This window comes from Roseibium sp. RKSG952, assembly GCF_009711355.1.
Genome location: NZ_SMMF01000912.1, coordinates 1 through 53,768 on the forward strand (window position 1 = coordinate 1; position 53,768 = coordinate 53,768).

The 53,768-nt window shown below is 59.1% G+C and carries 44 protein-coding genes; 18 read left to right on the forward strand and 26 right to left on the reverse strand.

What is annotated here, in order from left to right; all coding sequences use genetic code 11:
* Window positions 1-95 precede the first annotated feature (95 nt).
* Window positions 96-1,844, reverse strand: a complete 1,749-nt coding sequence (gene ggt / locus E1297_RS18945; protein ID WP_155141115.1) for a gamma-glutamyltransferase — start codon at window positions 1,842-1,844, stop codon at window positions 96-98.
* A 174-nt stretch (window positions 1,845-2,018) separates the two neighbouring features.
* Between ggt and E1297_RS18950 the strand changes: the two genes are divergently transcribed.
* On the forward strand, window positions 2,019-2,348 hold the full coding sequence (locus E1297_RS18950; RefSeq protein WP_209015858.1) for a cytochrome c: 330 nt from the start codon (window positions 2,019-2,021) through the stop codon (window positions 2,346-2,348).
* A gap of 5 nt (window positions 2,349-2,353) precedes the next feature.
* On the opposite strand, the gene E1297_RS18955 is transcribed toward E1297_RS18950, so the two are convergent.
* Entirely contained in the window at window positions 2,354-3,328 is a 975-nt protein-coding gene (locus tag E1297_RS18955; RefSeq protein ID WP_209015859.1) for an endonuclease/exonuclease/phosphatase family protein, read from the reverse strand.
* Between the two features lie 136 nt (window positions 3,329-3,464).
* On the opposite strand from E1297_RS18955, the gene E1297_RS18960 reads away from it, so the two are divergent.
* From E1297_RS18960 to E1297_RS18970, 3 genes are all read left to right on the forward strand, one after another.
* The gene (locus E1297_RS18960; RefSeq protein WP_256372738.1) at window positions 3,465-3,821 is read left to right on the forward strand and encodes a YchJ family protein; all 357 of its coding nucleotides are present in this window, start codon (window positions 3,465-3,467) and stop codon (window positions 3,819-3,821) included.
* Window positions 3,822-4,143: 322 nt separating this feature from the next.
* Window positions 4,144-5,244 carry an efflux RND transporter periplasmic adaptor subunit gene (locus E1297_RS18965; protein WP_196223359.1) on the forward strand — a complete coding sequence of 367 codons (1,101 nt, stop codon included), beginning with the start codon at window positions 4,144-4,146 and terminating at the stop codon, window positions 5,242-5,244.
* 15 nt (window positions 5,245-5,259) lie between these two features.
* Window positions 5,260-8,412, forward strand: a complete 3,153-nt coding sequence (locus E1297_RS18970) for an efflux RND transporter permease subunit (protein ID WP_155141122.1) — start codon at window positions 5,260-5,262, stop codon at window positions 8,410-8,412.
* Window positions 8,413-8,442: 30 nt separating this feature from the next.
* Here the strand turns inward: E1297_RS18970 and E1297_RS18975 are convergent, their stop codons facing one another.
* From E1297_RS18975 to E1297_RS18985, 3 genes are read right to left on the reverse strand one after another with little or no spacing between them, the layout of a single operon-like run.
* The gene (locus tag E1297_RS18975; protein WP_209015861.1) at window positions 8,443-11,838 is read right to left on the reverse strand and encodes an error-prone DNA polymerase; all 3,396 of its coding nucleotides are present in this window, start codon (window positions 11,836-11,838) and stop codon (window positions 8,443-8,445) included.
* Window positions 11,835-13,505, reverse strand: a complete 1,671-nt coding sequence (locus E1297_RS18980; RefSeq protein WP_155141124.1) for a DNA polymerase Y family protein — start codon at window positions 13,503-13,505, stop codon at window positions 11,835-11,837. The genes E1297_RS18975 and E1297_RS18980 overlap by 4 nt, the downstream gene beginning before the upstream one ends.
* Window positions 13,387-14,343, reverse strand: a complete 957-nt coding sequence (locus E1297_RS18985) for an ImuA family protein (protein WP_155141126.1) — start codon at window positions 14,341-14,343, stop codon at window positions 13,387-13,389. Before E1297_RS18985 ends, E1297_RS18980 begins: the two co-directional genes overlap by 119 nt.
* A gap of 250 nt (window positions 14,344-14,593) precedes the next feature.
* Here E1297_RS18985 and E1297_RS18990 point away from each other — a divergent pair, with 250 nt between their 5' ends.
* On the forward strand, window positions 14,594-14,743 hold the full coding sequence (locus E1297_RS18990; protein ID WP_155141128.1) for a hypothetical protein: 150 nt from the start codon (window positions 14,594-14,596) through the stop codon (window positions 14,741-14,743).
* A gap of 13 nt (window positions 14,744-14,756) precedes the next feature.
* Here E1297_RS18990 and E1297_RS18995 read toward each other — a convergent pair whose 3' ends face one another.
* The 4 genes from E1297_RS18995 to E1297_RS19010 form a co-directional block, all read right to left on the reverse strand.
* Window positions 14,757-16,388, reverse strand: a complete 1,632-nt coding sequence (locus E1297_RS18995) for an acyl-CoA synthetase (protein WP_155141129.1) — start codon at window positions 16,386-16,388, stop codon at window positions 14,757-14,759.
* A gap of 99 nt (window positions 16,389-16,487) precedes the next feature.
* A complete protein-coding gene (locus E1297_RS19000; protein ID WP_155141187.1) occupies window positions 16,488-17,714 on the reverse strand; it encodes a murein L,D-transpeptidase family protein in 1,227 nt (408 codons plus the stop codon).
* Window positions 17,715-18,041: 327 nt separating this feature from the next.
* Complete coding sequence (locus E1297_RS19005) at window positions 18,042-18,998, reverse strand: acetyl-CoA carboxylase carboxyltransferase subunit alpha (RefSeq protein ID WP_155141131.1); 957 nt, start codon at window positions 18,996-18,998, stop codon at window positions 18,042-18,044.
* Window positions 18,999-19,165: 167 nt separating this feature from the next.
* Window positions 19,166-19,996, reverse strand: a complete 831-nt coding sequence (locus tag E1297_RS19010) for a DUF3108 domain-containing protein (protein ID WP_209015863.1) — start codon at window positions 19,994-19,996, stop codon at window positions 19,166-19,168.
* 334 nt (window positions 19,997-20,330) lie between these two features.
* Here E1297_RS19010 and rpmB point away from each other — a divergent pair, with 334 nt between their 5' ends.
* Together rpmB and E1297_RS19020 are read left to right on the forward strand one after the other, a co-directional pair.
* Window positions 20,331-20,627 (forward strand): 50S ribosomal protein L28, encoded by a 297-nt coding sequence (rpmB, locus tag E1297_RS19015; RefSeq protein WP_155141133.1) that lies wholly within the window; start codon window positions 20,331-20,333, stop codon window positions 20,625-20,627.
* A gap of 120 nt (window positions 20,628-20,747) precedes the next feature.
* Window positions 20,748-21,401, forward strand: a complete 654-nt coding sequence (locus tag E1297_RS19020; protein ID WP_155141135.1) for a VUT family protein — start codon at window positions 20,748-20,750, stop codon at window positions 21,399-21,401.
* Between the two features lie 77 nt (window positions 21,402-21,478).
* Here the strand turns inward: E1297_RS19020 and E1297_RS19025 are convergent, their stop codons facing one another.
* From E1297_RS19025 to E1297_RS19045, 5 genes are all read right to left on the reverse strand, one after another.
* Window positions 21,479-21,868 (reverse strand): hypothetical protein, encoded by a 390-nt coding sequence (locus tag E1297_RS19025; protein WP_155141137.1) that lies wholly within the window; start codon window positions 21,866-21,868, stop codon window positions 21,479-21,481.
* 78 nt (window positions 21,869-21,946) lie between these two features.
* Window positions 21,947-22,978 carry an esterase-like activity of phytase family protein gene (locus E1297_RS19030; RefSeq protein ID WP_209015864.1) on the reverse strand — a complete coding sequence of 344 codons (1,032 nt, stop codon included), beginning with the start codon at window positions 22,976-22,978 and terminating at the stop codon, window positions 21,947-21,949.
* Complete coding sequence (gene cobT, locus E1297_RS19035) at window positions 22,975-24,888, reverse strand: cobaltochelatase subunit CobT (protein WP_155141140.1); 1,914 nt, start codon at window positions 24,886-24,888, stop codon at window positions 22,975-22,977. Before cobT ends, E1297_RS19030 begins: the two co-directional genes overlap by 4 nt.
* Window positions 24,889-24,895: 7 nt before the next feature.
* The gene (gene cobS / locus E1297_RS19040; protein ID WP_155141142.1) at window positions 24,896-25,882 is read right to left on the reverse strand and encodes a cobaltochelatase subunit CobS; all 987 of its coding nucleotides are present in this window, start codon (window positions 25,880-25,882) and stop codon (window positions 24,896-24,898) included.
* A 66-nt stretch (window positions 25,883-25,948) separates the two neighbouring features.
* Window positions 25,949-26,539 carry a J domain-containing protein gene (locus E1297_RS19045; RefSeq protein ID WP_155141144.1) on the reverse strand — a complete coding sequence of 197 codons (591 nt, stop codon included), beginning with the start codon at window positions 26,537-26,539 and terminating at the stop codon, window positions 25,949-25,951.
* 182 nt (window positions 26,540-26,721) lie between these two features.
* Between E1297_RS19045 and E1297_RS19050 the strand changes: the two genes are divergently transcribed.
* On the forward strand, window positions 26,722-27,036 hold the full coding sequence (locus E1297_RS19050) for a BolA family transcriptional regulator (protein WP_155141146.1): 315 nt from the start codon (window positions 26,722-26,724) through the stop codon (window positions 27,034-27,036).
* Window positions 27,037-27,340: 304 nt separating this feature from the next.
* On the opposite strand, the gene E1297_RS19055 is transcribed toward E1297_RS19050, so the two are convergent.
* From E1297_RS19055 to E1297_RS50355, 3 genes are read right to left on the reverse strand one after another with little or no spacing between them, the layout of a single operon-like run.
* The gene (locus E1297_RS19055; RefSeq protein ID WP_155141148.1) at window positions 27,341-28,669 is read right to left on the reverse strand and encodes an HlyC/CorC family transporter; all 1,329 of its coding nucleotides are present in this window, start codon (window positions 28,667-28,669) and stop codon (window positions 27,341-27,343) included.
* On the reverse strand, window positions 28,669-29,808 hold the full coding sequence (aroB, locus tag E1297_RS50350; RefSeq protein WP_155141150.1) for a 3-dehydroquinate synthase: 1,140 nt from the start codon (window positions 29,806-29,808) through the stop codon (window positions 28,669-28,671). Before aroB ends, E1297_RS19055 begins: the two co-directional genes overlap by 1 nt.
* 27 nt (window positions 29,809-29,835) lie before the next feature.
* Complete coding sequence (locus tag E1297_RS50355) at window positions 29,836-30,456, reverse strand: shikimate kinase (protein ID WP_155141152.1); 621 nt, start codon at window positions 30,454-30,456, stop codon at window positions 29,836-29,838.
* A 145-nt stretch (window positions 30,457-30,601) separates the two neighbouring features.
* Here E1297_RS50355 and E1297_RS49195 point away from each other — a divergent pair, with 145 nt between their 5' ends.
* Complete coding sequence (locus E1297_RS49195) at window positions 30,602-30,745, forward strand: hypothetical protein (protein WP_196223360.1); 144 nt, start codon at window positions 30,602-30,604, stop codon at window positions 30,743-30,745.
* A gap of 13 nt (window positions 30,746-30,758) precedes the next feature.
* Window positions 30,759-31,682, forward strand: coding sequence for a site-specific tyrosine recombinase XerD (xerD, locus tag E1297_RS19070; protein WP_155141154.1), 924 nt, complete (start codon window positions 30,759-30,761; stop codon window positions 31,680-31,682).
* Between the two features lie 16 nt (window positions 31,683-31,698).
* Here xerD and E1297_RS19075 read toward each other — a convergent pair whose 3' ends face one another.
* The 5 genes from E1297_RS19075 to ccrA form a co-directional block, all read right to left on the reverse strand.
* Window positions 31,699-32,301 carry an HD domain-containing protein gene (locus E1297_RS19075; protein ID WP_209015865.1) on the reverse strand — a complete coding sequence of 201 codons (603 nt, stop codon included), beginning with the start codon at window positions 32,299-32,301 and terminating at the stop codon, window positions 31,699-31,701.
* Between the two features lie 229 nt (window positions 32,302-32,530).
* Window positions 32,531-33,583 carry a MaoC family dehydratase gene (locus E1297_RS19080; protein WP_368669614.1) on the reverse strand — a complete coding sequence of 351 codons (1,053 nt, stop codon included), beginning with the start codon at window positions 33,581-33,583 and terminating at the stop codon, window positions 32,531-32,533.
* A 135-nt stretch (window positions 33,584-33,718) separates the two neighbouring features.
* Window positions 33,719-36,370, reverse strand: a complete 2,652-nt coding sequence (locus E1297_RS19085; RefSeq protein WP_196223361.1) for a DUF3772 domain-containing protein — start codon at window positions 36,368-36,370, stop codon at window positions 33,719-33,721.
* A gap of 59 nt (window positions 36,371-36,429) precedes the next feature.
* Window positions 36,430-36,987: a CAP domain-containing protein gene (locus E1297_RS19090; RefSeq protein WP_155141157.1), complete on the reverse strand. Its 558-nt coding sequence runs from the start codon at window positions 36,985-36,987 to the stop codon at window positions 36,430-36,432.
* Between the two features lie 385 nt (window positions 36,988-37,372).
* A complete protein-coding gene (ccrA, locus tag E1297_RS19095) occupies window positions 37,373-38,668 on the reverse strand; it encodes a crotonyl-CoA carboxylase/reductase (protein WP_155141159.1) in 1,296 nt (431 codons plus the stop codon).
* Between the two features lie 306 nt (window positions 38,669-38,974).
* Here ccrA and E1297_RS19100 point away from each other — a divergent pair, with 306 nt between their 5' ends.
* The 6 genes from E1297_RS19100 (at window position 38,975) to queF (ending at window position 44,456) form a co-directional block, all read left to right on the forward strand.
* On the forward strand, window positions 38,975-40,966 hold the full coding sequence (locus E1297_RS19100) for a protein meaA (protein ID WP_155141161.1): 1,992 nt from the start codon (window positions 38,975-38,977) through the stop codon (window positions 40,964-40,966).
* An 88-nt stretch (window positions 40,967-41,054) separates the two neighbouring features.
* Window positions 41,055-42,095 carry a DUF4396 domain-containing protein gene (locus E1297_RS19105; protein WP_155141163.1) on the forward strand — a complete coding sequence of 347 codons (1,041 nt, stop codon included), beginning with the start codon at window positions 41,055-41,057 and terminating at the stop codon, window positions 42,093-42,095.
* A gap of 110 nt (window positions 42,096-42,205) precedes the next feature.
* Window positions 42,206-42,895, forward strand: coding sequence for a 7-cyano-7-deazaguanine synthase QueC (queC, locus tag E1297_RS19110; RefSeq protein WP_155141165.1), 690 nt, complete (start codon window positions 42,206-42,208; stop codon window positions 42,893-42,895).
* Window positions 42,888-43,259 (forward strand): 6-pyruvoyl tetrahydropterin synthase family protein, encoded by a 372-nt coding sequence (locus E1297_RS19115; protein ID WP_155141168.1) that lies wholly within the window; start codon window positions 42,888-42,890, stop codon window positions 43,257-43,259. The genes queC and E1297_RS19115 overlap by 8 nt, the downstream gene beginning before the upstream one ends.
* Window positions 43,256-43,984, forward strand: a complete 729-nt coding sequence (queE, locus tag E1297_RS19120; protein WP_368669615.1) for a 7-carboxy-7-deazaguanine synthase QueE — start codon at window positions 43,256-43,258, stop codon at window positions 43,982-43,984. Before E1297_RS19115 ends, queE begins: the two co-directional genes overlap by 4 nt.
* A 4-nt stretch (window positions 43,985-43,988) precedes the next feature.
* The gene (queF, locus tag E1297_RS19125) at window positions 43,989-44,456 is read left to right on the forward strand and encodes a preQ(1) synthase (protein ID WP_155141170.1); all 468 of its coding nucleotides are present in this window, start codon (window positions 43,989-43,991) and stop codon (window positions 44,454-44,456) included.
* On the opposite strand, the gene E1297_RS19130 is transcribed toward queF, so the two are convergent.
* Window positions 44,453-45,115 carry a L,D-transpeptidase gene (locus E1297_RS19130; protein ID WP_155141172.1) on the reverse strand — a complete coding sequence of 221 codons (663 nt, stop codon included), beginning with the start codon at window positions 45,113-45,115 and terminating at the stop codon, window positions 44,453-44,455. The two genes, queF and E1297_RS19130, sit on opposite strands and share 4 nt — an antisense overlap.
* Window positions 45,116-45,369: 254 nt before the next feature.
* Here E1297_RS19130 and E1297_RS19135 point away from each other — a divergent pair, with 254 nt between their 5' ends.
* A complete protein-coding gene (locus tag E1297_RS19135; protein ID WP_155141174.1) occupies window positions 45,370-46,059 on the forward strand; it encodes a carbonic anhydrase in 690 nt (229 codons plus the stop codon).
* A 469-nt stretch (window positions 46,060-46,528) separates the two neighbouring features.
* Here the strand turns inward: E1297_RS19135 and E1297_RS19140 are convergent, their stop codons facing one another.
* From E1297_RS19140 to acnA, 3 genes are all read right to left on the reverse strand, one after another.
* On the reverse strand, window positions 46,529-46,969 hold the full coding sequence (locus tag E1297_RS19140; RefSeq protein WP_155141176.1) for a type II toxin-antitoxin system HicB family antitoxin: 441 nt from the start codon (window positions 46,967-46,969) through the stop codon (window positions 46,529-46,531).
* A gap of 17 nt (window positions 46,970-46,986) precedes the next feature.
* A complete protein-coding gene (locus E1297_RS19145) occupies window positions 46,987-47,181 on the reverse strand; it encodes a hypothetical protein (RefSeq protein WP_155141178.1) in 195 nt (64 codons plus the stop codon).
* A gap of 221 nt (window positions 47,182-47,402) precedes the next feature.
* Window positions 47,403-50,105: an aconitate hydratase AcnA gene (gene acnA / locus E1297_RS19150; RefSeq protein ID WP_368669616.1), complete on the reverse strand. Its 2,703-nt coding sequence runs from the start codon at window positions 50,103-50,105 to the stop codon at window positions 47,403-47,405.
* Between the two features lie 588 nt (window positions 50,106-50,693).
* Between acnA and E1297_RS19155 the strand changes: the two genes are divergently transcribed.
* Complete coding sequence (locus E1297_RS19155) at window positions 50,694-53,486, forward strand: bifunctional aconitate hydratase 2/2-methylisocitrate dehydratase (protein ID WP_155141181.1); 2,793 nt, start codon at window positions 50,694-50,696, stop codon at window positions 53,484-53,486.
* The last annotated feature ends 282 nt before the right edge of the window (window positions 53,487-53,768 follow it).

A 53,768-nucleotide genomic window follows, 5' to 3' on the forward strand; every position in this document is an offset into this window, starting at 1 on the left:
GGTTCGAATCCCATCGCCCGCTCCAGATTTCAAAGGATCCTGTCCTGACGGACCGGATCCTTTTTTGTTTTATTCACGCATTCTGACGCAACATGTCAGTATCCCATCGTCAGCGCGCCGGCCCGGCGCGGATCCGACGCACCGGCCAGTTGTCCGGACACGCGCATGATCGATTGGGTCGATCCCATTACATTCTTGACCGCAACATCATGGCCCTTGCCCTCCAGAAGCGCGACCGTATCCGGCGAAAGCCCCTGTTCAATCCGGATCTCATCGGGAACCCACTGGTGATGAATGCGCGGCGCGGCACTTGCCTCCGCGATGTTCATGCCATGATCGACCACATTCATGATGACCTGCAGTGTGGTTGTGATGATCCGGCTACCTCCCGGGGACCCTGTTGCCAGAAAAAAATCGTCATCGCTGAACACCAGTGTCGGGCTCATGGATGACAGTGGTCTCTTGTCACCAGCTACCGCATTGGCCGCCCCGCCGATCAGGCCATAAGCATTCGGCACGCCGGCTTTCGCGGAAAAATCGTCAAGTTCATTGTTCAAAAGCACCCCGGTTCCCTTCGCCATCACGCCAACGCCGTAAGAGAAGTTCAGCGTATAGGTGTTCGACACCGCATTGCCGTCCTTGTCGACAACGGAATAGTGCGTGGTTTCATTGCTTTCGTAAGGTATTGGATTGCCGGGCTTCAAGCTGCTCGAAGGCGTTGCCTCTTCAAAAGATATCCCTGCAAGAAGGTCACTTGCATAGTCGCGATCCGTCAGTCCCCCGACCGGCACATCAACAAAATCCGGATCGCCGAGATATTCGGACCTGTCCGCGTAGGCCCGTTTCATGACCTCCGCCATCAAATGGATGGTCTTTGCAGAGTTGTGCCCCATTTCCCCGACCGGATGCTGCTCCAGCATATTCAGCATCTGAACGATATGGACCCCGCCGGAAGACGGTGGCGGCATGGAGGCGATTTCGTATCCGCGATAAGTCCCCGTGACCGGCTCCCGCCAGACCGGTTTATAAGCGGCCATATCCTGCAGCGTCATGCCTCCTCCGGCAGACTGGACGGTTGCCACGATTTTGCCGGCAACGTCCCCCTCATAAAATCCGGCCGCGCCCCGGTCCGCGATAGCGCGGAGCGTATTGGCAAGATCCTCCTGTTTCAGCGTTTCACCGGGAAGATAGGGGATCAGGCCACCCTTATAAAAAACGGCTGCGGTTGCCGGGTCTCTGGTCAAGCGGTCCACGCGCGACAACAAGGATCCGGAAAGGTCATGGGTGACTGCAATGCCCTGATCAGCCAGCCGGATCGCTGGCGCGACCAGCTCGGCCCAGCTCAGGTCTCCGCTTCCATATTTCTGGTAGGCAGCTTCAAATCCTGAAACGGTTCCAGGAACACCAATCGCCAGCCCGGAGAAACGCGACTTGGTCTTATCCGGTTCGCCGTCTTCACCGAGAAACATATCCTCTGTTGCGGCCGCCGGGGCCTTTTCCCGGTAATCCAGAGCAACGGTTTCATCCCGATCCGCCATATGGATCATCATGAAGCCGCCACCACCGAGGTTCCCCGCGCGGGGCAAGGTAACGGCGAGCGCAAAGCCTGTTGCAATGGCTGCGTCGACCGCATTGCCACCTCTTTGCAGGATGTCCACACCCGCCTGCGTCGCCAGAGCCTCCTGGCTGGCCACCATGCCGTTTTGGGCCAGCACCGGATGAAAGCGGTCCTGCCCCGAAATGATTGCGGCCTGCTGGGCCGAAACAGGTTGGACATCGACAAGAAACAGCAGGCAAACAGCCAGAAGACCACGCGAAGCGCGATGGAAACCCATGTTTTTCATGAACACCTTCCCAGAACCCCAAAAGTCATTTCAATCACGGACTTTGAGCGCAATGAAGATTTTTGACAATAGCGCCGTCACCGTGCGTCTCGGTACGTAGACATCCGGTCGCAAGGCCGCCCTGAATGTCCTAGCCTCGCGGCATGATTGCCGATTAAAGAAGGAGAGCCTGCCGTGACAAAGTGGATTTCCACGCCTATTGCGTTCCTTTTCTTCTTTGGTCCCAGTCTGGGGACCATTGCCTTGTCACAGGCAGATGCCTGGCAGGGGAAAAGAATTGCCTTGCAATGGTGTGCTTCGTGCCATCTGGTTTCCGAAGATCAGCAGGTCGCAAGCGATGCCACCCTGCCAAGTTTCTACGAAATCTCGATCAATGAAGAATGGACCCGGGAAACCCTGTCGACTTTCCTGGCAGATCCTCACCCCGTCATGCCTGACATGAACCTGACCATTCGCGAAATTGCCGACATCACCGAATACATTGACAGCCTGCCGTCAAATTAGGACGTTCACAGAGCGAATTCGGCACAGACTGCAGCATGAAAAGAGGCGTTTTCGGCATCCGTTCCAGCGTCAAACAACTCGTCAGCCAGGTCGGAATTGAAAATCTCCACCTTTGAGAAACGTGCCTTGAGGGCCTGACTGACAAGGATGTGATCGAATGTCCGTCCACGGCCACCGTGCAGGATGGTGGCACGCTCCTTTTGCGGCAAAAGCGCATCAATCTGAAAAAGCTGCCGGTCTTCAAGGTCCGGATTGCCGGTTTCTTGGCAGTCGGCCCGGACAAGCCGCAACGCACTCGCATCACTTGTGGCATTGAAGTCACCTGCGGCCAATACAAACGCATCGGGATTGGCATCCAGCACCCGGTCCACAGCCAACCGAAGGTCGAGGGCTTGAGCGGCCCTTTTCACCGCGGACAAAAAATATCCTTCCGCCCAGCTGGGCACGCTTTTCCATCGCTGCGCCGACAGTTTGCCCCCGGGAATGGGAGCAGCAATTGGTGCACGCAAATGAACGCCAAAAACATGGAGTGTCCCTTTCGCACCCAGGTCGATTTGGGCTTGCAAAAGCGGACGTTCAAACCGCACCGGTTCCGGCGCTTCTTGCGGCGGATCGGCATGGCCCGGCTGCCAGAACGGGGCTTCCATGTGCTCCTGGTACAGCGCCCGGCAAGCACTGACCGGAAATCGGGACAACAGAACCAGATTGTGCCGGTCGCCGGGCACCGGCGCTTCTTCACGGGTGCTGTAGGCCATATGATAATCGGCATAACAAGTCTCCTTGAGCAACATCTCAAGTGCCGAAAAATCACGCACTGTTGCACCTTGAGGCTTCTGGGCATTGACCTCTTGCAGGCACAGGATGTCAGCCTCCAGATCCTGCAAACGCGGCCTGAGCGCCTTTATCCGGGGTTGAAGCAGATCCGCGTCAAGGCGCGTGCCGCCGAAAGATTCCAGATTGTAGGTCGCAATGCGAAGCACGGCCCCTCCTTGGATTTGGTCCTCCCCCAAACCTATTCCAATGCTGCTTCCGATGGTAGGGAGACCCAAACAGGACACAGGCTGAAAAAGTAAAATGACCGGAACATCATGCCCTTGCGGCTCAGGAAAAGAACTCTTGCAGTGCTGCGGCCCCTACCTGGAAGGAGCGGCTGCCCCAACCGCTGAATCGCTGATGCGATCACGGTATGCAGCCTATGTCTTGCAGAAGATTGCTTATCTGAAGAAAACGCTTTGGCCCAAATACCAGCCGGGATTTGACTTCGAAGCAACCGCGCACTGGGCGGAACAAAACCATTGGACCGGGCTCACTGTCCTGGCAACGGACAAGGGCGGTCCGGGGGACCGGGACGGGACGGTTCTGTTTGAGGCGAAGTATCTGGCAAATGGCCAACTCCAGCTGCACCGGGAGCTCAGCCGGTTCCGGAAGAAGGCCGGCCGCTGGTACTATGTCGAGGCGATGCCCGAGCGGTGACCTTCTGATGGCCTGCAGTGCAGAAACTTAAGCCAGACTACTGTCAGCGTTCGGGAAGGTAGGGGCCGGGACCAGAGAAGTCCAAGGACCGCTTAAGTGGCATCGAATCCACGGCGCCTACCAGGTTCGAAGCCCCCCTTTTGGGTGGCATGTACCAACACGAAAATCGATAGCTTCCGAGCGATTATGGGCGCTGACCTCCTGAGAGGTAGCGCTCGACGAATGAAAACAAATTCACTTGGCGTTCATGCAGTGAATTGACCCCGCGTGAATCGAGTGCAAGGGTATGGCCCGGTCTTTTTTCGGGAGAAGTACCCTCGTCATGCGCCTGCTTCCCTTCGCTTGTCCGTTTGTGATCGTCCTCGGTGTTTCGACATCTGTCTCTGGCCAGACCCAACAACCCCTGCCAGCAGTGGTGGTGGAAAAGGCAACAACAATGAAGGCTGAGCTGACCGACAAATATGTCGGCCGTGTCGAGGCGATCAGTACGATTGATATAGTGGCACGCGTTGAAGGCTTTCTGGAGCAGCGGAATTTTATTGAAGGGGATCTGGTCAAGAAGGGGCAGGTCCTCTACCAGATCGAAAAAGGCACCTATGAAGCCAGCCTCAAGGATGCGCAAGCCGAGCTGGAGGGGGCCAAGGCGACCGCGCTGGAAGCACAGCTTGACGTCGAGCGGCAAAAAGCCCTGCTGGCTTCCAATGACATATCTCAGTCCACCTACGATTCTGCAGTCGCAACACTTGGTGCAGACAATGCGGCGGTCGGCGAGGCAGAGGCTGACGTTCAGACTGCCCAGATCAATTTGTCCTACACCACCGTCTCAAGCCCGATCGACGGGCGCATCTCCGTCACCGCGGTGAATGTCGGCAATCTGGTGGATAGCGACAGCGGCACACTTGCCACGATCGTCAGCATCGACCCCATCTATGTGAGTTTTTACATCAGCGAACGAGACCTGCTGGAGAAACGCCAGCAGGGCCTTATCGGCGAAAACTCCTCTCTCCTTGAAGTGAAGCTGACCCTGTCCGACGGATCCGACTACGGATCGTTGGGCAAGATCAACTATGTGGGCAACGAGATCGAATCGACCACCGACACGATCCAGATGCGGGCTACATTTGAAAACAAGGATGCTCTGCTGATCCCGGAACAGGTCGTCACAGTCACATTCAACAATCCGGATGCCAAGGAAGAGCTTGTCATCGGACAAACCGCGATCCAGCTCGACGCAAAGGGACATTTTGTTTTTGTGCTGAACCAGAATGACGAGGTGGAGAGAAAGGACGTGACCCTGGGCAATCAGATCGGACGGGACTGGGCGGTGAAATCCGGCCTGAAAGCCGGGGACCGGGTTGTTGTTCAGGGACTTCAGAAAATTCACGAGGGCATGAAAGTCGCTCCAACCGAAATACAATCCTGATCCGGGGCCCGTCGCATGCTTCCAAGGTTTTTCATCGACCGGCCCAACTTTGCCCTGGTCATTGCAATCATCACAGTTCTGGTCGGCGCCATTGCCAGCCGCCTCGTCCCGATTGCCCAGTTTCCCGATATCACTCCGCCTCAGATCCAGGTCATAGCCTATTATCCCGGTGCGAGTGCCAGCCTGATCCAGAAGGTGGTGGCCTCGCCGATCGAGGAGCAAGTCAACGGCGTGGACAACATGATCTACATGTCGTCCATCTCCTCAAGCGAGGGCGTCTACACGCTTTCGATTATCTTCAATATCGGAACCGATCCGGATATAGCGGAAGTCCAGGTTGAAAACCGGGTCGCACTTGCAGAGCCGGATTTGCCGGATGCAGTGACCCTTCTGGGCATCGAAACACAACGCCGAAGCAGCAATATGCTGCAAGTCATCAACCTGATTTCGCCCAACAATACCCATGACCAGCTTTTCCTGAGCAACTATGCGACGAATGTCGTTCAGGACCCCCTGAGCCGTATCAGCGGGGTGGGGGATGTCAGCCAGTTTGGTCCGCTCGATTACAGCATGCGGGTTTGGCTTAACCCGGAAAAGATGGCGGCACTGAACCTTGATGCATCCGATGTCGCGACAGCAATCGAGGCACAGAATATTGAAGCTGCACCTGGCTATGTCGGCGCGCCCCCCTTCGGAAACTTGCAGACAGATTTCCAGTTCACACTGGAAACCAATGGGCTTCTGGAAACTGCCGAAGATTTTGAAAATATAATCCTCTCGGCGGAAACGGACGGGTCTTACGTCCGCTTGAAAGACGTTGCCCGCGTCGAGTTGGCCTCCGAAGACTACAACATCAGTTCCAGCTACAACGGCAAGCCCTCCGCGATCTTTGCCATTTTCGAAGAATCGAACGCCAATGCAATCCAGGTGGCCGACGCCGTTCGAGATAGAATGGTGGACCTCGCGAAGCAATTTCCTGAAGATCTTGAGTATGTCTTTGCCTATGACGTGACAACGGCCGTCAGGGTCTCGATAAGGGAGATATTCGAAACCCTTCTCCTCACCTCTGTTCTGGTGATCAGCGTCACGTTTTTTTTCCTGTTGAGCTGGCGGGCGACGATCATTCCGGCAATTGCCATCCCTGTTTCGCTTCTGGGCACGCTGGCCCTGATTTACCTGATCGGCTTCAGCGCCAACATGATCACGCTTTTTGCGTTTGTTCTGGCCATCACCCTGGTGGTCGATGATGCGATTGTCATCATTGAAAACACCGAACGCATCATGGAAGAGGAAGACCTCGACGCACGCGAGGCGACGCTCAAGGCAATGACACAGGTAACCAGGCCGATCATTGCGACAACCTTCGTACTGGCAGCCGTCTTTGTTCCGGTCTGCTTTTTCCCGGGGATCACTGGGGAACTCTATCTCCAATTCGCCCTGACCATCACGGTTGCTTTTCTGCTGTCCGCGGTCAATGCGCTGACCCTCAGCCCGGTTCTGTGTTCGAAATTGCTCTCCCGGGGAAGCGGACGGCCGAAGGGGATCTTGAAAGCAATCCCCAGCGGCGTGGACAAGGTCAGGGATTTATACGTCGCCTGCGTAAAGCTCCTCCTTCGGGTGCCCATCATTTCTGTAGTGCTGTTTGCAGCAGTCCTTGTTGGAGCGGTATACCTCTTCAAGACAACTCCGACCGGCTTCATTCCGCAGGAAGACAACGGCATCCTTTTCGTCAATGTGGAATTGCCGGAAGGAGCGTCCCTACAGCGGACGGAAGCTGTTCTGGCCAAGATCGACGCGGAAATTCGCGATCACAAAGGTGTCTCTGCTGTCACGACCATCGCGGGTTACAGCATCCTGGCCTACGCACGATCAAATGTCGGCATGGTCATCCTGCTGCTTGACCCGTGGGGAGAACGCACAACCCCCGACACACAGTGGCGAGCCATCATGCAGTCTTTGAATGTCAAGCTCGCGGCGATGCCAGATGCGACGTCTTTTGTCTTCCCGTTACCCTCCATTCCCGGGATTGGGTCCGCAGGTGGGCTGACAGGTGAGTTGCTGGACGAAGAGAACGGATCAATCACGGATTTTGATGCAGTCAAGAATGCGTTTGTGGCCGCCTTGCGGAAAGAACCCGAATTTGAATCGGCCTTCAGCGGCTTTTCGGCCAATGCTCCGCAGTATTTCGTTGAGATAGACCGGGACCGGGCGGAGGCGCTTGAAGTTTCAGTTTACGATATAATCGTTGCCCTGGAAGCAACATTCAGCTCGGTCTACGTGAACAATTTCGTGAAGGATGACCGCGTTTACTGGGTGGTCATATCAACAGAACCCGAATACAGGCAAAAAATCTCGGATATTGATGGTGTCTATGTCAATAACAGTGACGGAGACTCTCTGCCGCTGCGGACATTCATCACTGTTAGCCCCACACTTGGGGCCGAAATCATCTACCGGTTCAATCTGTACACATCAGCTGATGTGACCGCACAGTTCAATCCCGGGGTCAGTTCGGGAGAAGCCATTCAAAAGTTCATTGAAGTTGCCGAGGCCAACTTGCCGAAAGGCTACGGTTATGCCTGGACCGGCATCACTTTGCAGGAAGTCCTGGCTTCGGGCCTTGTCACCTTGATCCTGGTTTTGGCGGTGGTGTTTGCCTATCTCTTCATGGTTGCGCTCTACGAAAGCTGGATCCTTCCGATTTCAGTGATGGCATCGACCGTATTTGCCATATTCGGTGCCCTGATCCCGCTCCAGTTTGTGCCGGGCCTGAGCAACGACATTTATGTACAGATCGGCATTGTGCTTCTGATCGGGTTGGCTGCGAAAAAAGCCATCATGGTGGTGGAGTTTGCCAAAAACTATCATGAAGCTGGCTACACTCCGTATGAGGCGGCCGTAAAAGCGGCTCATATCCGTTTCAGGCCGGTAACCATGACCGGGCTGTGTTTCATATTCGGTGTGGTGCCGCTGTTGCTTTCAAGCGGTGCCGGCGCGGCGGGACGTATTTCGATCGGCTATCCAGTTTTCTTCGGCATGATCATTGACAGCACCTTGGGCCTTTTGATGATCCCGGTCCTGTTTGTCTGGATCCAGAATCTGAGTGATCGGCTGCTTGGCAGAAGGACACCGCCATCCGGTGAGCAAGGCTCAGCGAAAGCATCCTGATTGCCGGTTAAAGTGCTTTCGTTTGACGGCCTAATGAAAATTTCTTCCGCCCGGCAGCGCCTTGAGCATTTCGGGCGGAGTGGCGCGCGGTCTGTGGCGTGCAATGTCTTCACGGAGCTCCGGCACCTCGTCGACAAGCTGTTTCAGGCGGCTTGCCGGCTTAATCTTTTCAGACAGTTCGATCACCGGGCGCTTGACCTCATCGGCTCGGGCAAGGCCCGCATCCTTCAGATCCATGCCGGAAATATCGGCCATCATCGGGGTGACATCCTCGACACTGTCAGCCACCACGTGAATGACCCCGCTTTCAGATTGCAGCCGTCCGCGCACCTTCAAGAACCGTGCACCCAGCACAAGCGGGCGGTATTTTTCAAACACCTTCGGCCAGACGATCACGTTGGCAATGCCTGCCTCATCTTCCAAGGTCATGAAGATCACGCCCTTGGCCGAGCCCGGCCGTTGCCGCACCAGCACGAGACCGGCCACCGTCAGAAAGCGGCCGGATGGCCAACGCTCCAGATCCTGACAGGGCACAACGCGCTGCGCGGTCAACTTCGGGCGCACGAAGGCAACCGGATGCGCCTTGAGCGACAGGCTCAGGCTGCGGTAGTCGGCAACCACATGCGCCCCCGGCGGCATGGGCGGCAATCCCGCATCCGGCTCGGGCCTCAAGTCCGCACTGGAAACAGCGTCAAACAAGGGCAGGCGATCCTTGTCCCGGCCGGCCTCAAGCCCTTGCGCTGCCCAGATCGCCGCTCTCCGGTCCAGTCCGAGCGAGCGGAACGTGTCGGCTTCCGCAAGCTTCATGATCACGGACCGCCCAAGCCCGCTGCGCAACCAGACATCGCGGACCGAATCATAGCCTGCCCCCCGTTTTGCAATCAGCTGCTCCATATCAGCCTCCTTGACACCCTTGACCATCCGCAATCCAAGCCGGACGGCCCGCTCGGACCGGATGACATCCCACATCTCCTTGTGACGGGGATGCAGGTGATCTTTTGCAGGCACACCCGGCTCCAGGGTCGCGTCCCAGCCTGACAGATTGACATCGGCCTCACGCACATCGACGCCGTGCTCGCGGGCGTCCCGCACCAGCTGGGCGGGGGCATAAAAGCCCATGGGCTGTGAATTCAAAAGGGCTGCGCAGAACACGTCCGGGTAGCGCGCCTTGATCCAGGAGGAGGCATAGACCAGAAGGGCAAAGCTCGCCGCATGGCTTTCCGGAAAACCGTATTCGCCAAACCCCTCGATCTGGCGGAAACACCGCTCGGCGAACGCCCGGTCATAGCCGTTTTTCGCCATGCCTTCGATCATCTTGGTCTGGAAGGTACCGATGGTGCCGACCCGCCGGAAGGTGGCCATCGCCCGGCGCAGGCGATCGGCCTCGGCCGGTGTAAACCCGGCTGCGACAATGGCGATCTTCATCGCCTGTTCCTGAAACAGGGGTACGCCCAGCGTCTTGCCGAGAACCGCCTCCAGTTCCTTGCTCGGATAGGTCACCTGCTCCAGTTGCTGGCGCCGCCGCAGATAGGGATGCACCATATCGCCCTGGATCGGGCCGGGCCGGACAATCGCAACCTCGATCACCAGATCGTAGAAGGCCTTTGGCCGCAGACGCGGCAGCATGGTCATCTGGGCCCGGCTTTCCACCTGAAACACGCCGACGGAATCGGCCCGGCACAACATGTCATAAACAGCCCCCTCTTCCGGCGGGATCGAAGAGATTGAATAGGCCTGCCCGTAATCCCGCCTCAGCATATCGAGCGCCTTGCGGATCGCCGTCAGCATGCCCAAGGCCAGAATGTCGATCTTCAGGATGCCGAGTGAATCCAGATCGTCCTTGTCCCACTCGATGACCGTCCGGTCTTCCATTGCGGCATTCTGAATCGGAACGACCTCGTCAAGACGGCTCCGGGTGATCACGAAGCCGCCGACATGCTGGGAGAGATGCCGGGGAAAGCCGATCAGTTGCCGTGCCAGTTCCAGCACTTGCGCAAGCCGCGGATCGGACGGGGCCATGCCGGCTTCTCGCACCTGGGAGGCATCAGTGCCGGACCCGCCCCGCCCCCAGACCATGCCGGCCAGTGCCCCGATGGCATCTTCTGAAAGGCCGAACACCTTGCCCACCTCGCGCAGGGCCGAGCGGCTGCGGTAGGTGATCACGGTCGCCGCCAGCCCGGCGCGTTCGCGGCCATATTTTTCGTAGATATACTGGATCACCTCCTCACGCCGCTCGTGCTCGAAGTCGACATCGATATCCGGCGGCTCCCGGCGTTCGGGGGAAATGAACCGTTCGAACAGCAAATCCGCACGTTCCGGGTCGACCTCGGTGATCCCGAGACAGAAACAGACCACCGAATTGGCCGCCGATCCGCGGCCCTGGCAGAGAATGCCGCGGCTGCGGGCAAAGCGCACCACATCATGCACCGTCAGGAAATAGGGCGCATACTCCAGCTCGCGCACGAGGGCGAGCTCATAGGAAATCGCGAGGCGCACCTTCTTGGGAACTCCGTCCGGGTAGCGCGTGTTCGCTCCCTCCTCAGCAAGGCGCTCCAACTCGTCTTGAGGTGTCGCGCTTTGGCCGCAGGGTTCCTCCGGATAGTCATAGCGGAGCTGGTCCAGGGAGAACGCGAGCTCATCCATGATTTTCAGGCTCTCGGACAAGGCCCCGGGTGCGGCGCGGAAGAGGTCCGCCATCTCCTCCGCCGCCTTCAGATGCCGTTCCGCATTGGCCTCCAGCCGCCGGCCCGCCGTTTCCAGAGTTTCATGCAGCCGGATGCAGCTCACCACATCCTGCAAGGGCCGCCGCTCCCTTGCGTGGTAAAGCACATCGTTTATGGCCAGAAGCGGCACACCCGCCCGGTTTGCAATCTCTTGTGCCCAGCCCAGACGGCGCCGGTCAAAAGCGCCGCGATGCAGGGCGCAGGCCAGCCGGACGGCCTTGCCAAACCGGTTCGTGAGCCTGTTCAGGACGGAAACGAGACGATCCGGACCCGGCAAGCCATCCGGCAGAACCAAGGCCATGGGCGAACCGCCCTGCAAGACCTCCAGATCGCTGAAGACCAGATGGCACGCCCCCTTTTCGGCCCGGCGGTTGCCGAGGGTCAGGAGCCGGGTCAGCCGCCCGTAAGCGTCCCGGTCCTGCGGCCAGACGAGCAGGTCCGGCGTCTCGTCGAGAAACACCAGGCGGCATCCCGGATAAAACCGCAATTCGGCTTCCTTGGCCGCCATATGGGCACGCACGACACCCGCCACCGAATTCCGGTCACACAGGGACAGTCCGGACAGGCCGGTTTTTCCGGCTGCCATCACCAGCTCTTCCGGGTGGGACGCACCATGGAGAAAAGAGAAATTGCTCGCCGCGCAAAGTTCTGCGAACTGCGGCCCGGAAAACCCGCGGTCTGAGAAGCGCGGCATGCCGGTCATGCGAACACCCCTTGCAGGAACCAGCGCGGTTCGCGGGTCTCTTGCGCATAAAGCCCTTCCCTGTAAAGCCAGAACCGGCGTCCGTCCTCATCCTCGATCCTGAAATAGTCGCGGGTTGCCGCTGCCCCATCAGCGGACGCGTCGGCAGCCCCCACCCACCAGGGCGGCGCAATCCGTTCCGGCCCCTCGGAGCGCACAACCTTGTAAAGCACCCGGCGCCAGCGGAACCGCAAGGGTGGCCCGTCCGGCACCATGGCAACGGTCTCGACCGGTTCGGCCGGGTTGATCAGGCGCAAGGGACGCTCCAGGGGCAAATCCTGCCAAGTGGGGTCTTCGCTGTCGAAGCCCTGCTCCGGCCCTTCCGCCAAACCAGGCCCCAATCCCAGGTCATTGCCAGCCAGCCCGACCCAGGAAAGCGCATCTTCACGCACAGTGGCAGCTGGCACCAAAGCGCACTGGCTTTCCGGGACATGCCGGTCAACCGGCAAAAGCCGCCCGACCCGGGCAAGCCCCAACCGGGCCCCCAAACGGTCGATCAGACCGGCGAGATCAGCATCTGTTTCTGTCTGCCCCCGCCCCGACAGGCTGAGCTGGTCCGGGGCGTCGGCCTGTGCCTCCAGAACGGACAGGCGCACCAGATCATATCCGAACCCCGCATCAAGAACACTTTCATCCGCTTTCAGTTTTTCCGAAAACAGCGCCAGAATCCGTTTGGGCAAACGCAAGGGCCTGCTGGTGCCGACAATCATCTTCTGGACAGCACCATCAACACGAAACAGCGCCAGCTCGAAGGCCCGTCCGCCTTCAACCCGGCGCTCCAGAGCCTCGCAGACCTGCTGGCCAAGGGACAGGGCAACGGCGCGGACATCCTCAATCCGGGCAATCGGTTCGAAAAAGCGCCGCTCGGCCATGACAACAGGCATGACAAACCGGGGCGAAACCGGCTCGCCCTGATGCCCCAGGGCCTGATCCAGTCTCAGGATCAGCTCCGCACCATACCGGCGCGCCAAAGGGGCCCGGGGGCGCTGCAAGATGTCACCAATGGTCTTGAGCCCGACAGTGCCAAGCGCCTCGACCGTCTCCTCTGCCAGCCGGAGAGCCGGCAGAGGCAAAGCCCGAAGCGCATCCTCGAGACCGCCTTCGGGAACGCAGCCCCCGTCTCCAAAACGGGCCACCGCCCAGGCAGCGCCAGGCGTACCGGCAATTGCACCGCACACCGCAAAGCCCTGCCCCTGCAACCGGGTCAGAACATCGGCAAGCATCGCCTCCTCGCCGCCGAACAGATGCGCACAGCCGGTCATGTCCAGAAACAGGCCATCCGTGCCGTCCAGCGCCACAAGCGGGGTATAGCGGTCACACCAGTCGGCAATCAGCGCCAGCAGCCCCAGATCCAGCTCAGGATCGGCCTCCTCGACAAGCAAGTGCGGTACCCGTGCCCTGACATCGGCGAGAGGTTCGCCCAGCCGGATGCCCAGGGCCCGTGCCGTTGCATTGATACCGGTCAGACGCTGCGCCTTGCGCATTTTCGCAGTGACCGCAAAAGGCGGTTCAGCTCCCCTTGCCCGAGAGGGCGCGGCCCGGCGCAAGGGACGCAGAATCCGGTCGCAGGCCAGCTCCGGGAACCAGAGGGAGAGAACGCGCTGGTGCGGCAAATTCTCTTGCTGCATATGTCCACTCCACAGTGAGACGGCCTTCCCGGCCAGTCCGGTTCCGGTTCAAATCGACGACCCAGACCGGCTGTCCGAGCCCGTCATGCGGCCCTTGCGGGGACAAGGGTGGCACGGCGGAAACATGAGGCGCCACACACCAGCGCGTGGCTGCGGCCGTCGGTTCCCCCACAACGCCATGGCGGACCAGAAACACCGGCACCCCACCCGCCTGTGCACGCAGCATCAACCGGCGTGTCGCCGTCAGGTCCAAAAGCTTCAAGGCGCCCTGCACTTCGCCCACGACCGCCGCAAGTGCCGGACAGCGAGCGCCCTCTTCCATCGCCCACAAGAGCTCTTCCGCCCGGCGCGGACGCACCAGAATGAGCCGCGACGGATCAATCCCGAAGCGCATCAGACCGGGTCCATAAGGCTGCCCAGCCTCCCGGCCAACCTGCGGATCAAGACACCACAGGACACTTCCTGACCGGTTTTTCATCAACCGGGCGATCACCCCCATGGCAAACCCGGTCAAGGCACCCGAATTCCGGCTCTGGGCACTGACCACTTCATGCAGCGCCGGTTTTGAAAAAACGGCCCCGCGCATCAGGTTTTCCAGCACCCCGAGCCCCGGTTCCGTTTTTTTTGCCGGAGCCTTGGGGGATGTGTCCGGCCCCTGCCCGGAGGCGGCGGGGGCAAGGGCCGGACCAAGCTGCGTTTCAAAGGGGAGGCGGCCCTCGAGACCCGCGATACGGCGGCGCAGCTCGGCAATCTTGCCGGGTTTGGTTGACGGATGAGACAGGCCCCTGTCCGGCCTGCCCATACCTGTCCTGACGGGAGCGGCACGGTGCACGGGCATTTCAACCAACCCATTTGTTCTCTATTTGTTCCCATAGATTCCGGACAATGCCTCCGGAGTCAAGAGGGAGATCATTTAATGTCGCGCGTGCATAAAGAATAGGCAAAAATATCAACAAAAAACTCAATACACAAGTAAATATGTCATATTACAATTTTATTATTAAAAATATTTCAAAAATTTAAGTTTACCAGAAGCAAATGAATAATAAATTTGTTCGATTATTTTGTTTAAATCTCGAGGATTGGCCATGTTAAAGCGTTTCGCCAAGCAAAGACAAACTTCAATCACACAGGAAATCGCGGGACTGGTCGACCGGGTCGACAGCCTGAGCGAGGGCGAATACCAGCGCCTCAAGAGCCTGGACCGCAGCTATCAGTTCTGGCGGCGCTTCAACTGACAGGGGCTGGACCTCACCCCGCCTCCAGTCTGGCCTGCTCACGCAGCCTGCGCCGGATGACCTTGCCCGTTGTGGTCATCGGCAGTTCGGAAACGAACGAAATTTCCCTCGGATACTCATGCGCCGAAAGGCGCATGCGCACATGGTTCTGAATGTCTGCCGCTAGTGTGTCCAACGCCGGACACCCCTCTTTGAGCACCACATAGGCCTTGACGATTTCGGTCCGGATCGGGTCAGGTTTCCCGACGGCTGCAGACAGCGCCACAGCCGGATGGGTCAGCAAGCAGTCCTCGATTTCGCCCGGTCCGATCCGGTAACTTGCCGAGGTGATCACGTCATCATCCCGACCGATAAAATGGATGTAACCGTCGGCGTCGCACAGGCCCTGGTCTCCGGTGATCATCCAGTCCCCGACAAATTTTCCGGCCGTGGCCTGCGGGTTGTTCCAATATTCCAGGAACATCACCGGGTCCGGACGGCGGATTGCGATCTGCCCCAGGGTTTCCGGAGGCAAGGGGGTTCCGGTCTCATCGATGATCGCCACCTCGTGCCCTGGAACCGGCTTGCCGATCGCACCGCTGCGCGAAACACCGGCTGCCGCACAGGACCCCAGAACCGCATTACATTCCGTCTGGCCGTAGAACTCATTGACGGCAAAGCCGAACTCATTTTCAAACCAGTCATAGGCTTCCCGCCCGAGCGCCTCACCCGCCGACCCGACACTGCGCAATTTCAAGTCGAAGCGGGCAGCCGGGCGGTCAACTGCCCGCAGCATCTTCAAGGCCGTTGGCGGAATGAAGGCATTGCGGACCTGTTCGTCCTGCATGAGGCGGAAAGCACGCTCCGGATCGAATTTCCGGACACCGCAAGACACAACCGGCACACCGAAATGCAACGCCGGAAACAGAGCATTCAAAAGCCCGCCTGCCCAAGCCCAATCGGCCGGGGTCCACAAAAGGTCGCCCGCTTGCGGCATGAAATTCTGCGACATCTGAATGCCCGGCAGATGTCCCGGCAAAACCCGGTGCCCATGAAGCACGCCTTTGGGCTGCCCCGTCGTGCCGGATGTGTAGATCATCAGCGCCGGATCATCAGCGCGCGTTGCAAGCGTCTCGAAGCGGTCACTTGCCTGTTCCAGCAAGGTATTGAACTCAAGGACCCCGGCGTCCCCGCCCTCGATAGAGACAATCAGCTCAAGACCCGGCAGATCCGCGCGAATGAGGTCGAGCTTTTCAAGCCCGGCCGCATCGGTGATCAGCGCGAGAGCACCGGAATCCCGCAGTCTGTAAGCCAGCGCATCCAGACCAAACAGGGAGGCCAGCGGAACGGCAATACCGCCCATCTTGTAGATACCGAGATGCGCAATCGCGGTTTGCGGACATTGCGGGAGTAACAAGGCAACCCGGTCCCCCCGGCGCAGGCCCTGTGCCTGAAGCACATTCGCAAACCGGTTGGCCGCACGATTGAGCGCAAGGTGACTCCAATCCTCCCGCCGGCCATCCTCATGGATGTGCCGGATCGCCAAAAGGCCGGGCTGCGCTGACGCCCAGTGATCACTGACACTTTGGGCGATGTTGTAGGCCTCGGGAAGGCGCCACGAAAACCGCGCCTTAAGCGTTTCGAGGTCACCGGCTGATTGAAGCATGAAAAGGCATCCGCTGCACAAAAACAGGGCACAGACACTAGCTGCCCCGGTTATGCAGCGCAATAGAGGATGCGGCAGCGCAAAATATGCACTTCAGGATTATTGGGGCTTGGCCTCCGGAACCGCAGCAGGCTCGACCGGGTCGAACGACACCGAGGCTTCCGCCTCACGGGTTCCACCAAAGGGCAGCCACCGCTTGATGACCGCTCCAACGCCGTCATCGTCCTGCTGGCTTGGAGCCGCAAAGGCGGAAGCTACGCCAGTTGCGCTGCCCGGGCGAACAGGTGCTGCCGCCACAGCACCGGAAGCAGCCTCGCCCGACACGGTATCTGCCGTTGCCAGTGCGGTGCTATCTTCTTCCACCGCAGTGGCAACAGGCGCTTCTTCGTCATCCCCGCCCCCGAGGAAGCCGGCAATCTGGCTCTGCCGCTCTTCCCAGCGGCGCTGGCGTTCTTCCCGGGCCTCGATACGGGCCACAATCTGCTGGAACTTTTCGTTGTCCTTGCTCTGCTTCTGGTCGACAAGCTGCTGAAGACGCGCCGGGACCTCATAATCCGGACACTTGGCAGTCGCGCGGAACGGAACGCCCTCGACAATCGGCGTGGCATCGAAGACATATCTCTTTTCGCAGACCGAAATCTTCGGCGGAACATTGGTGAGCTCAAAGTGGTCATAGCCCACTTTCAGCATGCGCCAAAACTCCAAATGTTCGTTGTCGCGATGCTTGGCCATGTTTTCCGGTGTCATGCGAAAGGGGAACGCCTGTACCTGAAACGTCCGTTGACCACCCTTGAAGCTGTCACGCGCCAGCGCGTAGATGTCCTGCACCTGTTCATCGGTCATGGCGTAACAACCACGCGAGGAACACGCCCCATGAACCATCAGGTGAGAGCCGGTGCGGCCGTGCGCCTGATCATAACGGTTCGGGAAACCCAGATTGAACGCAAGATGATAGCTGGAATACGGGTTCATCAGGCCGGGCGTGATCTCGTAGAACCCCTCGGGCGCCTGACGGTCCCCCTCTTTGAACTTTGGGCCAAGTTCGCCGGACCATTTGCAGATCTCGAAACTCTCCAGAAGCTCGAACCGGCCGTTGCGTGCTTCCTTCCAGACTTCAAGCTGGTTTTCCTCCTTGAAGATCCGGATCATGATCGGCGAGGTCGCGCTCATGTCCATGCGGGCCATCTTCGCCTTGACCGCCAGGCTGACCGGACGCTGCGCCTTGTTGGCATCGGTGAATTCATCCGCCTGGCAGCCGGCGAGAAAACCTGCGACAAGCGCCGCGCCGAAGGCATGACGCACACGGCGCCCGGCCAAACGCGGCATCTGCGACGCCCCAAGGTTCAACATTTTTGCCGTCAAAGATTGCCAAGTGGCCATGTGATCGTCCCGAACCCAGTCGCGCCGGACCTTGTCCGCCGCCACACCCCGTTGCCCGCACTCAGGCTATGGAACTATGGTTGACAGACCATTACCGGAGACGACCCTCCCCTATCGGGGTGAGGATCACAAGAGAGTTTCTGCCCACCAACTCAAAGTCAAAAAGCCGTGGCTGAAGAATCTGGCCAAACAACGGCAAACACGGCGATTGTGCGGCACTCCACCAAACGGAGTGCCATCACATTCACGTTAGAAAAGACCTGCAGCCGTACCTCAGGACAGGGTGCGGCCAATTGAGAGGAACTTTTCACGCCGGTTCTGACGCACGGTTTCCGCATCCATGTCCGCCATGTCCGCCAATGCGGTTTCGATCGTCCTGCCTGCCCGGTCGATCACGGTTTCGCGGCTACGGTGTGCGCCGCCGGACGGTTCTTCAACGATACCGTCAATGACACCGAGCTGCAAAAGATCCTGCGCCGTGATCTTCATGTTCATGGCCGCATCCTGCGCCCGCGCGCTGTCGCGCCACAGGATCGAGGCCGCGCCTTCCGGCGAAATCACCGAATAGATGGCATGCTCGAGCATGAACACCTTGTTGGCCGTCGCAATCGCGATCGCACCGCCCGATCCGCCCTCGCCGATCACCATGGCAATGCTCGGCACGCCAAGCCCGAGCCCCTTGTCCGTGGACCTTGCAATCGCTTCCGACTGGCCGCGCTCTTCGGCGCCGATGCCCGGATAGGCTCCGGCCGTATCGACCAGCGAAATCACCGGCAAACCATACCGCTCGGCCATATCCATGATCCGCACAGCCTTCCGGTATCCTTCCGGGCGCGCCATGCCGAAATTGTGCTTGAGGCGCGTTTGGGTGTCCGCACCCTTTTCCTGCGCAAGGATCGCGACCGACTGGCCACGGAACCGGCCAAGACCGGCAATGATCGCATGATCCTCGGCAAACTTCCGGTCACCCGCCAGAGGCGTGAAATCCTCGATCAGTCCGGCAATGTAATCCGCCGCATGAGGCCGGTCAGGATGACGGGCCACAAGGGTTTTCTGCCACGGCGTTAGCTTGGTGTAGATCTCCTGCAGCGTATACGCAGACTTGCCCTTGAGCCGTTTGATTTCCTCGTCAACATTGACAGCTTCCCCACCGGCGGCAAGCGCACGGAGTTCCTGGATCTTGCCTTCGATATCGGCGACGGGTTTTTCGAATTCCAAATAGCTGTGCATGTACTCGGCAACCTGAATGCAGACCGGGCCCGAAACTGGGCGGCGGCGGTCATGTGTACGCCGGAAAGGCAGAAACCAAGGGTCCGCCTCACGGAACGGGTTTGAGCTAGCGCTCTAGCAAGACAGACGTATGGGCGCAAGAGCGCCGGGGCAAGAGGACCGGACCGCTAGCGCTGCGCCCGGTCAGATTCATCGGAAGAAATGTCGAGTTTCGAGGCCTGGACGACGAGACGCCCGGTTCTGGTTTGAAGGGAAATGCGATAGGGAATCAAAACATCGTCGCGGCCGGCGGGCGCAAGCCATGTCTCCATGGCTGCTTGCTGCATGTGTTTCACACTTGCCTTTGACGGCCGGTGACCGGCCACCGGGATCCACTTTGCCTTGCACACAACAACCGGCCCGTCATAGCCCCGTCCGGACACCTGCTTGATCTCGCGGAAACTCAGTTGAATGTCGAACCGTGTCCAGCCATCGAAGATCGGTAGTTTGCGGGCACAGGCCTCGGGGCCAAGGCCGTCGCGCGAGGCCTTGACCGGCATCAGCGCCGCACTCAACGGATCCATCGCATTGCGCCGGTGGCGCCTGGTGATCTTGACCCGCTCCGGGTTCGGCTTGAATTGCGGCGCCACCTGCATGGACCGGATATGGCCGGAGCCTTGCGCCAGGAGGACATAAAAATCCCGATTGGCCGCGTGCGATGCCATCTGGTACTTGGAGGGCACGACCTTGCTCCCGACCAGCCAGCCGGAAGCTTCCGCGCCCCCCTTGCCGGTTGAAAACAGGGTGCCAATGCCCGCAGGCTCCAGTCCGACCTTGGCCGAATAGGCATTGCCCTGCAGGGCCAGCGACAAGGTTGCCTTGCCGATCTTGAACCCGGCAATGGACACGGAATAGAGCCCGCCGACACTCGCCGTCTTGGCATCTGCCGGCGCGCCCAGGCTTGCAGTCATGATCAGCGGCAGGACCATCGCCCGCCCGAGAAACTTGAATACCGACACGTTTTTCCTCCGCGCCGCCAACTGGCAACGAACACTGCGCCCCTACACATTCCGCGAGGTTAGACTACCAAACCTACGTGTGGAATGTGCCCGGATTGTTGGTAATCATGGTAACTCCAAGGTTAACATAGCATGGAACCGCATGCCCAAATCAAGGAATCGCGCCAACACCGTCCCAAACACCTTGACGATGGCAGGCCGGCCCTTTATAGCGGGGCAACTTTTTCCGAGAAATGCCGGAGATACGATCGTCGATCCTCAGGACCGCGCCTTTTCCGGTTGAAACTGCCGGATCCCTCGTAACGGGCCGGCCACGAAAACAAAAGGTGATATCATGGCACGCCGTTGCGAACTCTCCGGCAAGGACGTGATGACAGGCAACAATGTCTCTCACGCCAACAACAAGTCCCGCCGCCGGTTCCTCCCGAACCTGGTCAACGTGTCCCTGATCAGCGACACGCTTGGCGAAACCGTCAAGATGCGCATCAGCGCACATGCCCTGCGCTCCGTCGAGCACCGTGGCGGTCTGGACAACTACCTCATGAAGGCCTCCGACGAGACCCTGTCCATCAAGGCTCGCCAGCTGAAGGTTGCCATCAAGCGCAAGCAGAACGAAGCTGCTGCAGCCTAAGGCATTTTCCGGCGAAGCAAACAACGCTTCGCCGCATCCAAGATGCACCAACGCATTTTAGAGCATGTTTTGTGACCATCCGGCCGCGAAACGTGCTCTAATTCTGTTTGGGGACAAGATATGACAGATACAAGGACCCTTTCCGCTGCCTCTCTCGCCATTGCTGTTGCCGCGATGGCAACAGTCGTTGTGGCCTCCAACTTTCTGGTTCAGTATCCGGTCAACGGCACGCTTGCAGGCATGAACCTCGCCGATCTGTTGACTTGGGGTGCCTTCACCTATCCGGCAGCGTTTCTGGTCACCGACCTGACCAACCGCCGTTTCGGGCCGCAGGCCGCGCGTCTTGTGGTTCTGGCCGGCTTCATCACAGCTGTCGGTCTGTCCGTCTGGCTTGCCACACCGAGAATCGCGATTGCCTCCGGTTCGGCGTTTCTGGTCGCCCAACTGCTCGACGTGACGCTTTTCGACCGGCTTCGCCGCATGGCGTGGTGGAAGGCCCCGTTCTTCTCCTCCCTGCTCGGCTCGATCATCGACACGCTGCTGTTTTTCTCGATTGCCTTTGCTGCCGGCTTTTCCGCCGTCCTCGGATTTTACGACGATTTCGCCGTCGAAGCGGCGCCACTGCTTGGCGTGATCGAGTATGAGACCGCCCGCTGGATGTCCTGGGCCCTTGGCGATTTTGCCGTCAAGATGCTGGTGTCCGTCACCATGCTCGCGCCCTACCGGATCGTGCTGTCATTTTTTCAGCCAACGCCCAGCGGTTCTGCCGCCTAAGGCGAACACAAGGCCGTTCAAAGGAAAAGCCCCGCGCGATGATTAGTCGCTGGGGCTTTTTTATGGGTTTGGCGACGTTACGAATCGACCCTCTGACAAACGCCTACATCTTGAAAACGGGGCCGACCGGCACGCAACTCCCACAGTTTTGGCGGAACCAAATCATCAACGCCTCGATAGCGCTTTATGTCTTCGAGATTGATTTCGCCATATTTTCCTGATTGTAGCGGCACCCCAATCTTGTTTGGGGCAAACTCGACCATGTTGAATGCACCCACACAGAAATACCTGTCATTCGGGCCAGTCAGATACCATCCCTTGAAATCCCGGCTTGTCAGCTTGCTTGTTTTATATCCTGCAGCCTTGAGCTCTTCATAGCTGGCCGTGGGGGCTTCCAGTTTGGTTTGACATGCAGACAAAGCCAAGAGTGTCCCACACGCAAGCACTCTTAAAATGCGATGAGCCATCAATCCCCCGATATGTCATTTTTGGCAGTGTACGAGCGGATATCTCCCCGACAACCAAGGGCAGAGGTTCGCTAAACCCTATTGCTCCAAACGAAACCGCAAGAGCAGGGTTCTCTGCAGGATCGATCGGTTGTTGTCGGACAACAAGGTGAGAATCACATCCCCGCCGGCTGTTTCATGGACCGCGAGGCCCTCCATATTGTCGATCTGGTGGCCAAAATCGGCTTCCAGCAGGACTTCCCCTGTCAGACGCGCACCGGGCCGGATCCTGTCCGCCTCAAAACGCCTCAAGCGCATGCCGATAAAGTCCCGGACATTGAACCTGCGCTCCAGAAGCAGGAGATCGCCATCCGGTAAAAAGGCAGCATCGGTGGCGTCATAACGGCCGGAGCGGACAATGCTGAATTCCGCGATCCCCGTTTCGGCGAACAAAAACCCCGGCAGATCGTGGCCTTCCGTCTTGCCCCGCTCCCCGATGGCAACCACCGTTGCGGCAAGCGGCGTTCCTTCCGGTCCGGCCGCCAGAGCCTCCAGCCCCTTATTTGCACGAAGCGCACCGATCCCCCGGCTGACATCAAGCTGCCCGAGCATCTTTTCGGCACCTGTCCTCAAGGGCCAGGGGTATTCGTAAATGGCATTCACGCGTTCCGCCGAGACCAATAAACGATCCCCGTCGAGCGCGAGAGCTTCCGTATCGTGCCCCCATTTGGCACGCAGGCTATTGCCGTCTTCCGGTTCGAGCGGATGGATCCGCACGTCGCTCACGCCCAAAAGCGCTCCATCCGGTCCCTGGTCGATATTTGCCGCAACCCAATTGCCATTGTCGGTCACGGCCAGAATCTCGCTGCCGGCATCCAGACTGACAAGTCCGGAAAGCCCCCCAAGGTCCCGGTTGGCGGAAATCAGCTCCAGCCCGCCCAGAAAGGTGAGATCCCCAAAAGACCGGGTTTTCTGTCCAATTTCGAAATGATCAATCCGCCGTGTCTTGACGGCGACGTTCTCGCCTTGAGACAAAAGCGGCTCGGCAGCGCGAGCCGGGACGGCGTCCGGCTGGCAGACCACCATCAAGGCGGCGGCAGCCCAAAACGCCGCCCCTGCCCCGTTTCTCACCGCCCGCGCCGGGCACGGCGGCGGCCACGGATCGATTGATCGGGCTGCACTTCGTCGTCGAACAGGTCTGCCAACTGGTTGGTCATCGCCCCCGCCAGTTCCTCGGCATCGACGATCGTGACAGCACGCCGGTAGTAGCGGGTGACATCATGCCCGATACCGATTGCGATCAACTCGACCGGCGAACGCGTCTCGATTTCCTCGATCACATAGCGTAGATGCCGTTCCAGATAGTTCCCCGGATTGACCGACAAGGTGCAGTCGTCGACCGGCGCGCCGTCGGAAATCATCATCAGGATCCGGCGCTGTTCGGGCCGTCCCATCAGCCGGTCATGGGCCCATAAAAGTGCTTCGCCGTCGATGTTTTCCTTCAGAAGGCCTTCGCGCATCATCAGGCCGAGATTCCGGCGTGCCCGGCGCCACGGTGCATCGGCAGATTTGTAGATGATGTGACGCAAATCATTGAGCCGTCCGGGCGATGGCGGTTTCCCGGCCCCGATCCAGCTCTCGCGCGATTGCCCGCCCTTCCATGCCTTGGTGGTGAAGCCGAGGATCTCGACCTTCACACCGCAGCGTTCCAGCGTGCGGGCCAGAATGTCGGCACAAGTGGCGGCAACGGTAATCGGGCGGCCGCGCATGGAGCCGGAATTGTCCAGCAACAGCGTCACAACCGTGTCGCGGAAATTCGTGTCCCGCTCCTGCTTGAAGGCGAGCGGTGCCATCGGGTCGGTAACAGCACGGGTCAACCGGGCCGTGTCCAGCAACCCTTCCTCGAGATCGAAATCCCAGGCCCGTGCCTGCTGGGCCATCAGTTTGCGTTGCAGCCGGTTGGCAAGCCGGGCGACCGCCCCTTGCAAATGGGTCAACTGCTTGTCGAGAAACCCGCGCAACCTGTCGAGTTCCGCCGAATCACACAGATCCTCGGCGTGGATCGTCTCGTCGAACTGCATGTTGAAGACGCGGTAATCCGGCGCGGGCGGAGCATTGGTTTTGGGCTGCTCGCGGCGCTGGGATTCGCCCGGCTCCTCGGAATCACCGGCCATGTCCTCTTCGGCCAGCTCGTCCATTTCCGCATCGGCCGCTTCGGTCTCACCGGCATCCTGCTCCTGACCGGACATTTCCATGTCCTGCGGCGGCGCGTCTTCCTGGCTGGTGTCCTCGTCATTCTCGGCGCCGGTCTCGGCGTCGTCGTTGTTGCCCTGATCCTCGTTCTCTTCCGGATCGTCCTGCTGGTCCGCATCCCCGAGTTCGTCGGACATGTCCAGATCCCGCAGAACATCCCGGAACCTCTGGGCAAATTCTGCCTGATCGTCGACTGAAGCCACCAGATTGTCGAGGTTGCTGGCAGCCTTCTGCTCCACCCAATCGCGCCACATGTCGACCAGCTTGGCAGCGCTTTCGGGCGGCGGCGCACCCGTGAGACGCTCACGCACGATCAGCGACAGGGCGTCCTGAAGCGGGGCTTCCTCGCGGCTGTTGATGTCCGGGGCATTGGTCTTCAGATACCGGTCATTGAGCATGGCGGTGAGGTTGTCCTTGACCCCCTCCATGCGCCGCGCCCCGACCGATTCGCAACGCGCCTGCTCCACCGCCTCGAAAATCGCCCGCGCATCGGGGCCTTGCGGCATTGCCTTTGCGTGGACCTGCTTGTCGTGGCAGGCGATCCTCAAGGCCATCGAATCGCTGAGCCCGCGGGTCACCGCAAGTTCCCGCAATCCGATCTTGCGCGCAGGGTCAGGCAGCCGCGCTGTTGTGCCCGACAAGCCGGGGCGGTCACCGGAAAAGATGACCTCCAGTTCGGGTTCGCCGGAAATTGCCCGCATGGTCCCGGCAACCGACTGCTTGAAGGGCTCGGTTGTTGGTGCGGGCGCGTTTCCCGGAATGGCGTTGCTGCCTGGCCGTGGTGCCATGCCGTCCTCAGCTCATTACGACATTAACGGAAGATTCGGGCAGTTCGAGCCCGAAACACCGCTGATAGAATTCGGCGACGAGCGACTGCTCCATGTCGTCACACTTGTTCAGGAAGGTCAGCCGGAAGGCGAAGCCCAAGTCGCCGAAGATTTGCGCGTTTTCCGCCCAGGTGATCACGGTCCGCGGCGACATCACCGTCGACAGGTCGCCATTGACGAAGGCGTTCCGGGTCATGTCGGCAAGACGCACCATCTTCGACGCCTCTGTGCGGCCTTCGGCGGTCTGCAAGTGCTTTGCCTTGGACAGAACGATATCGACCTCGTTGTCGTGAGGCAGATAATTCAGGGTCGTGACGATCGACCAGCGGTCCATCTGGGCCTGGTTGATCTGTTGCGTGCCGTGATAAAGCCCGGACGTATCCCCCAGACCAACGGTGTTGGCAGTCGCGAACAGGCGGAAGGCCGCATGCGGGCGCAAAACCCGGCTCTGGTCGAGCAGCGTCAGCCGGCCGGAGGATTCGAGGATCCGCTGGATGACGAACATCACATCCGGGCGGCCCGCATCATACTCGTCGAACACCAGCGCAATATTGTGCTGATAGGCCCAGGGCAGAATGCCGTCCTTGAATTCGGTGATCTGCTGCCCGTCCCGGATCACGATGGCGTCCTTGCCGACAAGGTCGATACGGGAGATGTGGCTGTCGAGATTGACGCGGACGCAAGGCCAATTGAGACGTGCTGCCACCTGCTCGATATGCGTCGACTTGCCGGTTCCGTGATAGCCGGTCACCATGACACGGCGGTTATGGGCAAAGCCTGCAAGGATTGCCAGGGTTGTCGGACGGTCAAACAGATAATCGTCATCGCGTTCGGGCACATGTTCCGACGGCGTCGAGAATGCCGGCACCTTCAGGTTCGATTCGAAGCCGAATACCTCCTGAACGGAAATCTCGGTGTCGGGCATGCTCATTGCCGCAGTCGTCGTCTCAGTCATCGGTCCTCCGCTGCCCCGGCGGACCGGGGTGGGTGATTGTGGGGAAAGCCCAGTAGAACAAGGGGCTTAGAGAAAACCGGCCTTCTTCAGCACGTTATATGCGTGAATGATCTCCCGCAGGCGGTCCTCGCAAGAACGGTCCCCGCCATTGGCATCCGGATGATTCAATTTCACAAGCTCCTTATAGCGCGCCTTGATCTCTTCGCCACGCGCAGTCTCAGGAAGATTGAGCACATCTAGCGACCGTTTTTCAAGCGCCAGCAACTTTCGCTGGCGGGGCCGCCGCACATTCGCATTTCTGCGATGCGCATTTTCGCGCATGTGGGCACGCGGATCATAGCCGTCCGGCCCGTCCGCTGCCTGCCGGTTGACACCCATTTTCCAGGTCGGACGATGTCCGGTCAGGCTGTCTTTTTGATAGCTGCGCACATCATCGTCCTGCATGCCGGAAAAATAATTGTAGGACTTGTTGTATTCACGCACGTGATCGACGCAGAACCGAAAATATTCGCCTTCGCGATCCCGGCCTTTCGGAGCCTTGTAAACGCCAGGCCGGTCACAGCCGGGATGTTCGCAGCGCGGATGGCGGGTTTCTTCAACCCGCTCGCTGCCCCGTTTAACGCGTATGCTGTCAAAGATTTTGGAATCCAGTTTCATTCGGCAAATTCTGGGTCGTTGACACGCCACTTTCAAGCAGCGTTGTTGGAAGATTTTCTTGAGCTGCGATCCGAAATATCCGCCCGGGGAGGACCGGAGCGGATACAATCCGGCACCATATCAGCGTGGCCGCACAAGAAACAGACTTGACCTTTTCACGCAACGCGGTCATCTCGAGATTCATGACCGTAAAAGCAACCATCGAATCCAAACTGGCTGCACGCTTTCAGCCATCACAGCTCACCGTGATCGACGAATCCGACAAGCACAGGGGGCATGGCGGCTGGCGGGAGGGTGGCGAAACCCATTTCAGGGTTCAGATCGTTTCGAAGGCCTTCGAAGGCATGAGCCGCGTCAACCGGCACCGGGCGATCAACGAAACGCTCTCCGACGAACTGACTACCGGTGTTCACGCGCTTGCCATCGAAGTCCGATCTCCGGAAGAACCCGATCCGCGTGCGGCGCGTATCCGCAGTTCCAACGAGAGCAAAGGCTGATCCAATTCAGCTTCGCGTGGAAACAATACTGTCAATAATAACCATATAGTATTTTAAAGTCATTATTGACCGCTGTTTTTATTCAAAAACACGCACAAAAGACTTTGCTCTCGTTTTGAGAAGGACGTAAGGTCATCGTGTTGTCGGTTCGGAATGTCTCTCAGGCTCCACCAAGCCGAATAGTGGGCCATCCGCCATTTGGCTGCCTCAGGATTTTCCGGCGACGGCACTGGATGCAAGGTTTCATTTGAGCTCCAATACCACTCAACTTCAAGCCCCGGTCTGATCCGGGGCTTTTTCTTTCTCATTTGCCGGACGTGGCTTTTTGAAGCGCAAGCGGAACCGTCTGAGGGGTCAGTGGTTTTTGTTGGCCAAGCGGCATGATCCGCAACCGGGTGATCCGGTTCTTTTCCCGGCGTAGAACCGTGAACCGGAAGCCGTAAAACGTAAAGATCTGGCGTTCTTCCGGGATCATTCGCGCTTCATGGATAACCAGCCCCGCGATGGTGGTCGCCTCGTCGTCCGGCAGGGTCCAATCCGTTGCCCGGTTGAGATCCCGGATCGGGACCGACCCGTCAACAATCACCGAACCGTCCGCCTGGGGCCGGACACCTTCCAGTTCGACGTCATGCTCATCCGCGATCTCGCCGACGATCTCTTCCAGAATGTCTTCAAGGGTAACCAGCCCCATCACCTCGCCATACTCGTCCACGACGAGGGCAAAATGTGCCTTGTGCTTCAAAAAGGCATTGAGCTGGTCCTGAAGGCTGGTCGTATCCGGGACGAACCAGGGCGCGGTCGCAATCTCCAGAATGTCGAGCTTCTCCGTGTCTCCGCCAGCGGCATGAAGCGCACGCAGCAGGTCCTTGGCATGGAGAACACCGACAAAATTGTCTGTCTCACCGCGCCAAAGCGGCAGACGCGTATAGGGCGATGCCAGCGCTGCCTGAATCAGCTTGTCGAGTTCCTCGTCTGCATTCAGGGCAATCATGTTGGTCCGGTGGACCATGACATCGGAGACTTCAAGCTCCGCCAGATCCAGAAGGCCGCCCAAACGGTCGCGGTCCGCCTTGATCAGGCCACCTTCCATATGCTGAAGATCGACGGCTCCGCGCAATTCTTCATGCGCCGACAGGATCGACGCATTGTTGCTCACATCCACGCCAAAAAGCTTGAGCAGATTGCGAACGATGTATTCCACCCCGACCACAATCGGTGCAAACAGGGCCACAACCACACGCACAATCGGCGAGACCGCAAGACCGAACCGTTCAGGGTTTGAGATCGCCCATGTTTTCGGCAGGACCTCGGCGAAAATGAGGACCAGCGCAGTCATGACAATGGTTGCAATCGCGACCCCAGCTTCACCAAAAAGCTCGAGGAACACGGTTGTTGCCAGCGCAGAGGCCAGAATATTGACCAGATTGTTGCCAAGCAGCAGCGCCCCGATCAGCCGCTCGCGCGAAGCGATCAGGCGTCCGACAATTACCGCGCGCCAATCACCGCTTTTTTCCATCTGGTGGATGCGCGCACGCGACGCTGCTGTCAACGCGGTTTCCGAGCCGGAAAAGAACCCCGACAACCCGATAAGCAAAAGAATTGCGACGATGGCCAACCAAAGCTCGGCGAGCATCAGGCCTCCAGTTTCTCAGTGAGGAACGACTTGACTGCGGCAGGGTCTACAGCCTTTTCCACAAATGCCTGCCCGATACCGCGGGTCAGAATGAATGTCAGCTGACCCCGGCTGACCTTCTTGTCCTGCATGATAGCCTCCATGAGCGTTTCCGCCGGAGGCATCTGGCCAGGAATCTGGCTGAGACGAACCGGCAATCCGACCTCAGATAGGTGCTTTTCAACCCTTGCAACAGTATCCGGGCCGATCAAACCCAACTCCTGCGAGAATTCGTGGGCGAGCATCATGCCGATCGAAACGCCTTCGCCATGGACCAGACGAACGGTTTCATATTCGACCGCCGCCTCAAGCGCATGGCCGAAAGTGTGCCCGAGATTGAGCAGCGCCCGGCGGCCAGCCTCGTGTTCGTCGGCCGCAACCACATCCGCCTTCGCCTGACAGGAGCGGGCGACAGCCTCGTCGCGCTCAGCCCCCCCCTTGAAAACCCCATGCCAATTGTCTTCAAGCCAGGAGAAGAAAGGCTCATCACCAAGAAGCCCGTATTTTGCGACTTCGGCATAGCCCGCCCGGAAGTCACGGGGCGGCAATGTGTCGAGAACCGCTGTGTCGGCGATCACCAGCTTCGGCTGATAAAAGGCACCGATCAGGTTCTTGCCATGGCGGGAGTTGATCCCCGTCTTGCCGCCCACCGAGCTATCGACCTGCGCAAGCAGTGTGGTGGGCACCTGAATGAATGTCATGCCACGCCGGACCGATGCCGCGACATAGCCTGCCAGGTCGCCGACGACACCTCCGCCAAGCGCAACCACCGCATCGCCCCGCTCCAGCCTTGCAGCCAGGACGCCGTCGCACATCCGCTCGAACTGGGCGTAAGACTTGCTTTTTTCGCCCGCAGGAACCGTGAGCACCTCATAGCCGATGCCCGCTGTCTCAAGCGACGCTCCGAACGCCTCCATATGAAGCGCATTGACGGTGTCGTCCGTGATCACCGCAAGTCTTGCCCCTTCGGCAACCCCTGCAATGGCCTCTCCCGCGGTTTGCAACAATCCGCGCCCGATCCGAATATCGTAGCTGCGCTCTGCGAGCTCTACGCGCACATCGTTTGAACGGGTCCGGTCTTCAACTAGGCTGTCACTCATGAGGATCTTCTTTGGCATCGAATTGGTTCAGGCATCACGACCTGGAAGGTTGGCTTCAAGCGCGGCGATAATGTCGTCAACCACGGTTTCATGTGGCACGTCGCGCGAATGCACTTCCATTTCGGCTAGCGCATAGACCGGATTCCGCTTTTCCAGCAAGGCGCGCATGGTGCCCTCCGGATCCGGGTTTTGCAAAAGCGGCCGGGTCGGGCGTTTGCGCACGCGGGTCATCACCGTTTCAAGATCGGCGCGAAGCCAGACTGACACACCGTGTGCAGCGATCTCGGCGCGGGTTGCCTCGCTCATGAAGGCGCCGCCACCGGTTGCCAGAACCTGCGGTCCCTCCCCCAAGAGCCTTGAAATCACCCGTTCCTCGCCGCTGCGGAAATAGGGTTCGCCATGGGTCGCAAATATCTCGGACACGGTCATGTTCGCGGCCCGTTCGATTTCGGTATCCGCATCGACGAAAGGCAAGTGCAGCCGTTGCGCCAACCGCCTTCCAACGGTGGATTTGCCACAACCCATGATACCCACAAGCACGATCGACCGGTCGCCAAGTCGCTGCAAAAGCGCCGCGTGGCCCGGGTATTCCGGCGTGTCGAACGTGAGGGCCGCATCCTGAGGCGGTTTTTCATTCGTGTCATTCATGACCGCGTTTTAGCATATCTGGAAAAAAAGGCAGGCCCGCAGTGGCTTGAAATTGGCCCCTCCCCCATTTTGCTGCGCTTGCTCCTTGCCGTTAATCGCGAAATGATGAAACAAAGAGAGTCGAACTGCCCGGAGTTTTTCACCATTGCCAACCCTGACGCGCCTCGTTCTTGTCTTGATCCTGCTGGCAGCGATCGGCTATGGCGCCGTCTATGCGCTGGGGAATTTTGTGGAACCCAGGGAACGAGAGATCACCATCCGGGTGAAAAAGGAAGGATTCGGCCGCTAGGCCGGAGCAGCTCATGGACCACACGCTGGAGAGCTTTCTGGAAATGCTGGCAGCCGAACGCGGCGCTTCGCAGAACACCCTGTCCAGCTACCGCCGGGATCTGGAGGATTTTGATTCGTTTTTGGGCAAGACCAAGCCCGCCCTGGCCGAAGCCGGTGATGTATCCGCCTATATGGGTTCACTCTCACGGCGCGGATATGCGGCAACCAGCCAGGCCCGAAAACTTTCCGCTTTGAAGCAATATTTCAAATTTCTCTATGCGGAGGGTCTGCGAGATGCGGATCCGACCCGCACCCTGTCAGCCCCAAAAAAACGGCAGGCTCTGCCCAAGGTCCTCTCGGTGGAGGATGTCGATACACTGATTACTTCGGCCCAGGGCGAGACGCTCAAATCCCACAAGTCGGGCGCCGCCCGTTTGAGGGCGCACCGGCTCTACACTTTGCTGGAAGTCCTCTATGCAACCGGCTTGCGCGTTAGCGAACTGGTCTCCCTTCCGGCAAGCGCCGCAAAACGCAATGCCAGAATGATGGACGTGCGCGGCAAAGGCAACAAGGAACGGCTGGTTCCCCTGTCGGCCACGGCCCAGACCGCAATGCGGGACTATCTGGGACTGCGAATGGCAGAAGGCGCGTTCGAAACCAGCCCCTGGCTGTTTCCCTCCCATGGCGCAAGCGGGCACTTCACCCGTCAGGCCTTTGCCCGCGACCTCAAGGATCTGGCCATCCGGGCAGGCATTGACCCCACCAAAATCTCGCCCCACGTCCTCCGACATGCCTTTGCGTCTCATCTCCTGCAAAACGGCGCGGATCTGCGGGTTGTCCAGCAATTGCTGGGACATGCCGACATTTCGACCACTCAAATCTACACGCACGTGCTCGACGCAAGGCTGACCGAACTGGTCGAAGCGGCTCATCCATTGGCGCGAAAGGAGCCATGAGGCGCCCTTGCCAGCATCAGGTCACGGAAGGCAGACCGGCCACAACGCCCTTCCGGACGACCTCCGGGTCATAGGCCTTGCGTGCAAAAACCTCTTCGACCATGGGCTCGAAAAACGACAGGTTCTCCGACGGATAATCCGGATCGAACGAGATTTGATCCCAGCGTTCGCAGAAGTCCGCACAGGACCGGAAATAGATATGATCCTTGAAGCGGTCACGGGCATTGGCATCCCAGCCATAGTGATGCGCGAAATAGACCATTTGGAAAATGCCGTGATGCTCGACCACCCAGGCCACTTCTTCGCGGACAAACGGACGGATTATCTCCGCTGAAATCCGGTCGTGGTTTTGCGGGGCCAGACCGTCCCCGATATCGTGCAGCAACGCGCCGACAATCCAGTCGGTATCGGCCCCGTCGCGATGGGCCCGGGTCGCCGCCTGTAGGCCATGCTCCGATCGCGGGATCCGGTATCCGGGCATGGTGCCGGCCCCCTGCCGCTCCAGCTCGTCGAGAACACGCCGTGCCGTGGCTGCAAGAAAGGGCTTTTCGGCCTCGGCCAGAAGCTCGTAATCGGCCTTGGTGCCATCCTTCATCTGTCTGAATGAAACCGTCTTCATCGCCCGCTCCGCACTTGTTGGGACCGAAACAGGATATGGGCAAAACCCGGCCCAAGAGAACCATTCTGCGGCCTGCAAGCGCCCACGCAGCAGCAAACCGGTATTTCAGTCCGGGTTCAATCACAAAAACACAAACCCGGCCTGATCCGGTTCTCGACAGCTCTCGGAAGCTTTCCTACCAGACAGTGTAATCAGCAGGGTCGCGAAGGAAACTTCGCCATGGCCCCGATCACATTGGCAACAATGCCCAATAGTCGAAATCGAGAACGACGGGATTGGCATATTTTCCATCCTCGCCCTTGAAAGGATAATCCGTACAGGGAGCATTTTTGGTTGCCACCAGCCGTAGGCGCAAAGCGCCTACATCCTTACGGCCCTCGATTTCCTGCGCATCCAGCACCTCGGACCAGGCATAGACGGTGTCACCGGCAAACAGCGGACTGACATGCCGCCCGCCATTGATACCGGTGATATGAAAGGCGTTGCCAAGACCGTTGAAAGACAAGGCACGTGCCAGACTGATGACATGCCCGCCGTAAATCAGGCGGCACCCGAACCGGCCGCGGCCCTCCGTATGCTGGTTGAAATGCACCTTGGCGGTGTTCTGATAAAGCCGCGTGGCGATCTGGTGCTCGGCTTCTTCAACGGTCATGCCGTCGACATGATCGATTTTTTCACCAATTTCATAATCGCCAAACCGGAACCGGGATCCGGCCAGCTCGTTGTCCCAATGGGCCAGGTCCAGCATGGGCGCTGCATTGCCCAACGCACTTGGGTCCAGAACCGCCGGAAGCTCCGGCACGACCGGTTGCGGCGCCGGACTGCCGGGATCGCGCTTGTTGACCATGACCCAACGCACATAGTCCAGCACCTCGGTCCCGTCCGATGTGTATCCGGTTGACCGAACATAAACGACACCGGTCCGGCCGTTGGAATTTTCCTTCTTGCCGATGACCTCGGACACCGCTGACAGCGTGTCTCCCGGATAGACCGGGGCGAGAAACCGTCCACCGGCATAGCCCAGATTGGCCACCGCATTCAGGGAAATATCCGGCACGGTTTTGCCGAAAACAATGTGAAACGTCAGCAAGTCGTCGATAGGTGCTTTCCGGTAACCGATCCTGTGTGCGAAGGAATCGGACGACTGAACTGCAAAGCGGGACCCGTAAAGCGCAGTGTAAAGCGCGACGTCACCGTCTGTCACCGTGCGCGGCGTGGCATGTTTGATCACCTGCCCAACGCTGAAATCCTCGAAAAAATTGCCGGCATTCGTCTTGCTCACGGCAGGGTCCCCGCTGCTTCATTGATCTGGCGCGATTAAGCAGCTTCGCACTTTCCCATGCAAGCTCGACCTTCTATCGAGACCCAGGGTCAAGCTTGCATTCCCCCCGAACAAATGTTTCCTGTTTCTTCCCGGTTAGGCTTTCGGCTTCGGCAAATCGTCGATCTCGACCGCTTCCACTCTCGGCCGGTCTGCCTTGTCATCAAAACCACTGCGCAGATGCAGATCGCGTTGCGGCAGCGGAATTTCTATGTTTGCTTCCCGCAGGCGCTTGAACACTTCAAAATGCAGATCCGACGCCACGATCAGAAAGTCGTTGATATCCGGCAGGTAGACCCTGAGCTCGAAATTCAGGCCGTTTTCGCCGAATGCCATGAAAAATACATCCGGCGGCGGATAGCTGGTGATTTTCGGATGCGTGCGTGCGGCTGCATATAGAATGTCACGCACCAGCTCCGGATCGGTGCCAAAGGTCACCCGTACGGGCACGATTATCCGCCCGAGAGAGCTGCCATGCATCCAGTTCTTCACCACACCCGAAATCAGGTTTGAGTTCGGCACGATCACGGTGGAGCGTTCAAAGGTCTCGATTTCCGTGGCGCGGACATTGATCCGCCGCACATAGCCCTGGTCTGCACCGACCACGACCCAATCACCGACCTTGATCGGGCGTTCGGCCAGCATGATCAGACCTGAAACGAAGTTGTTGACGATCCCTTGCAGGCCAAGACCGATACCAACCGAAAGCGCACCGGCAACGATCGCAATATTTTGAAGATTGAGCCCGGCATATGCCAGGGCAAGCAGGGTTGCGATGATGAAACCGATGTAACCGAACCCGATACTGATCGAACTCCGCAAGCCGATATCCATGCGGGTCTTGGGCAAGAAGCGGTCTTCAAGCCAGCGCTTGGAAATGCGGGTCAGACCCAAAATGGCTGCAAAAACAATCAAGGCCCCCAACAAACTGGCCAGGGAGAAGCGCAAGGAACCCAGGTGAACGGCATTCAGGACCGGCCGGAACATGCCGGTGAGGTCGCCAGAGGTGAACCCCCAGGGCACAATCAGACTGAACAGGGCAAACAAGATGATCAGGAGACGCAGCAGGCCGGACAGGATAACCCCGATCTGCTCGCTTGTTTGTGACCGGAACCCCATCGCGCTGCGCAAGGCCCGTGTCACCCTTGTCCCGTAGCGGAATAGATCGGACATCGCATCATCGGTGAACTGCAGCAATAGATGCGTGAACGAAAACACAATCACGATCCAGACCATCTGCGCGGCAACAAACCACCCAAACCAGATGTATCCGGCAAGGACCGCCCCGATGGAGAAAACGGAGCCTATCCAGAAAAGCGGTGCAATCCAGCCCCAGATTGCCAGAATGCCCGACTGGAGTTCTTCAACCGCTTCCTCGTCCTCCTCCTGGTCGGTCGCAATGATCCTGAGTCCGCGCATCAGCATTAGAGCCGCAATAACCGTCATCGCGCTGCCGACAACCAGTTTGAGCCCATCCTTTGCAAAAAGGACGTTTAGCAAGCCCGAAATCAAGATGAAGGCACTGTAAAGAGGTATGATGATCACGCTGTGGCGGTAAAGCTTGAGAGCCGTTTGATCACTTACCGGGATCATGCGCCAGGCCGGTAAGGACGGCGCTGTCACCGCCGTAATCAAGCCCAGGCTGAAAGCGGCAAAGGTCCCCGTGAGAAACATGGCATTGATCGCGCCTTCGACCCTCGGGGGCGCGACATTGAGCAGGTTGATAATCGTATAGAACGCATACCAGAACAGGGCCGGAACGAATGTTGCCGCCAGCACCATGACGAGTGCGGCAGAAGAACGCCGCAGGGGCGACGGATCGACCACCTCCTGATGCCGGTCGGTGTGTTTCAACAACCGGCGTCTCATCGGCCAGATCGAGAGCAGGGCAATCAGAAATGCTGCCATGACCGCGATTGAGAGTGGCCCGCCGACCTTTTGCCGGACAAGACTGTACCAATCCCGCAACAACAATCTTGCAGAATTGTCAACCGTCGGGATTTCCTCCAATGCTTCCTTCCAAAGTGCGGGATCCGCGACGCTGTAGGTTCTGACCAGCAAGCTGTCGATGAACACCTTGCGCCGCTGCGTGGCCACACGTGCCGACAGGTCATAGGCCTGGATCTTGACCACTTCGGCCTGCTTGATGAACGAATTCAGGAACTTTTGAACCGCTTGCAAACTCTCGCGCTGCCGGATCAGGCTTTCCGTTTCAGGAATTTTCGCAGCTTGTTTGTCGCCGCTCGCCACATCCTCGAGACCGCTGAGACGCTCATCCACGGACTTCAGCATAGGTTGGACAGCACGCAGGAATCTTTCGGCTTCCCGATCAACTTCCAGAACCCGGCTTTCAAGCCCCTTGAGCTGATCCGGGCTCAAGCCTCCACGCTGAATCGCCACTTCAATGGTGTTCAAACGCGAAATCCAGCCGTCGATGTCTTTCTGCACATCAGCGGCAACGCCAGGGTCAAGCAGGTCTGACGCAATCGCGCTTTGAATACGGAATGTTCGAGCAGAGCTGTTCGTCTGCGCGCTTCCCTTGTTTTGTGACGCGGCCGTTGTGTCCCCGGACGAACCCCCGTTTCCGGAAACGGACGCGTCACCGCTGCCGGAAACCGGCTCAGGCTGCGTATGCTGGATCGTGCCATCATCCCCAAGCAACCCGAAAGGTGCATTGTGAGATGTTTGAGCAATGGCCGAATTGCCACCAAACAACATGCAGGCGAACACCAGCAGGACGCTGGCCATAACTGCCGCCGCCCGTGTTCCTGACCGATGTCGTCCCGCCGTCATTTCACCTCCGAAGCTCACTTCGCCCCCTTGCCGTCATTCTCCGGACCGGCCATCACAAGAGACCAGAAAACCTTATGCTTTGCATTTGGTGAATATGCGGTTGCGATTCCGAGCCGCGTTGCGGACCTGTCCAGCATGACCGCATTGTGTTTTGGCGAATCCCGCCAACCGGAAAAGGCCTTTGCCAAAGTCCTGTAGCCGGCACTGACGTTTTCAACAGCCTGTGTCGATGGTTCGCCGATAGCCGCAAGCCGGGCATCGAGCTGCTGATCCCGGGCCAAGGATGCCTTCACCGTCCCGGCCTTGGCCATGGCATCGGCCTGACGTTCCGCAATCGCATTCAATGACGGATCCACAGTTACCGGGCCAAGCCCTTTGTTCATGCGATATTGCGAAATCATCCCAGCTGCCGCAGCGGCATTGACCTCCACGCCCTGCCTGCCGAGGTCCCTGTAGAGCGGCGGTGTTGGATCCGGGTCGCTAACACAACCGGAAAGCACCAACCCGGCCAGAGCGAATAGCGACGCCCGGACAGTCTTCGCCGGAGCAGCGGTGCGGGAGGTGAAGAGCATGCATCTGTCTTTCAATTGGCCGTGCTGCGGATGTGACTGCGCCGCGAAGCAAGCGGAATTGAGGCAGCATTTTCTAAGAGTGTATCGAACCGCCGCGGTTGCGACCAGAGCGGGTCTCCCGCATTTGGCTCCGATTGAACGGGACACGCTCTTGTGGGCGGATTTCGGGGTCGCGGCAGAAAAAGCCGTTTTGCACAGAGCGCGCATCAGCCTGAACGCAACAGATGATGAAAAAACAAAAAAACTGCCGGCCTGCACAGGGCAGACCGGCAAGGCTGGGCTGCTCGAGAGGGCTCGAACATCCGGGAGCTGAAATTGATATTTAGCCGTTTGAACTGCCGCACCGAATCAAGAGGCGCGGCAGCCGGTTGATCTTGTCCGGCCTTTAACGGCGGGCGGCCTCAAGCGTATCTTCAAAGGTCCTGAGGCCTGTGGTCGGTGCGGAAACCAGAACCGCCATGTTACCCGGTGCATGCTGGTTCTTCCACATCTTGGTGTGGGCCTGCGGGATCTCGTCCCAGGGGAACACCTCGGACATGTAAGGATCGATCCGCCGTTCGATCATCAGCTTGTTGGCTGCAGACGCCTGTTTCAGGTGAGCGAAATGCGAGCCTTGCAAGCGCTTCTGGTGCATCCACATGTAGCGGACATCGAACGTCGTGTTAAAGCCGGTGGTGCCTGCACAGATCACGACCATGCCGCCCTTCTTGCAGACGAAGGTCGAGATCGGGAACGTTGCCTCGCCCGGATGCTCGAAGACGATGTCAACATTGTTGCCCTTGCCGGTGATGTCCCAGATCGCCTTGCCGAACCGGCGGGCTTCCTTGAACCATTCGGCATACTCGGGTGAGTTGACCGTCGGCAACTGGCCCCAGCAATTGAAGTCCTTGCGGTTGATCACGCCCTTGGCGCCAAGCCCCATGACGAAATCGCGCTTGTCCTCATCCGAGATCACGCCAATGGCGTTGGCACCTGCGGTGTTGATCAGCTGGATCGCGTAGGAGCCAAGACCGCCGGATGCGCCCCAAACCAGAACGTTTTGGCCCGGTTTCAGCTCATGCGGCTCGTGACCAAACAGCATCCGGTAAGCGGTGGCAAGCGTCAGCGTGTAACAGGCGGCCTCTTCCCAGGTCAGATGTTTCGGGCGCGGCATCAGCTGCTGGGCCTGCACCTTTGTGAACTGGGCAAACGATCCGTCCGGGGTCTCGTAGCCCCAGATCCGCTGGGAATTGGAGAACATCGGATCGCCACCGTTGCACTCCTCGTCGTCGCCATCGTCCTGATTACAGTGAACCACGACCTCGTCGCCAACCTTCCAGCGCTTGACCTTGTCGCCAACGGCCCAAACGATGCCCGAGGCATCGGATCCTGCGATATGATAGGCCGCGCCATGACCGTCAAACGGGCTGATCGGCTGGCCAAGACCGGCCCAGATGCCATTGTAATTGACACCGGCGGCCATGACGAGAACCAGAACCTCGTTGCTGTCCAAGGTCCAGGTCGGCACGACTTCGAGCTTCATGGCGTCTTCCGGCGGGCCGTGACGCTCGCGCCGGATTGCCCAGGCGTACATGTTTTTCGGAACATGGCCCAAAGGGGGAATTTCCCCGATTTCGTAAAGGTCCTTCATCGGCGCTGCCTCCGCCGTGCGGTTGTCGTTGGCCTGGGCCGTTGACGTCATTGATCCGTCCTCCCAATTCGTTGTTAGCCTGCGCTTTTTCGCAAACGCACAAGGCAAACCGGGCCGAAAGCCCGAATTTGCGCAACTATCGTTCGAAATCGGATAAGTATCTATACGACTATTGCTTAACTTGCCTTTCGAGCCAAGTCGCTTTTTGCATCGCATATAAAACCCTTATCCTGCCGTACCAACGAAAGGCTGGGTTGACGTTAAAGGAAGCTCTTGGTCACTCTTGACCAGACGCGCGGACTGGCTGCCTGACGCCAACGCTCGAGAGGCAGGCCACCGAGGAGGAAAGACAACACCATGTCGGACGCAAAGCCGGAAAGGCGAGACCGCCCCTGGATCTTCCGCACCTATGCAGGCCATTCGACGGCGGCGGAATCCAACAAGTTGTACCGCGGCAATCTCGCGAAGGGCCAGACCGGTCTGTCGGTCGCCTTCGACCTGCCGACCCAGACGGGCTATGACCCGGATGACCTGCTTGCACGCGGTGAAGTCGGAAAGGTCGGTGTCCCGGTCGCCCATCTCGGCGACATGCGCACCCTTTTCAACGACATCCCGCTTGAGCGCATGAACACGTCCATGACGATCAATGCGACCGCGCCTTGGCTGCTTTCTCTCTATGCCGCCGCCGCCGACGAACAGGGCGCGGACCGGAAACTTCTCTCGGGCACCACGCAGAACGATATCATCAAGGAGTATCTGTCGCGCGGCACCTATGTGTTTCCGCCAGCGCCGTCCTTGCGCCTGACCACGGATGTCATCGCCTGGACCTATTCGGAAATGCCGAAATGGAACCCGATGAATGTCTGCTCCTATCACTTGCAGGAGGCAGGTGCGACACCGGTGCAGGAACTCTCGTTTGCGCTCGCAACCGCCATCGCGATTCTGGACGGGCTGAAGGCAAATGGTGCCATTCCGGCAGAGGATTTCCCGAAAGCGGTCGGCCGCATCTCCTTCTTCGTGAATGCCGGCATGCGTTTCGTCACCGAAATGTGCAAGATGCGCGCCTTCACCGAACTTTGGGACGAAATCTGCCGCGAACGCTATGGCGTTGAGGACGAACGCTACCGCCGGTTCCGCTATGGCGTTCAGGTCAATTCACTCGGACTGACCGAGCAGCAGCCGGAAAACAATGTCTACCGCATCCTGATCGAAATGCTGGCTGTGGTCCTGTCCAAGAATGCAAGGGCCCGGGCCGTCCAGTTGCCTGCGTGGAACGAAGCGCTCGGCCTGCCGCGCCCGTTCGATCAGCAATGGTCCCTGCGGATGCAGCAAATCGTCGCCTACGAGACCGACCTTCTGGAATATGCGGATATCTTCGACGGCTCGGCGGAAATCACCCGCAAGGTCGAGGCGCTCAAGGACGAGGCGCGGGACGAACTTGCGCGCATCGATGCCATGGGCGGCGCCGTCGCAGCGGTTGAATCCAGCTACATGAAACGCAAGCTGGTGGAAGCCAATTCCAGCCGGTTGGCCGGGATCGAGACCGGCGATCAGGTGGTCGTCGGCGTCAACAAATACATCGAGTCCGAACCTTCACCGCTGGCGGCCGGCGAGGATGGCGGCATCCTGACCGTGCCCGAGCATGTCGAAGGCGAAGCCATCGAGAAGGTGAAGGCCTGGCGCGAGGCCCGCGATCAGTCCGCTGTTGACGCGGCTCTTGCGGATCTCAAGTCGGCGGCAAGCGAAGGCCGCAATATCATGGAGCCTTCGATCGCCGCAGCAAAAGCGGGTGTTACCACCGGCGAATGGGGCCGCACCTTGCGCGAAATCTTCGGCGAATACCGGGCCCCGACCGGCGTCGGCCAGTCGGTCAGCGACGATGCGGGAGATCTCGCAGCCGTCCGGACCGATGTCGACACGCTGTCGAAAGCCCTTGGCCGGCGTCTGAAATTCCTTGTCGGCAAGCCCGGGCTTGACGGCCATTCCAACGGGGCCGAACAAATCGCCGTCCGGGCCCGCGATTGCGGCATGGAAGTGGTTTACGAGGGCATCCGCCTGACCCCGGCCCAGATCGTCAACACGGCCATCGAGGAAGATGTCCATGTGATCGGCCTGTCGATCCTGTCCGGCTCGCATCTGGCCCTTGTGCGCGACGTCATGGACCGCCTGCGCGCGTCAGGTGCCGATGACATCCCGGTCGTGGTCGGTGGCATCATTCCGGACGAGGATTCGGCCCAACTCAAGGCCATGGGCGTGGCAGCTGTCTATACGCCCAAGGACTTCCAGCTGACCGACATTATGGGCGACGTCGTGAAAATCGTCTCGGCCCGGGCCGACAAGGCGGCCTGAGCAGATTCATACAGAAATCTCAATAATCACTGGAGATCAAGCAAGGGACGGGTAGAGTAAAACCAACATCAAGACGGGGGACCTGCCCATGCTTCAAGGGGCCATGATTGTCTGGTTTCTTCTCACCGCCGCCAGCCTGATCTTCGTCATCTGGGATTCGATCTTCAACGGCGTTACCAGCTGGGTGCAGAAACTCGCCTGGATTCTGGTTGTCGCCTATACCGGCCCTGTCGGCTGTTTTGTCTATCTGCTGGCCTGCCGGAGACCGTTTCCCGGAGGACATGACGCCTTCACCAACGTTCCCTGGAAACAGGGCATCAACAGCGAAATGCACTGTCTTGCGGGGGATGCCACGGGAATTTTGATCGCCGCGTCAATTGTTCCACTTCTCGGACTGACCAACGGCTGGGACAGCATCTTCGAGTATATTGCGGGCTTTGTCTGCGGGCTGTTCATCTTTCAGGCCCTGATGATGCGCGGCATGTATAATGGCGATTATTGGCTCGCCGTCAGGAAAACCATCTTTGCCGAAACGGTTTCGATGAACTGCGTCATGTTCGGCATGTTGCCGACCATGATTGTGTTTGCAGCGATCTGGCCCGGCTCGACAGACCCGCTTGCGGCCGAATTCTGGTTTCGCATGAGTCTGGCCTCCGTTGTCGGTCTGATCACCGCCTTCCCGGTGAATTACTGGCTGGTTGCAGCCAATCTGAAACACGGCTGCATGACCCTTCCCGGCGCCGACACGATCTCGATCGGCCACCGGTCTCCGGAACACTCCATCGTGTCTGAAACGGGTATGACCCATGACCATGGCGGTCACGGCAGCGGGATGAGCCATCACCCTCAAGGTAAAATGGACCATTCGAGCCACGGCGGCCACAAGATGTCAGACCACACGATGTCAGACAAGGATGCGCCTGAATCCGGGCACGGCCTAAACGCCATGCACGGGCATATGGATCATGACCATGGCAGCCACCAGCACGGCGGCAGCCATGAAGGGCATGGCGGGATGGCCATGAAATCCCTGCCGATGGCAATCCAAATCCTCCTGATCCTGGCAAGTTTCGTGCTTTTGATCGGGGCAGGGCTGATCACGAACTTATTTGTTCCGATCCGTTTCTAGCCTGGTCCCCTTCCCTTTTCCGCCGAGCCTGTTAAAAGGCGCCACATCTGTTCAATGGACAGTTCACCGGTCGCAGCCTACCCGGTGCCAGCGAAAACAAGGGACCAAAATTGAAAACACTTGTCATCTGTTCCGGCGGAATGGATTCCGTCACCCTTGCGCACAAGGTTGCGCGAGAGCACGAGCTGATCGGCCTCGTGTCATTCGACTATGGCCAACGGCACAAGAAAGAACTCGACTTCGCCAGGGCCTGTGCCGACGACCTGAAAACCGAATATGTCCTGATCGACATTGCCCATATCGGTGCACAGCTGACCGGCTCGGCGCTGACCGATGATGTGGAGGTGCCGGACGGACATTATGCCGAAGAAAGCATGCGCATTACGGTGGTTCCGAACCGGAATGCGATCATGCTGACCATTGCCTATGGAATTGCCTCTGCACGCGGGGCTGAAGCCGTTGCAACGGCAGTTCATGGCGGCGATCACTTCATCTATCCCGACTGCCGCCCGGCCTTCACCGAAAGCTTCGAGACCATGCAGCGTCATGCCCTCGACGGCCTCGGCGAGGTCAAGCTGTACACGCCCTATGTCCACAAGCCCAAGGATGCGATTGCGGCCGAAGGTTTGAAACTCGGCGTCGACTACCGGAAGACCTGGTCCTGCTACAAGGGCGGCGCCATCCATTGCGGCCGTTGCGGCACCTGCGTGGAACGGCGCGAAGCGTTTCATCTCGCTGGCGGGATCGACCCCACGGACTATGCGGATCCGGACTTCTGGAAGGCAGCTTGCGATGTTTAGAATTACCAAGGAATTTCATTTCTCCGCCAGCCACCAGCTTTTCGGACTGGAAGAGGACCACCCTTGCGCGCGTCTCCATGGACACAATTATGTGGTCGAGGTTGAGCTGGAATCTTCGGAGCTGAACCGGATCGGTTTTGTCCGCGACTACCGGGAGCTCGGCGCATTCAAAACCTATCTTGATGACTGTCTCGACCACCGGCACCTGAACGACGTGCTCGGGGATGATTGTGTGACGGCGGAAACCATGGCCCGGCATTTTTACAACTGGTGCAAGCAGCATTGGCCGGAGACCTCCGCGGTCCGGGTCAAGGAAACGCCGAAGACCTGTGCCGAATACCGCCCGATAGGGATTGCAGCGTGAGCGAGAGCCTGATCCGGGTCAGCGAGATTTTCGGCCCGACCATTCAGGGGGAAGGGGCCCTGATCGGCCAGCCGACCGTGTTCGTACGCACCGGCGGCTGCGATTACCGCTGTTCATGGTGCGACACGCTGCATGCGGTCGACAGCAGCTACCGCCATGACTGGCATCCAATGGATGCGGCCGGGATTTTTGCGGAAGTCGAGCGGCTCTCGGGCGGGACACCGCTGACCGTTTCACTCTCCGGCGGCAATCCGGCCATTCAGCCCCTTGGGGGCCTGATCCGGTTGGGCCGCGAAAAGGGCTACCGCTTCGGACTGGAAACCCAAGGGAGTCTGGCAAAGGACTGGTTTGCGGATCTCGATGTCCTGACGCTCAGCCCGAAGCCACCGTCAAGCGGCATGACAACGGATTGGGCAGCTTTTGCAGATTGCCTTTCGGCAGCCGGGCCTCGTCCGGAAACCGTCCTGAAAATCGTGGTCTTCGACGATAAAGACTATGATTATGCCCGGCAGGCGGCCGCGCGGTTTCCGAAACTGCCGGTCTATCTCCAGCCGGGCAACCACACCCCGCCGCCGCCCGACAAGGCCGACGGCGTCATCGACATCGACGGCATCATGGAGCGCATGCGCTGGCTGATCGACAAGGCAACAGCCGACCGCTGGTTCGAAGCGACCGTACTGCCGCAACTTCACACCCTGATCTGGGGCAATCTCAGAGGCGTTTAACCTGATGAGCGATCAAAGCATTTACCAAAACCTGACACAGCTCGGCACCTCGACCGACCTGCCCGCCTCACCGGAAGACGCCGTTCTCGAAAAGGTGCCGAACCCACAGGCAGGCACCGGCTACATGGTGCGCTTCGTAGCCCCGGAATTCACCTCTCTGTGCCCGATCACCGGCGCACCGGATTTCGCCCATCTGGTGATCGACTATGTGCCGCAGGACTTTCTAGTCGAGAGCAAGTCGCTGAAGCTGTTCCTTGGCTCCTTCCGAAATCATGGCGCTTTCCACGAGGACTGCACGGTTTCGATCGGAAAACGTCTTGTCGCGCTTCTTGAACCCAAATGGCTGCGCATCGGCGGCTACTGGTATCCACGCGGCGGTATTCCGATCGACGTGTTCTACCAGACCGGCCCGGCACCTGAAGGGGTCTGGATCCCGGATCAGGGCGTCGCGCCGTATCGCGGCCGGGGTTAGCTCAACACAACAACCTTGGCCCCCAACGGCACGCGATCATAGAGATCGATAATATCCTGCTGCCACATGCGGATGCAGCCGCTCGATGCATTGGTGCCGATGCTTTGCGGCTGATTCGTTCCGTGGATCCGGTAAAGCGTGTCCTTGTTGTCCTGCCAAAGATAGAGGCCGCGGGCACCGATCGGATTGCCTGGGCCGCCCTCCTGTCCGTCGCGGTATTTTTCCAGATACGGCTCCCGTGCAATCATTTCGTCGGGCGGGAACCACTTCGGCCATTCTCGCTTGAACCGGATCACGGCCTCGCCGTTCCAGGCAAATCCAGCCCGCCCGACACCGATGCCATACCGGATGGCACGGCCACCTGGCTCAATGAAATAGAGAAACTTGTTGTTCGGATCGACGACAATCGTGCCCGGCTCATAAGGCGTTGAATACCAAACAGACTGCCGGAGATAGATCGGATCCACGTTCTGATAGTCGATCCGTGGAAGATCAAAACCGCCATCACGGACCGGGGCATAGGCGGTCGCATAATCCGGCTTGTCATCATAAAACGGTGCCAATCCGCCCTGAACAACGCTTTGCGGCCTGCTCTGGCAAGAAGCCAGCGTCGCGGCGAGCCCCAACATGACAAACCGGCGGCTGAGCGTCGACCCCATCTTTGCCCTTTCCCATGGCAGTTTCAAAACCCTCTGGCCCAGTTAATCAGGCCTGCGCGCAAACCGCAAAGCAAGTTGGTTACAAATACAATTGAGCTCGATCCCAAACCCCTGCCTCTTGCGACGTCTTTTCCTTGGGGTCCGGACAAACTTGCCCTAAAGTCATCCGAACATGGCATAACGCGGCCGGGGGGCCGGGAGGAGGACCTGTGTGCAAGACCCCTTTGAATACCGGCATCAGCAGGCGCAGGCTGATGGCAAGCACTGTGGCAGCAGGCGGTCTGGCAGCAGTCGGCGGACCGGCAGGTTTTTCGGCAGCTCAGGCACAAACGCCCCCTGCCCCGCCGCTGTCGCCGCCGGCCACACCGGATGAAGCGTTGGAGCGGCTGGCTGCGGGAAACGCGCGCTATGTTGCCAATGAACCGCTCAACGCCGATCACTCGGTGGAACGGGCACAACGCGCGGCGGGCCAGCAGCCGTTCGCGGCGATTGTCGCCTGTTCCGATTCCCGTGTGGCGCCGGAGATCATTTTCGATCAGGGGCTGGGCGACCTGTTTGTGGTGCGGGTGGCCGGTAACTTCATCAATGAGGATGGCCTTGCGAGCCTTGAATTTGCCGCGGCGGTCCTTGGGGTCCAGGCCATCGTGGTGCTGGGGCATACCGGCTGCGGCGCCGTCAATGCCACGATCCAGTCGATCGAGGACCGGGATCTTCCGCCCGGCCATCTACCGAGCCTGGTCAACGCGATCCGGCCCGCGGTCTATGACGTGCTGCCGGACAACCCGCCCGATCTGCTGGAGGCGGCGATCGCCCGGAACGCCAGGCTCAATGCCGAGGCCGCAAGCACATCCCACCCGATCCTATCGGAGCTGCACGGTTCCGGCGCGCTCGTATCCCGTGCCGGGGTCTACGACATCGCAACCGGCAAGGTCGCGTTCCTTTGAGCCGCCGCCCGGCACAAAAATCCGCCGCGTGGTCTGCCGCCGCTGTTTTTTCGGTATTGATCCCGTGAAGCCAGGGAAGCGGCGGGACGCGTCAGGCATTGCCTGCGCATCTTGAGTAAAAACCGTTTCTTCGGCATGACCTGACGGTCCCGCCGGGCTGTTTCTTGCGTCAGACGGACTAACCCGCATCAGGGTCGGATGACGGCAGGAGCCGTTGCCCGCTCCTCCCGCCCCACAGCACAACCGGTGCATCGGGGTCTGCTCAGGTACAGCTGTCTGCCGCGAGCCAGCCGCCGGACCTCGTCAGGCTGCCTTACCGCCCGGCATCAGCCCAGGCCCACCTGCTCCCTGCTGAGGAACTCTCCCCACCAGACCCATGTGAGCAGGTACGGAAAGGGCGAAAGGCAGTGTTAGATTTCATTTTTTGATTGCGTTATGACATCCATACACTCACTAGCAGATCGAATCCTCACGCAGCGTCTTCGATCTGGATGACAAGCCGCTTGCCCAAGGCCTTCAGGGTTTCCTCAAGGGCCGAAAGTTTCGTCTTGTGATTAGGGTCCAGACGCCGCCTGATTTCCTTGTGGTCGATGCCCAATCTTCTCGCCAAAGAGCTTTGGGACAGGTCCGGATCTGTTTTTCGGGCTTTCTCGAAAGCCTCGATCAGCGCAATTTTGGCCGCAAACTGGGCAGGTACAGTCACCGGGACACCGGACATGTCTTGCACCAGTGGCAGGGTTTCACCATCATCAAGGCGACCAAGCAAAGCAACTGCCAACGCGTCTGCCGCCATCTCCAATGCTTCCGCCCGCGTTCCACCGCCGGTAATCGCCTCCGGCAAATCCCGAAAGGTCACAACAAACCCGCCATCCGGGTCAGCGGTAAGCTCAGCGTAAAACGTAGCGCCCATGAACATTTCCTTCGCGGTCAATCGAGACCGAGTTGCCGGCGAATAATCTTCGCCATCAATGGCGATATCCTTTCCGGCACTGTCGTCGTCCTGTCACCGGCTGTCACACGGTAGTGATTGCCTTTGCCCTTTTTCGTATCGACGACGATGTCGAGACCGAGAGCCGCAGCCTGCTTGCGAATATCGCGAATAAACTGGGTTCGAGTAGGCATCAGCCCCCCCTTGAACGAAACAACAAAATGCTCGTTCCGAGGGCGGGTCTCCATACCCTTCCCAAAACCGGAAGCCGGGCCTCTATGCCCATTAAGCTAAAATGAATTTAGGACAAAAATGACCCAAATGTCAATTAAAAATAAAATTTTTGAATACTACTCTACGCCATCAAGCCATCAAATTCCGAGCGGCCCATGGGCCGCTCGGCATCCCAAAAACCTCACCCCGCCACAAGATTCCTGAGCACATACTGGAGGATGCCGCCAGCGCGGACATATTCCAGCTCGTCCTCGGTATCGACCCGGCACAGGCATTCGATGGTTTTGGTCGTGCCGTCCTCATAGGTCACCTCCACATCCATCATCTGGCGCGGGGTGATGTCGGCGATGCCCTTGATGGTGACGCGTTCCTTGCCGGTGATGTTGTGGCTTTGCCAGCTCTCGCCATCCTTGAAGGTGAGCGGGATGACGCCCATGCCGACCAGGTTGGAGCGGTGAATGCGCTCGAACGACTGGGCGATCACGGCGCGCACACCAAGCAGCTTGGTGCCCTTGGCGGCCCAGTCGCGCGAGGAACCGGTGCCGTATTCCTTGCCCGCAAAGATCACCAGCGGAATGCCGGCTTCGCTGTATTCCATGCAGGCGTCGTAGATCCACTCCTGCTTGCCGTCCTTCATGGTCACGCCGCCCTCGACGCCTGGAACCATCTGATTCTTGATGCGTATGTTGGCAAACGTGCCGCGCATCATGACCTCGTGGTTGCCCCGGCGCGAACCGTAGGAATTGAAATCCTTGCGCGCGACCTGATGCCCGGACAGGTATTTCCCGGCCGGGCTGTTTTCCTTGATCGCGCCCGCCGGTGAAATGTGGTCGGTGGTGATTGAATCGAGGAACAGGCCCATCACCGCCGCATTGTCGATGTCCTCAAGCGGTTTCGGCTCCATGGTCATGCCCTCGAAATAGGGCGGGTTCTGCACATAGGTGGAGGCGGACGGCCAGCCATAGGTCATGCCGCCTTCCACCGTGATCGCCTGCCAGTGTTCATCCCCCTTGAAGACGTCGGCATAACGGGTGCGGAACATCTCTTCCGTGATCGAGGAGCGGATCAGCGCGGTGATTTCCTCCGTCGTGGGCCAGAGGTCCTTGAGATAGACCGGGTTGCCGTCACGGTCCTCGCCGAGCGGATCGTTCGCCACGTTGATGTTGAGCGATCCGGCGAGCGCGTAGGCCACCACCAGCGGCGGCGAGGCCAGATAGTTAGCGCGCACATCCGGATTGACCCGGCCCTCGAAATTCCGGTTTCCGGACAGAACCGAACAGACCACCAGATCGTTCTTGTTGATCGTCTCGGAAATCGCCTGGTCGAGCGGTCCGGAGTTGCCGATGCACGTGGTGCAGCCATAGCCGGTCAGGTTGAAGCCGAGCGCGTCGAGATCCTTCTGAACGTCGGCCTTTTCCAGATAGTCGGTGACAACCTGAGAGCCCGGTGCAAGCGACGTCTTGACCCAGGGCTTGACCTTCATGCCCTTTTCCAGCGCCTTGCGGGCAACAAGACCAGCGCCGATCAGCACCGACGGGTTGGAGGTGTTGGTGCAGGACGTGATTGCGGCAATCACCACATCGCCATCGGACAGACCGTGATCGCGGCCCTCGACGGCAAAACGGGTATCGGGCCTGTCGAGCACCTCCAGATCGCCGGCTGGGGCTGTGGCGCTCTTGATTTCCTTGAGCGCATCGGAGAATTTCACATCCGCCACGTCGAGCGGTACCCGGTCCTGCGGCCGCTTCGGTCCGGCAAGCGAGGGCACCACGGTGGAAATGTCGAGATGGAGCGTGTCGGTGAACTCCGGTTCTTCCGCGCCATCGCGGAACATGCCTTGCGCCCTTGCATAGGCCTCCACCAGCGCGATCCGGTCCTTGTCGCGGCCAGTGGCTTCCAGATATTTCAGCGTGTCGGCATCCACGGGGAAGAACCCGCAGGTCGCGCCATATTCGGGTGCCATGTTGGCGATGGTGGCCGCATCCTCAAGGCTGAGATTGTCAAGGCCGGGGCCGTAGAACTCGACGAACTTGCCGACCACGCCCTTGGCGCGCAGCATCTGGACCACGGTGAGGACCAGATCGGTCGCGGTGATGCCCTCGTTGAGCGCGCCGGTCAATCGGAACCCGATCACTTCCGGGATCATCATGGAAATCGGCTGGCCGAGCATGGCAGCCTCCGCCTCGATGCCGCCCACGCCCCAGCCAAGCACCGCAAGGCCGTTGACCATGGTGGTATGGCTGTCGGTGCCGACCAGCGTGTCCGGATAGGCGAGTGTTTCGCCGTTTTCCTCCCTGCTCCAGACGGTCTGGGCAAGATACTCCAGATTGACCTGATGACAGATGCCGGTGCCCGGCGGCACGGCGCGGAAATTGTCGAACGCCGACTGGCCCCAGCGCAGGAAGGCGTAACGCTCGCCGTTGCGTTCGTATTCCAGCTCGACGTTTTTCTTGAAGGCGTCTCCCGTGCCGAAATAATCGACCATCACCGAGTGGTCGATGACGAGATCGACCGGCACTTGCGGGTTGATCTTTTGCGGATCCCCTCCGAGCTTCACCGCCGCATCGCGCATGGCTGCCAGATCGACCACAGCCGGAACGCCGGTAAAATCCTGCATCAGGACGCGGGCCGGGCGGTAGGCGATCTCGTGGGTGGATTTCTTCTCCAGAAGCCACTGGGCCATTGCCACGATGTCCCGTTTCCTGACCGTTTGGCCGTCTTCGTGGCGCAACAGGTTTTCAAGCACGACCTTCAGCGAAAACGGCAGCTGGGACACACCTTCAAGGCCGTTTTCCTCTGCTTCGGGAATGGAAAAATAGGTGTAGGTCTTGCCACCGGCTTGAAGCGTTCTCTTGCAGTTGAAGCTGTCGAGGGATTGGGTCACGGCGTACGGTCTCCTTCGCATCTACAGCAGCCAAGCCGCGTCTTGCCGGCCGCCGGTCTACACGTTTCAGAAGGCTTTTGAGGACCAAAAGCCCGGGACACCCCAAGACATCATTGGGGGCCTTGGCAACGACCGCAAACAGGACCTCTCCCCCATTCTTGCCGCTGCAATTCCTGATAGGTCTGATTACAGAATTACGATCAAAATCTCCAGACGGTCTTCATGTAGGGCGGGAGCCCCGATTTTTCATCCGCTGATCCGGCAAAGTCTGCGGAATGAGAGGAACACGCGCGCCATGCCAAAAAACATGAGCGGGCGGACATGCGCTGCCGTTTCGAGTCTTCTTCAAGGAACGCTGTCAATGGCGGAAACCACCGTTGATTATCTCCGGGCCAATTTGTTGCATATGGCGCATCCGCGGCGGATTCCAGCAATCTCACGAGTTCCGCAGCCTTGTTTTCCGCACCGGAAAAGGATTGCATACCGTTGTATACTGAACTATGTAGAGCCCAGCGAGCTTCCCCGGCGAGCCATCGAATGTGCAGTCCGGCGCTGAAGCTCTTCCCATCACAAAACGCCGGAGGTTTCATGAGCCTTTACACTGACTACCTCAAAGAGATTGAAACCCGCAAAGGCCAGGGCCTTCATCCCAAGCCGATCGAAGACGGGGCCCTTGTTGCCGAACTGATCGCCCAGATCAAGGACACCGGACATGAGCACCGGGCCGACTCGCTGAATTTCTTCATCTACAACACCCTGCCCGGCACCACGAGTGCGGCGGGTGAAAAGGCGAAGTTCCTGAAGGAAATCATCCTCGGCGAAGCTGAAGTTGCGGAAATCGCACCGGCTTTCGCGTTCGAGTTGCTGTCGCACATGAAGGGCGGACCGTCCGTCGAAGTCCTGCTTGATCTGGCACTTGGGCAAGACAAGGCGATTGCGACACAGGCCGCAGAGGTCCTGAAGACCCAGGTGTTTCTCTATGAGGCCGATACTGACCGCCTGAAGGCCGCTTTCGAGGCCGGCAACGAAGTCGCCCGGGACATTCTGGAAAGCTACGCGAAGGCCGAGTTCTTCACCAAGCTTCCCGATATCGAGGAAGAGATCAAGGTCGTCACATATGTTGCCGCCGAAGGCGATATCTCCACCGACCTTCTGTCGCCGGGCAATCAGGCCCATTCGCGCTCCGACCGTGAGCTGCACGGCAAATGCATGATCTCCGAGGCGGCGCAGAAGGAAATCGAGGCACTGAAGCTTCAGCATCCGGACAAGCGCGTGATGCTGGTTGCCGAAAAGGGCACCATGGGCGTCGGCTCGTCCCGCATGTCCGGCGTCAACAATGTCGCGCTTTGGACCGGCAAGCAGGCAAGCCCCTATGTGCCTTTCGTCAACATCGCACCGGTTGTGGCCGGAACCAACGGCATTTCGCCGATCTTCCTCACCACTGTTGGCGTGACAGGCGGCATCGGCATCGACCTGAAAAACTGGGTCAAGAAGCTCGGGCCGGACGGCAAGCCGATCCTCAACAATGACGATGCCCCGGTTCTGGAGCAGAAATACTCTGTCGAGACCGGCACCGTCCTGAAGATCAACACCCGGACCAGAAAGCTCGTCAGCGAAGACGGCAGCGAGGAACTCGCTGATGTTTCCTCCGCCTTCACGCCGCAAAAGGTCGAGTTCATGAAGGCGGGCGGTTCCTACGCCGTTGTCTTCGGCAAGAAGCTGCAGACATTTGCTGCAGAAACCCTTGGTGTCGAGGCGCCGCTGGTCTTTGCGCCGTCCAAGGAAATCTCCCATGAAGGCCAGGGCCTGACAGCGGTCGAGAAGATCTTCAACCGCAACGCGGTCGGCTCCACGCCGGGCAAGACCCTGCATGCCGGTTCCGACGTCCGGGTGAAGGTCAACATCGTCGGCTCGCAGGACACGACCGGCCTGATGACCTCTCAGGAACTGGAAGCCATGGCGGCCACCGTCATCTCGCCGACGGTTGACGGCGCCTACCAGTCCGGCTGCCACACGGCTTCCGTCTGGGATCTGAAGGCACAGGCTAACATTCCGAAACTCATGAAGTTCATGAACAAGTTCGGCCTGATCACCGCCCGCGATCCGAAGGGCGAATATCACGCCATGACGGACGTGATCCACAAGGTGCTGAACGACATCACCGTCGATGACTGGGACATCATCATCGGCGGCGACAGCCACACCCGCATGTCCAAGGGCGTTGCCTTTGGCGCGGACTCCGGCACCGTGGCGCTGGCACTTGCCACCGGTGAGGCAACCATGCCGATCCCCGAAAGCGTCAAGGTGACCTTCAAGGGCACGATGGCCGATCACATGGACTTCCGCGATGTGGTGCATGCCACCCAGGCGCAGATGCTGAAGCAGCATGGCGACAACGTGTTCCAGGGCCGCGTCATCGAAGTGCATATCGGCACCCTGCTTGCCGACCAGGCCTTTACCTTTACCGACTGGACCGCGGAGATGAAGGCAAAGGCCTCGATCTGCATTTCCAACGACGACACGCTGATCGGGTCTCTGGAACTCGCCAAGGCGCGCATCCAGGTGATGATCGACAAGGGCATGGACAATGGCAAGCAGGTGCTTCAGGGCCTGATTGACAAGGCCGACAAGCGCATTGCCGAAATCCGGTCCGGTGATAAGCCTGCCCTGACCCCGGATGCAGATGCCAAATACTTTGCCGAGGTCGTCGTCGATCTCGACGAGATCAACGAGCCGATGATCGCCGACCCGGACGTGAACAACGAGGACGTGTCCCGGCGCTACACCCACGACACCATTCGCCCGGTGTCCTATTATGGTGCCGAAAAGAAGGTTGATCTCGGCTTTGTCGGCTCCTGCATGGTGCACAAGGGCGACATGAAGATCGTGGCCGGCATGCTCAAGAACCTTGAGAAAGCCAAGGGCAAGGTCGAATTCAAGGCCCCGCTTGTGGTCGCAGCGCCGACCTACAACATCATCGACGAGCTGAAGGCAGAAGGCGACTGGGACGTCCTGCAGAAATACTCCGGCTTTGAATTCGATGATGCCGCACCGAAGAGCACCGCGCGGACCGAGTACGAGAACATTCTCTATCTCGAGCGTCCGGGCTGTAACCTTTGCATGGGCAACCAGGAAAAGGCCGCCAAGGGCGACACGGTGCTGGCCACGTCCACACGCCTGTTCAAGGGCCGTGTGGTGGAAGATGCTGCCGGGAAGAAGGGCGAGTCGCTGCTGGCTTCGACCCCGGTCGTGGTCCTGTCGGCGATCCTTGGCCGCACGCCGAGCATCGACGAGTACAAGGACGCGGTCGAAGGCATTGACCTGACCAAGTTCGCCCCGCCGCTGCAAAAGCCGCTGGACACCAAGTCGGTCCATTTCTAGGAAAATCCGCGCTTTGGCGCTGGTTCACAAAACCAATCGCCCCGGCCAAAAGCCGGGGCTTTTTGTATGCCGCCGCAGATGGTTCACGCCGATATGCAAGGGTGGCTTGCCATGGAATCCGGGAGACTTGCGTTCGTCATCCCGGGCAAGCGACAGCGCGCCCCGGGACCGGAGAGGCGGGAAGGAACTGATCCTACAGACTTTCAAAACCTTGAGCGTGACTTCGTATAGCTCCGATTGCGCTGTGCCCCGAGTGTCCTGCTTTAGTAATCACCTGACAGT

Bases quoted from the DNA above. Each gene is read 5' to 3' on its own strand.
- queF (WP_155141170.1), top strand. From the start codon at position 43,989: ATGAGCGATCAAAGCATTTACCAAAACCTGACACAGCTCGGCACCTCG.
- E1297_RS19000 (WP_155141187.1), bottom strand. From the start codon at position 17,714: ATGCCGCGTTTGGCCGGGCGCCGTGTGCGTCATGCCTTCGGCGCGGCG.
- ccrA (WP_155141159.1), bottom strand. From the start codon at position 38,668: ATGACGTCAACGGCCCAGGCCAACGACAACCGCACGGCGGAGGCAGCG.
- E1297_RS19105 (WP_155141163.1), top strand. From the start codon at position 41,055: ATGCTTCAAGGGGCCATGATTGTCTGGTTTCTTCTCACCGCCGCCAGC.
- ggt (WP_155141115.1), bottom strand. From the start codon at position 1,844: ATGAAAAACATGGGTTTCCATCGCGCTTCGCGTGGTCTTCTGGCTGTT.
- E1297_RS18965 (WP_196223359.1), top strand. From the start codon at position 4,144: ATGCGCCTGCTTCCCTTCGCTTGTCCGTTTGTGATCGTCCTCGGTGTT.
- E1297_RS19050 (WP_155141146.1), top strand. From the start codon at position 26,722: ATGACCGTAAAAGCAACCATCGAATCCAAACTGGCTGCACGCTTTCAG.
- E1297_RS19075 (WP_209015865.1), bottom strand. From the start codon at position 32,301: ATGAAGACGGTTTCATTCAGACAGATGAAGGATGGCACCAAGGCCGAT.
- E1297_RS18995 (WP_155141129.1), bottom strand. From the start codon at position 16,388: ATGCTTCAATCAGCCGGTGACCTCGAAACGCTTAAGGCGCGGTTTTCG.
- E1297_RS19085 (WP_196223361.1), bottom strand. From the start codon at position 36,370: ATGGCCAGCGTCCTGCTGGTGTTCGCCTGCATGTTGTTTGGTGGCAAT.
- E1297_RS19115 (WP_155141168.1), top strand. From the start codon at position 42,888: ATGTTTAGAATTACCAAGGAATTTCATTTCTCCGCCAGCCACCAGCTT.
- rpmB (WP_155141133.1), top strand. From the start codon at position 20,331: ATGGCACGCCGTTGCGAACTCTCCGGCAAGGACGTGATGACAGGCAAC.
- E1297_RS50355 (WP_155141152.1), bottom strand. From the start codon at position 30,456: ATGAATGACACGAATGAAAAACCGCCTCAGGATGCGGCCCTCACGTTC.
- E1297_RS18970 (WP_155141122.1), top strand. From the start codon at position 5,260: ATGCTTCCAAGGTTTTTCATCGACCGGCCCAACTTTGCCCTGGTCATT.
- E1297_RS19025 (WP_155141137.1), bottom strand. From the start codon at position 21,868: ATGGCTCATCGCATTTTAAGAGTGCTTGCGTGTGGGACACTCTTGGCT.
- xerD (WP_155141154.1), top strand. From the start codon at position 30,759: ATGGACCACACGCTGGAGAGCTTTCTGGAAATGCTGGCAGCCGAACGC.
- E1297_RS19135 (WP_155141174.1), top strand. From the start codon at position 45,370: ATGGCAAGCACTGTGGCAGCAGGCGGTCTGGCAGCAGTCGGCGGACCG.
- cobT (WP_155141140.1), bottom strand. From the start codon at position 24,888: ATGGCACCACGGCCAGGCAGCAACGCCATTCCGGGAAACGCGCCCGCA.
- cobS (WP_155141142.1), bottom strand. From the start codon at position 25,882: ATGACTGAGACGACGACTGCGGCAATGAGCATGCCCGACACCGAGATT.
- E1297_RS19020 (WP_155141135.1), top strand. From the start codon at position 20,748: ATGACAGATACAAGGACCCTTTCCGCTGCCTCTCTCGCCATTGCTGTT.
- E1297_RS18975 (WP_209015861.1), bottom strand. From the start codon at position 11,838: ATGACCGGCATGCCGCGCTTCTCAGACCGCGGGTTTTCCGGGCCGCAG.
- E1297_RS19045 (WP_155141144.1), bottom strand. From the start codon at position 26,539: ATGAAACTGGATTCCAAAATCTTTGACAGCATACGCGTTAAACGGGGC.
- E1297_RS19130 (WP_155141172.1), bottom strand. From the start codon at position 45,115: ATGGGGTCGACGCTCAGCCGCCGGTTTGTCATGTTGGGGCTCGCCGCG.
- aroB (WP_155141150.1), bottom strand. From the start codon at position 29,808: ATGAGTGACAGCCTAGTTGAAGACCGGACCCGTTCAAACGATGTGCGC.
- E1297_RS18985 (WP_155141126.1), bottom strand. From the start codon at position 14,343: ATGCCCGTGCACCGTGCCGCTCCCGTCAGGACAGGTATGGGCAGGCCG.
- E1297_RS19100 (WP_155141161.1), top strand. From the start codon at position 38,975: ATGTCGGACGCAAAGCCGGAAAGGCGAGACCGCCCCTGGATCTTCCGC.
- E1297_RS19145 (WP_155141178.1), bottom strand. From the start codon at position 47,181: ATGCCTACTCGAACCCAGTTTATTCGCGATATTCGCAAGCAGGCTGCG.
- E1297_RS18990 (WP_155141128.1), top strand. From the start codon at position 14,594: ATGTTAAAGCGTTTCGCCAAGCAAAGACAAACTTCAATCACACAGGAA.
- E1297_RS19055 (WP_155141148.1), bottom strand. From the start codon at position 28,669: ATGCTCGCCGAGCTTTGGTTGGCCATCGTCGCAATTCTTTTGCTTATC.
- E1297_RS19005 (WP_155141131.1), bottom strand. From the start codon at position 18,998: ATGCACAGCTATTTGGAATTCGAAAAACCCGTCGCCGATATCGAAGGC.
- E1297_RS19140 (WP_155141176.1), bottom strand. From the start codon at position 46,969: ATGGGCGCTACGTTTTACGCTGAGCTTACCGCTGACCCGGATGGCGGG.
- E1297_RS19155 (WP_155141181.1), top strand. From the start codon at position 50,694: ATGAGCCTTTACACTGACTACCTCAAAGAGATTGAAACCCGCAAAGGC.
- E1297_RS19090 (WP_155141157.1), bottom strand. From the start codon at position 36,987: ATGCTCTTCACCTCCCGCACCGCTGCTCCGGCGAAGACTGTCCGGGCG.
- E1297_RS18980 (WP_155141124.1), bottom strand. From the start codon at position 13,505: ATGCAGCAAGAGAATTTGCCGCACCAGCGCGTTCTCTCCCTCTGGTTC.